General features: G+C 69.7%; 52 protein-coding genes and 1 pseudogene (2 of these 53 cut by a window edge). 15 read left to right on the forward strand and 38 right to left on the reverse strand.

From position 1 onward, the window contains the following. The 5 genes from ACFYWY_RS07955 to ACFYWY_RS07975 form a co-directional block, all read right to left on the reverse strand. Positions 1 to 590 carry the 5' portion of a glutaminase gene (locus tag ACFYWY_RS07955; RefSeq protein WP_389181359.1) on the reverse strand. Its footprint begins 322 nt before the window's first position, so the window shows 590 of its 912 coding nt (coding positions 1-590); it begins with the start codon at positions 588 to 590; its stop codon lies beyond the left edge, outside the window. A gap of 10 nt (positions 591 to 600) precedes the next feature. Continuing rightward, complete coding sequence (locus ACFYWY_RS07960) at positions 601 to 1296, reverse strand: demethylmenaquinone methyltransferase (protein ID WP_389181361.1); 696 nt, start codon at positions 1294 to 1296, stop codon at positions 601 to 603. Between the two features lie 393 nt (positions 1297 to 1689). Beyond that, positions 1690 to 2433, reverse strand: coding sequence for a hypothetical protein (locus ACFYWY_RS07965; RefSeq protein ID WP_389181364.1), 744 nt, complete (start codon positions 2431 to 2433; stop codon positions 1690 to 1692). A gap of 18 nt (positions 2434 to 2451) precedes the next feature. After that, positions 2452 to 3651, reverse strand: coding sequence for a cyclic dehypoxanthinyl futalosine synthase (gene mqnC, locus ACFYWY_RS07970; RefSeq protein ID WP_389181367.1), 1200 nt, complete (start codon positions 3649 to 3651; stop codon positions 2452 to 2454). A 256-nt stretch (positions 3652 to 3907) separates the two neighbouring features. Beyond that, positions 3908 to 5653: a protein kinase gene (locus ACFYWY_RS07975; RefSeq protein ID WP_389181370.1), complete on the reverse strand. Its 1746-nt coding sequence runs from the start codon at positions 5651 to 5653 to the stop codon at positions 3908 to 3910. 278 nt (positions 5654 to 5931) lie between these two features. Here ACFYWY_RS07975 and ACFYWY_RS07980 point away from each other — a divergent pair, with 278 nt between their 5' ends. After that, positions 5932 to 6984, forward strand: coding sequence for an alpha/beta hydrolase (locus ACFYWY_RS07980; protein ID WP_389181374.1), 1053 nt, complete (start codon positions 5932 to 5934; stop codon positions 6982 to 6984). Between the two features lie 16 nt (positions 6985 to 7000). Here ACFYWY_RS07980 and ACFYWY_RS07985 read toward each other — a convergent pair whose 3' ends face one another. Then, complete coding sequence (locus ACFYWY_RS07985; protein WP_389181377.1) at positions 7001 to 7879, reverse strand: menaquinone biosynthetic enzyme MqnA/MqnD family protein; 879 nt, start codon at positions 7877 to 7879, stop codon at positions 7001 to 7003. A 346-nt stretch (positions 7880 to 8225) separates the two neighbouring features. Here ACFYWY_RS07985 and ACFYWY_RS07990 point away from each other — a divergent pair, with 346 nt between their 5' ends. Both ACFYWY_RS07990 and ACFYWY_RS07995 read left to right on the forward strand, forming a co-directional pair. Continuing rightward, positions 8226 to 8429 carry a cold-shock protein gene (locus ACFYWY_RS07990; protein ID WP_003967102.1) on the forward strand — a complete coding sequence of 68 codons (204 nt, stop codon included), beginning with the start codon at positions 8226 to 8228 and terminating at the stop codon, positions 8427 to 8429. Between the two features lie 564 nt (positions 8430 to 8993). Then, positions 8994 to 9398, forward strand: coding sequence for a DUF1992 domain-containing protein (locus ACFYWY_RS07995; RefSeq protein WP_389181380.1), 405 nt, complete (start codon positions 8994 to 8996; stop codon positions 9396 to 9398). 64 nt (positions 9399 to 9462) lie between these two features. Here ACFYWY_RS07995 and ACFYWY_RS08000 read toward each other — a convergent pair whose 3' ends face one another. From ACFYWY_RS08000 to ACFYWY_RS08020, 5 genes are all read right to left on the reverse strand, one after another. Then, a complete protein-coding gene (locus ACFYWY_RS08000) occupies positions 9463 to 10860 on the reverse strand; it encodes a DUF222 domain-containing protein (protein WP_389181383.1) in 1398 nt (465 codons plus the stop codon). Positions 10861 to 11457: 597 nt separating this feature from the next. Further along, on the reverse strand, positions 11458 to 12765 hold the full coding sequence (locus ACFYWY_RS08005) for a M1 family metallopeptidase (RefSeq protein WP_389181386.1): 1308 nt from the start codon (positions 12763 to 12765) through the stop codon (positions 11458 to 11460). Between the two features lie 169 nt (positions 12766 to 12934). Beyond that, entirely contained in the window at positions 12935 to 16933 is a 3999-nt protein-coding gene (locus ACFYWY_RS08010) for a Pls/PosA family non-ribosomal peptide synthetase (protein WP_389181388.1), read from the reverse strand. Between the two features lie 607 nt (positions 16934 to 17540). Further along, positions 17541 to 18155 (reverse strand): TetR/AcrR family transcriptional regulator, encoded by a 615-nt coding sequence (locus ACFYWY_RS08015; RefSeq protein ID WP_389181543.1) that lies wholly within the window; start codon positions 18153 to 18155, stop codon positions 17541 to 17543. A gap of 214 nt (positions 18156 to 18369) precedes the next feature. Then, positions 18370 to 19032: a hypothetical protein gene (locus ACFYWY_RS08020; protein ID WP_389181391.1), complete on the reverse strand. Its 663-nt coding sequence runs from the start codon at positions 19030 to 19032 to the stop codon at positions 18370 to 18372. A gap of 404 nt (positions 19033 to 19436) precedes the next feature. On the opposite strand from ACFYWY_RS08020, the gene ACFYWY_RS08025 reads away from it, so the two are divergent. Beyond that, positions 19437 to 20585 carry a glycosyltransferase gene (locus ACFYWY_RS08025; protein WP_389181394.1) on the forward strand — a complete coding sequence of 383 codons (1149 nt, stop codon included), beginning with the start codon at positions 19437 to 19439 and terminating at the stop codon, positions 20583 to 20585. 128 nt (positions 20586 to 20713) lie between these two features. On the opposite strand, the gene ACFYWY_RS08030 is transcribed toward ACFYWY_RS08025, so the two are convergent. The 4 genes from ACFYWY_RS08030 to ACFYWY_RS08045 all read right to left on the reverse strand — a co-directional run bounded on the left by ACFYWY_RS08030 (position 20714) and on the right by ACFYWY_RS08045 (position 23326). Further along, positions 20714 to 21010, reverse strand: a complete 297-nt coding sequence (locus tag ACFYWY_RS08030) for a DUF4229 domain-containing protein (protein ID WP_389181397.1) — start codon at positions 21008 to 21010, stop codon at positions 20714 to 20716. A 56-nt stretch (positions 21011 to 21066) separates the two neighbouring features. Next, entirely contained in the window at positions 21067 to 21606 is a 540-nt protein-coding gene (locus ACFYWY_RS08035; RefSeq protein ID WP_389181400.1) for a GNAT family N-acetyltransferase, read from the reverse strand. Positions 21607 to 21614: 8 nt separating this feature from the next. Further along, a complete protein-coding gene (gene mqnE, locus ACFYWY_RS08040) occupies positions 21615 to 22778 on the reverse strand; it encodes an aminofutalosine synthase MqnE (RefSeq protein WP_215096958.1) in 1164 nt (387 codons plus the stop codon). Between the two features lie 92 nt (positions 22779 to 22870). Further along, on the reverse strand, positions 22871 to 23326 hold the full coding sequence (locus tag ACFYWY_RS08045) for an Lrp/AsnC family transcriptional regulator (protein WP_389181404.1): 456 nt from the start codon (positions 23324 to 23326) through the stop codon (positions 22871 to 22873). Between the two features lie 113 nt (positions 23327 to 23439). On the opposite strand from ACFYWY_RS08045, the gene ACFYWY_RS08050 reads away from it, so the two are divergent. Then, positions 23440 to 23586 carry a hypothetical protein gene (locus tag ACFYWY_RS08050; protein ID WP_389181407.1) on the forward strand — a complete coding sequence of 49 codons (147 nt, stop codon included), beginning with the start codon at positions 23440 to 23442 and terminating at the stop codon, positions 23584 to 23586. Positions 23587 to 23591: 5 nt separating this feature from the next. Here the strand turns inward: ACFYWY_RS08050 and ACFYWY_RS08055 are convergent, their stop codons facing one another. From ACFYWY_RS08055 to ACFYWY_RS08065, 3 genes are all read right to left on the reverse strand, one after another. Next, positions 23592 to 24251, reverse strand: coding sequence for a UbiX family flavin prenyltransferase (locus ACFYWY_RS08055; protein WP_389181546.1), 660 nt, complete (start codon positions 24249 to 24251; stop codon positions 23592 to 23594). Positions 24252 to 24345: 94 nt separating this feature from the next. Further along, complete coding sequence (gene mqnP / locus ACFYWY_RS08060) at positions 24346 to 25248, reverse strand: menaquinone biosynthesis prenyltransferase MqnP (RefSeq protein ID WP_389181410.1); 903 nt, start codon at positions 25246 to 25248, stop codon at positions 24346 to 24348. A 247-nt stretch (positions 25249 to 25495) separates the two neighbouring features. Further along, positions 25496 to 26947 carry a menaquinone biosynthesis decarboxylase gene (locus tag ACFYWY_RS08065; RefSeq protein WP_389181413.1) on the reverse strand — a complete coding sequence of 484 codons (1452 nt, stop codon included), beginning with the start codon at positions 26945 to 26947 and terminating at the stop codon, positions 25496 to 25498. Between the two features lie 89 nt (positions 26948 to 27036). On the opposite strand from ACFYWY_RS08065, the gene ACFYWY_RS08070 reads away from it, so the two are divergent. After that, positions 27037 to 27390 (forward strand): PLD nuclease N-terminal domain-containing protein, encoded by a 354-nt coding sequence (locus ACFYWY_RS08070; RefSeq protein WP_389181415.1) that lies wholly within the window; start codon positions 27037 to 27039, stop codon positions 27388 to 27390. Continuing rightward, the gene (locus ACFYWY_RS08075) at positions 27390 to 28319 is read left to right on the forward strand and encodes a LysR family transcriptional regulator (protein WP_389181418.1); all 930 of its coding nucleotides are present in this window, start codon (positions 27390 to 27392) and stop codon (positions 28317 to 28319) included. The genes ACFYWY_RS08070 and ACFYWY_RS08075 overlap by 1 nt, the downstream gene beginning before the upstream one ends. Here the strand turns inward: ACFYWY_RS08075 and ACFYWY_RS08080 are convergent. Beyond that, the gene (locus ACFYWY_RS08080; protein ID WP_389181421.1) at positions 28240 to 29163 is read right to left on the reverse strand and encodes a DMT family transporter; all 924 of its coding nucleotides are present in this window, start codon (positions 29161 to 29163) and stop codon (positions 28240 to 28242) included. The two genes, ACFYWY_RS08075 and ACFYWY_RS08080, sit on opposite strands and share 80 nt — an antisense overlap. Positions 29164 to 29243: 80 nt before the next feature. Here ACFYWY_RS08080 and ACFYWY_RS08085 point away from each other — a divergent pair, with 80 nt between their 5' ends. Together ACFYWY_RS08085 and ACFYWY_RS08090 are read left to right on the forward strand one after the other, a co-directional pair. Further along, on the forward strand, positions 29244 to 29711 hold the full coding sequence (locus tag ACFYWY_RS08085; RefSeq protein ID WP_389181424.1) for a nucleoside deaminase: 468 nt from the start codon (positions 29244 to 29246) through the stop codon (positions 29709 to 29711). Further along, entirely contained in the window at positions 29659 to 30645 is a 987-nt protein-coding gene (locus tag ACFYWY_RS08090) for an isopenicillin N synthase family dioxygenase (RefSeq protein WP_389181427.1), read from the forward strand. The genes ACFYWY_RS08085 and ACFYWY_RS08090 overlap by 53 nt, the downstream gene beginning before the upstream one ends. Here ACFYWY_RS08090 and ACFYWY_RS08095 read toward each other — a convergent pair. From ACFYWY_RS08095 to hemL, 8 genes are all read right to left on the reverse strand, one after another. Then, entirely contained in the window at positions 30632 to 31168 is a 537-nt protein-coding gene (locus ACFYWY_RS08095) for an SRPBCC domain-containing protein (protein ID WP_389181429.1), read from the reverse strand. The two genes, ACFYWY_RS08090 and ACFYWY_RS08095, sit on opposite strands and share 14 nt — an antisense overlap. Positions 31169 to 31205: 37 nt before the next feature. Further along, positions 31206 to 32294, reverse strand: a complete 1089-nt coding sequence (gene ccsB, locus ACFYWY_RS08100; protein ID WP_389181432.1) for a c-type cytochrome biogenesis protein CcsB — start codon at positions 32292 to 32294, stop codon at positions 31206 to 31208. Beyond that, a complete protein-coding gene (locus ACFYWY_RS08105) occupies positions 32291 to 34006 on the reverse strand; it encodes a cytochrome c biogenesis protein ResB (RefSeq protein ID WP_389181435.1) in 1716 nt (571 codons plus the stop codon). The genes ccsB and ACFYWY_RS08105 overlap by 4 nt, the downstream gene beginning before the upstream one ends. Before the next feature lie 5 nt (positions 34007 to 34011). After that, positions 34012 to 34749: a cytochrome c biogenesis CcdA family protein gene (locus ACFYWY_RS08110; RefSeq protein ID WP_389181550.1), complete on the reverse strand. Its 738-nt coding sequence runs from the start codon at positions 34747 to 34749 to the stop codon at positions 34012 to 34014. A 31-nt stretch (positions 34750 to 34780) separates the two neighbouring features. Next, entirely contained in the window at positions 34781 to 35386 is a 606-nt protein-coding gene (locus tag ACFYWY_RS08115) for a TlpA family protein disulfide reductase (protein ID WP_389181438.1), read from the reverse strand. 68 nt (positions 35387 to 35454) lie between these two features. After that, positions 35455 to 36702: a hypothetical protein gene (locus tag ACFYWY_RS08120; RefSeq protein ID WP_389181441.1), complete on the reverse strand. Its 1248-nt coding sequence runs from the start codon at positions 36700 to 36702 to the stop codon at positions 35455 to 35457. 134 nt (positions 36703 to 36836) lie between these two features. Next, positions 36837 to 37592, reverse strand: coding sequence for a histidine phosphatase family protein (locus ACFYWY_RS08125; RefSeq protein WP_389181444.1), 756 nt, complete (start codon positions 37590 to 37592; stop codon positions 36837 to 36839). Beyond that, complete coding sequence (hemL, locus tag ACFYWY_RS08130) at positions 37589 to 38905, reverse strand: glutamate-1-semialdehyde 2,1-aminomutase (RefSeq protein WP_389181447.1); 1317 nt, start codon at positions 38903 to 38905, stop codon at positions 37589 to 37591. The genes ACFYWY_RS08125 and hemL overlap by 4 nt, the downstream gene beginning before the upstream one ends. Before the next feature lie 273 nt (positions 38906 to 39178). Here hemL and ACFYWY_RS08135 point away from each other — a divergent pair, with 273 nt between their 5' ends. Then, entirely contained in the window at positions 39179 to 39739 is a 561-nt protein-coding gene (locus ACFYWY_RS08135) for a hypothetical protein (RefSeq protein ID WP_389181554.1), read from the forward strand. 139 nt (positions 39740 to 39878) lie between these two features. On the opposite strand, the gene ACFYWY_RS08140 is transcribed toward ACFYWY_RS08135, so the two are convergent. Further along, entirely contained in the window at positions 39879 to 40466 is a 588-nt protein-coding gene (locus tag ACFYWY_RS08140) for a TIGR03086 family metal-binding protein (RefSeq protein WP_389181451.1), read from the reverse strand. 63 nt (positions 40467 to 40529) lie between these two features. Here ACFYWY_RS08140 and ACFYWY_RS08145 point away from each other — a divergent pair, with 63 nt between their 5' ends. After that, entirely contained in the window at positions 40530 to 41360 is an 831-nt protein-coding gene (locus tag ACFYWY_RS08145) for a DUF6597 domain-containing transcriptional factor (RefSeq protein ID WP_389181454.1), read from the forward strand. Between the two features lie 57 nt (positions 41361 to 41417). Here the strand turns inward: ACFYWY_RS08145 and ACFYWY_RS08150 are convergent, their stop codons facing one another. Further along, entirely contained in the window at positions 41418 to 42095 is a 678-nt protein-coding gene (locus ACFYWY_RS08150; protein WP_389181457.1) for a hypothetical protein, read from the reverse strand. A gap of 45 nt (positions 42096 to 42140) precedes the next feature. On the opposite strand from ACFYWY_RS08150, the gene ACFYWY_RS08155 reads away from it, so the two are divergent. Continuing rightward, positions 42141 to 42671 (forward strand): GNAT family N-acetyltransferase, encoded by a 531-nt coding sequence (locus tag ACFYWY_RS08155; RefSeq protein ID WP_389181460.1) that lies wholly within the window; start codon positions 42141 to 42143, stop codon positions 42669 to 42671. A gap of 120 nt (positions 42672 to 42791) precedes the next feature. Beyond that, complete coding sequence (locus tag ACFYWY_RS08160) at positions 42792 to 43526, forward strand: Mut7-C RNAse domain-containing protein (RefSeq protein WP_389181463.1); 735 nt, start codon at positions 42792 to 42794, stop codon at positions 43524 to 43526. Positions 43527 to 43532: 6 nt separating this feature from the next. Here the strand turns inward: ACFYWY_RS08160 and ACFYWY_RS08165 are convergent, their stop codons facing one another. Next, a complete protein-coding gene (locus tag ACFYWY_RS08165; protein ID WP_389181466.1) occupies positions 43533 to 44015 on the reverse strand; it encodes a hypothetical protein in 483 nt (160 codons plus the stop codon). Positions 44016 to 44103: 88 nt separating this feature from the next. Between ACFYWY_RS08165 and ACFYWY_RS08170 the strand changes: the two genes are divergently transcribed. Together ACFYWY_RS08170 and ACFYWY_RS08175 are read left to right on the forward strand one after the other, a co-directional pair. Beyond that, positions 44104 to 44439 (forward strand): YnfA family protein, encoded by a 336-nt coding sequence (locus ACFYWY_RS08170; protein WP_389181469.1) that lies wholly within the window; start codon positions 44104 to 44106, stop codon positions 44437 to 44439. Between the two features lie 71 nt (positions 44440 to 44510). Continuing rightward, positions 44511 to 45272, forward strand: a complete 762-nt coding sequence (locus tag ACFYWY_RS08175) for an SDR family NAD(P)-dependent oxidoreductase (protein WP_389181472.1) — start codon at positions 44511 to 44513, stop codon at positions 45270 to 45272. 74 nt (positions 45273 to 45346) lie between these two features. Here the strand turns inward: ACFYWY_RS08175 and ACFYWY_RS08180 are convergent, their stop codons facing one another. The 8 genes and pseudogenes from ACFYWY_RS08180 to ACFYWY_RS08215 all read right to left on the reverse strand — a co-directional run. Then, a complete protein-coding gene (locus ACFYWY_RS08180) occupies positions 45347 to 45934 on the reverse strand; it encodes a DUF421 domain-containing protein (protein WP_389181475.1) in 588 nt (195 codons plus the stop codon). A 212-nt stretch (positions 45935 to 46146) separates the two neighbouring features. Beyond that, a complete protein-coding gene (locus ACFYWY_RS08185) occupies positions 46147 to 48180 on the reverse strand; it encodes a SpoIIE family protein phosphatase (RefSeq protein WP_389181478.1) in 2034 nt (677 codons plus the stop codon). Positions 48181 to 48814: 634 nt separating this feature from the next. After that, positions 48815 to 50923: a hypothetical protein gene (locus ACFYWY_RS08190; RefSeq protein WP_389181480.1), complete on the reverse strand. Its 2109-nt coding sequence runs from the start codon at positions 50921 to 50923 to the stop codon at positions 48815 to 48817. A gap of 430 nt (positions 50924 to 51353) precedes the next feature. Then, positions 51354 to 51707: pseudogene (locus tag ACFYWY_RS08195) on the reverse strand (RtcB family protein); the annotation flags it as partial. A gap of 108 nt (positions 51708 to 51815) precedes the next feature. Next, the gene (locus tag ACFYWY_RS08200; RefSeq protein ID WP_389181482.1) at positions 51816 to 53030 is read right to left on the reverse strand and encodes an MFS transporter; all 1215 of its coding nucleotides are present in this window, start codon (positions 53028 to 53030) and stop codon (positions 51816 to 51818) included. Positions 53031 to 53037: 7 nt separating this feature from the next. Then, the gene (locus ACFYWY_RS08205; RefSeq protein ID WP_389181486.1) at positions 53038 to 53496 is read right to left on the reverse strand and encodes an ArsI/CadI family heavy metal resistance metalloenzyme; all 459 of its coding nucleotides are present in this window, start codon (positions 53494 to 53496) and stop codon (positions 53038 to 53040) included. Positions 53497 to 53526: 30 nt separating this feature from the next. Continuing rightward, entirely contained in the window at positions 53527 to 54891 is a 1365-nt protein-coding gene (locus ACFYWY_RS08210) for an NAD(P)-binding domain-containing protein (RefSeq protein WP_389181489.1), read from the reverse strand. Between the two features lie 290 nt (positions 54892 to 55181). Next, positions 55182 to 55691: the final stretch of an ArsO family NAD(P)H-dependent flavin-containing monooxygenase gene (locus tag ACFYWY_RS08215; protein WP_389181492.1), read on the reverse strand. Its footprint extends 555 nt past the window's final position; only the last 510 of its 1065 coding nucleotides appear in the window; the start codon falls outside the window, past its right edge; it ends in the stop codon at positions 55182 to 55184.

Below are 55691 nucleotides of genomic sequence, written 5' to 3' on the forward strand. Positions count from 1 at the left end.
CTCATCTCGATCGAGCACTGCCAGAAGTAGTGGTCGAGGAGGGTCGGGACGGGGTTGACGATATTGCCGTACGAGGCCATGAAGTGGGCCAGGGCGGCATTGCGGTCGCCGTACGCGGACTCCGACTCGGCGACGTCCGGGTCGAAGGCCAGGTCCGGGTTGCCGCTCTCCTGCCGCAGGAAGTCCAGCAGTTCGCTGCTCGCGTCGCCGGTCAGGGTCTGCAGGATGTCGGTGACGACGAGTGCGCCCGCGTTGATGAAGGGATTGCGCGGAATCCCGTTCTCGTACTCCAACTGCACCAGCGAGTTGAAGGGGTTGCCGGACGGCTCACGGCCGACGCGCTCCCAGAGGCTGTCGTCGCCGTGGGCCATGGCCAGCGCGAGGGCGAAGAGCTTGGTGATCGACTGGGTGGAGAAGGGGTGCTGCCAGTCCCCCACTCCGTACACCTGGCCGTCCACGTCGGCGATGGCCATGCCGAAGCGGCGCGGGTCGACGGCGGCGAGTGCCGGGATGTACTCGGCGGGGCTGCCGCTGCCGATCTGCGGTGCGACGTCCTCCGCGATCCGTTCCAGGACCGCCTGGTAGTCCATGGCGGCGCGGTTACCGCGGCTTGGTGCCGCGGTGCAGCGCCACGATCCCGCCGGTCAGATTCCGCCACGCGACCTTGGACCAGCCGGCCTGCTGGAGCCGCTGCGCCAGCCCCGCCTGGCCGGGCCATGCGCGGATCGACTCGGCGAGATAGACGTACGCGTCCGGGTTCGACGAGACCGCCCGCGCCACCGGCGGCAGCGCCCGCATCAGATACTCCGTGTAGACCGTACGGAACGGCGCCCAGGTCGGCTGCGAGAACTCGCAGATCACGACCCGCCCGCCCGGCTTCGTGACCCGGTACAGCTCGCGCAGCGCCGCGTCCGTGTCGTGCACATTGCGCAGCCCGAACGAGATCGTCACGGCGTCGAAGACACCGTCACGGAACGGCAGCTTCGTCGCGTCGCCCGCGGTGAGCGGCAGCCACGGGTTGCGCTTCTTGCCCTCGCGCAGCATGCCGAGGGAGAAGTCGCAGGGGACGACGTACGCGCCGGTGGCGGTGAACGGCAGCGAGGACGTGCCCGTGCCCGCGGCCAGGTCCAGGATCTTCTGCGCCGGGCGGGCGTCCACCGCCTTGGCGACCTCCTTGCGCCACCGCCGGTCCTGGCCGAGCGAGAGCACGTCGTTGGTGAGGTCGTAGTTCGCCGCCACGTCGTCGAACATCGAGGCGACTTCGTGCGGCTGCTTGTCCAGGGTTGCTCGGGTCACGCACCCCATTCAAGCAGCACGTTCAAGCGGCACCGCGCCCGGCAGGGCTCACGGCGGCAGGGGTCGGCCCCCGCCACCTCCCCGCGGCATCCTGACGGCGTACGCGAAGGGCCCGAGGCCGGCCACGATGATCACGCCGAACACGCTGAACACGCCGAGCGGATCACGCTGCCGCTGCCGCTGCCGACGTCGCTGCCGCAGCTGCTGCCTTGTCCGACGTGCCCGCCGACGTCGCCGCCGCGGCTGCCGCCTTGTCCGACGTCCCCGTCGGCGTGGCTACCGTGGCCGCCGCGTGGCCCGCTCGACCCGCTGCCGGCACCAGGGCGGCAGCTGCAGACGCCGCCGCACCGCGCAACCCACAGGCTCCTCCCGCCACTTCGGCGGGCGGCACCCCTACGCGCGCCGGTACACCAGGCGTCCACCGAGCACGGTGGCGACGCAGGTCCCCGCGCCGTGCAGCCGCAGCATCCGCGCCAGAACGTCGTCGACCGGGGCGTCTTCGACCCGGGCATCTTCGACCGGTACGTCGTCGACCGGGGCATCCTCGACCGGTCCGTCATCGACCGACACGTCAAAGACCGGCACGTCGAAGACCGCGAAGTCCGCGGGCCCGCCGACCGTGAGGCTCCGGTCGAGCAGGGCGTTCAGCGGGTAGGCCTTGAACGGGTCGAGCGTGAGCGCCTCGCGCTCGGCACCACCCCCCGGTTCGCGTACATCGCGTACATGCAGCCCCGACCGTGCCACCGCTGTCCGCACCGCGGGCCGAGTGAACGGGCCGCAGACCGCGGTCACCCCATGCCGCAGCAACCGCTGCAACCCGCGCCGCGCGCTCGCGCCCCAGCGAGCCTCGTCCATCTCCAGCGCCGCCAGCGCCTCGCCGGTCAGCGGCTCGGTGCCGAGCTGATCAGCCTCGCGCGGGTCGGGGTGGTAGGCCGCCTCAAGCAGCGCGGCGGCCTGCGGGTGCCGCAGGCCCGGAGTCAGCAGTCCGGGCCAGCGCCGCACCCGCGCCTGCGGGCGGGTGGCAGCCATCTCCTCGTACGTGCCCATCGCGATGATCAGTCCGGCGTCCACGGCAACCGCGTGGACCCCCCGGCGGCCGCCCGCAAAGACGCCGTCCGCCACATGGATGGTCTGCAACTGGGCCTCGTGCCGCTCTTAGTTGGAGGTGAGCAGCTTCAGCTCGGGGTGGGCCGTACCGCCCTTGATCGCCGTGGAAGAGAAGTGCGAGACGACGCGCTCGTCGACCGGGTCGTCCGCAGGGTCGTCGTGCACGACGATGTGCTCGTACGTCGTCGTCCGCTGCGCCGGAACCCGGCCCGACTTACGGATCAGGTCGATGATCTCCAGCCGGTTCGACCGGTGCTTCGCGCCCGCCGAGGAGACGACGTTCTCCTCCAGCATGATCGAACCCAGGTCGTCCGCGCCGTAGTGCAGCGACAACTGGCCGACCTCCTTGCCCGTGGTCAGCCACGAGCCCTGGATGTGGGCGACGTTGTCGAGGAAGAGGCGCGCGATGGCGATCATGCGCAGGTACTCGAAGAGCGTCGCCTGCGTGCGCCCCTTGAGGTGGTTGTTCTCGGGCTGGTACGTGTACGGGATGAAGGCCCGGAAGCCGCCCGTCCGGTCCTGCACGTCGCGGATCATCCGCAGGTGCTCGATCCGCTCGGCATTGGTCTCGCCGGTGCCCATCAGCATGGTCGACGTCGACTCGACGCCCAGCCGATGCGCGGCCTCCATGATCTCCAGCCACCGCTCGCCGGACTCCTTGAGCGGCGCGATCGCCTTGCGCGGCCGCTCGGGCAGCAGCTCGGCGCCGGCGCCCGCGAACGAGTCGAGTCCGGCGCCGTGGATCCGGGAGATCGCCTCCTCGACCGACACCTTGGAGATACGGGCCATGTGCTCGACCTCAGAGGCGCCGAGGGAGTGGATCACCAGCTCCGGGTAGGCCGTCTTGATCGCCGAGAAGTGCTCCTCGTAGTACTCGACGCCGTAGTCCGGGTGGTGTCCGCCCTGGAACATGATCTGGGTGCCACCCAGCTCGACCGTCTCGGCGCAGCGCCGCAGGATGTCGTCGAGGTCGCGCGTCCAGCCCTTGGCGGTGTCCTTGGGCGGGGCGTAGAAGGCGCAGAACTTGCAGGCGGTGACGCACACGTTGGTGTAGTTGATGTTGCGCTCGATGATGTACGTCGCGATGTGCTCCGTACCCGCGTAACGCCGCTTGCGTACGGCGTCCGCCGCCACGCCGAGGGCGTGCAGCGGTGCGAAGCGGTAGAGGTCGAGCGCCTCTTCGGGCGTGATCCGCCCACCCTCGGCAGCACGGTCCAGCGCGGACTGAAGGTCGGCCTTCTCGGTCACCGGGTGTCACCTTTCGGCGGTGGTTCAGAGCATCAGCGGGCCGATCCAGCCTACGCCAGGGGTTGTGGCGACCTGCGGGCACGGTCGGCATGGCGTCGGCTCAGTGTCAGTGTCAGCACAGCGTCAGCACGGGTTCAGTGTCAGTGTCGGCATGGTGTCAGTGTCAGCACAGCGTCGCCATGGATTCTTCGCGGGCTTCTGGGCCATGGGCGCTGGGCCACGTACTGGCCCGTCCGTGCCGCGCCACGGCGGCGATTCACCTCGACTTCTCCAGCAGGGCACGCGGGTTGCCCGCCCGTGGGTCCTCGGAGGTGTACTCCAGGCGGGCCCCGGTGAGCCGCAGCTTCACCGTGTGCGTGCCCGCCGTGCAGGCGCTGCCTTCCTTGCCGCTGGACTTGCCCTCGGCAACCAGTTCCGTACTGGTCGCGCTACGCAGTACGAGGTTGTCCTCGCAGGCGAAGCCCCCCAGGGCGTCGAACTGGTTGACCGTGCCGACCTTCGCGCCCGCCTTCCCGGAGCCGATGACGATCGTGAAGGTCCCGGCGTTGATCTTGCTGCCCGCGAATTCGACCTGGAAGGGGCCCTTCCAGGTGCCGATGAAGCTTTTCCGGACCGCGTTCGCCTCCCCCGCGGGTTCACTCGAAGCGCCGCCCGACATCGACGGGCTGTCCGACACCGACGGGCTCTTGGTCTTCGGCGGTCCGGCCGCCGTGCTGTCGCCCTTGTCGTTTCCGCGCGGGAACAAGTCGAACAGCGCTGCCCCGCCCACCGTCACCGCCGCCAGCGCACCGGCCACCGCCAGGGCCACCGTGCAGCTCACCTTCCGGCCCCGGCGCTCGCCGGGCGCCCCGGTCCCGGTCGGTATGGAGTCGGCCGTCATCGAGACGGAGAGCCGCCCGTTGGGCCTGTGTTGGCCCGGCAGCGAGGCATCCCGGGGCGGCTCCACCGGCGGCCCGAACGCCCCGACCGCGGCGCTGCTGAACGCCACGGGCCCCGACGCAACCGGGTCCGACGCAACCGGCCCTGACGCAACGGGCCCCGACGCCACCGGCCCTGACGCCACCGGTTCCGAGGCCACCGGCCCCGACGCCACCGGGTCCGCCTGCGACGGCTCCAGATCCAGCAGGCTGACCGCCGACCGGCTGACCTGCTCGACCAGCGGGCCCGGCAGCCAACCCGCCCCCACCAGCGCGGCCGCCCCACCAGGGGCCAGCCTGTTCGCGATGTCGGCGGGCGCGGGCCGCGCGGCCGGGTCCTTGGCGAGGCAGTCCTCGACCAGCTCGCGCAAGTCGCCCTCCAGGGAACCCAGTTCGGGCTCCCCATGCACCACCTTGTAGAGCAGCGCGGCCGAGGAGTCGCCTGGGAAGGGCGCCGCCCCCATCGCCGCGTACGCCAGCACCGCGCCCAGCGAGAAGACATCGGCGGCGCCCGTGACGCCCTTGCCGAGGATCTGCTCCGGCGACATATAGCCCGGCGAGCCGACCGAGACCCCGGTGGAGGTGAGGGAGGCGGTGCCGTCTGTTGCCCGGGCGATCCCGAAGTCGATCAGCCGCGGCCCGTCCAGGGTCAGCAGCACATTGGACGGCTTCACATCCCGGTGCACCAGCTCGAGACCGTGCACGGCCGCCAGCGCCTCCGCGAGGCCGGCGCCGAGCACCCGTACCGAATACGTGGGCAGGAGACCGTGGTCGGCGACCGCCTTGGACAGTGCGGGACCGGCCACATACCCGGTGGCCACCCAGGGCACCGGCGCCTCCGGGTCGGCGTCCAGCACCGGCGCCGTCCACTTCCCGCCGACCCGCCGCGCCGCCTCCACCTCACGCCGGAACCGCGCCCGGAACTCCTCGTCGAGCGCGAAATGCGGATGGACCACCTTCACCGCGACCGTGCGACCGCCGGCGCTGCGCCCGAGATAGACGCGGCCCATCCCGCCCGCCCCGAGCCTGCCGAGCAGCCGGTACGACCCGATGCTCTGCGGCTCGCCCGGATCCAGCGGCTGCATCTGCACTCCCCCGATTGCCTGTTGCCCTGCGTTGCGTCGCGGTGCCTCGCGTCGCGGGGCGTCGCACCTGCTGCGCTTCAGCCTAGGGCCCGGCGTGTTCGGCATCACGAGGATTCCCGCCGCCCCGGAGCGAACCTAACCGGGCGTTCCGCCATCTCCCTGGACGTAAATCACACGGCTTGTCCGAAAACCGCCTGTGCCGCAATGCCTGCGCCGCACCACGTGTGCGGCCATGCCTGCGCAGCGGCACCTGGGCCAGAACCCCTCGGAGTCCCTGCATGCAACGCCTGCCCAAGGCCCTCATAGCCGCCGTCGCCCTCGGCTCTGTCGCGCTCGTCGCCGGCTGCTCGGACGAGGGCGACCCGGTCTCCTTCGACGGGCCCACCGCAAACGCCCCCGCCGCCGAGCAGTCGGGCGGCGGCTCGGGCGGCGGCACGACCGACAAGGCGGCCGCGGAAGCCGCGGCGAAGACACTGATGCCGACCGGCCCGAAGGCCGCGTTCACCACCCAGAACACTCTCGGCGACGGCACCAAGATCGGCGTCACCACGCTGGACGGCAAGAAGTCCGGCTTCCAGGGCAAGGTGTGGGTCTGGGCTCCGGAGGAGTACTTCGACCCCAAGTACGCGAACAGCGGGTTCCCCGTGCTGATCGCCCTCCCCGGCGGCAACGGCTACCCCAAGAACTACTGGATGGGCACCGACCTCAAGCTGCAGAGCAGCATCAGCAAGTGGTCGAAGGAGGGCAAGAGCCTGCCGTTCATTGTGGTCATGCCGGTGCTGAACCCGGACGCCAAGTACTACTACGACGGCAGCGACATACCGGGCCGGCCGAAGATGGGCACCTGGATGACCGAGGACGTCCCCGACTTCGTGAAGGCCAACTTCCGTACGTTCAAGTCCCGTGACGGCTGGGCCTTCATGGGCTCCTCCTCGGGTGCCTTCGTCGGTCTGAAGTCCGTGCTGAAGCACCCCGACAAGTTCAAGGCCGTGATCGCCTCGGGCCCGGACACCGTGCCGGACTCGCCGCTCTGGTCGGGCCACGAGGCGCAGCGGCAGGCCAATAATCCGGAGAAACTCGCCAAGGCCCTGTCCGCCAAGCCCGACACCAAGGACAACGACGTCTATCTGGCCTTCCAGATCGGCACCAAGGAGTCCGGGATGAAGAGCCTCAAGGATTTCATCCGTGACTACGGCAAGGGCCCCGTCAAGACCCGCCTCCAGGTCATTCAGGACGGCGAACACAACGCCAAGACCTATGTGAAGGGCATGGGGGATGGAACCATCCAGTGGATCAGCGAGCACATGCAGGCGCCCATTCCCGCGTCCTGACCCCGCCTCGTCACGACTACCGGCCGCCGAGCAGCTCCACCGTCACATCAGCCGGGAACCCGGTCGTCGGACCCGTCCGACGCGCGAATTCCCGTACGCCCGCGAGCTGCTCGGCCCCGAAACGGAAGTCCAGCGTCGTGAAGTAGCGCTCAAGGAGTTCCGCGTCGAAGGTCTCCCAGCGCGCCGCCTGCTCGGCCACTTTGGCGACCTCCTCCAGGGAGACGTCCCTGGATGCGAGGAAGGCCTCGTGCACCTTCTGTACGACGAGGGGCTCGCGCGCCAGATAGTCCTTGCGCGCAGCCCACACCGCGAAGACGAACGGCAGCCCGGTCCACTCCTTCCACATCAGCCCCAGATCGTGGACGTGGAGGCCGAGCTTCGGCGCGTCGTGCAGCGAGGCCCGCAGCGCGGCGTCGCCGATCAGCACGGCCGCGTCCGCCTCCTGCATCATCAGGCCGAGGTCGGGCGGGCACGTGTAGTAGTCGGGCGTCACCTTGTACTGCTCGGCCAGCAGCAGCTGAGCCAGGCGTACCGACGTACGCGACGTGGAGCCGAGCGCCACCCGCGCCCCGTCGAGCCGCTCCAGCGGCACCTGGGACACGATCACGCAGGACATGACGGGCCCGTCGCAGCCGACCGCGAGGTCGGGGAAGGCGACGAGTTGGTCGGCGTTGCGCAGGAATTCGACGAGGGTGATCGGCGCGATGTCGAGGGCGCCGCGAACCAGCTGCTCGCTGAGCTTCTCCGGGGTGTCCTTTGTCAGCTCAAGATCGAGGAGAGTTCCGGTACGCGCCAGCCCCCAGTACAAGGGGAGACAGTTCAGGAACTGGATGTGGCCGACGCGAGGTCGGCTGCGACGGTGGCCGGTTGCTGTGCTTTCACCAAGACTGTCCACATCGCGAGGCTAGACCTGTGGCGTACGGCCGGGGGCGCCGGGGGCGGCCGTACACACGCCCGCACCCACGCCCGTACCCACGCCCCGTCCCGAGCTGCGATTCGTCCACGATTCGTCCGCGATTCGCCGGCCAATCGTCAGCGGATCAAGGCCCCATCAAACGTCCGGGTGAAGTGATCTTTCCCTCTACCGCTGCGCACACGCTGCGTGCTAGGCTCAACGCAAGTTGCAGTTTGGTTTCCCTTGCAGTACAGAGCCTGCGGAGCATGTAACCCGCAGGCTTTTGTAGTTTTCAGACTTCTTGCAGGTTCTGGAGCAGGGCAACCCTTTGGCCCAAGGAGGGCTTATGGCTACCGGAACCGTCAAGTGGTTCAACGCTGAAAAGGGCTTCGGCTTCATCGCCCAGGACGGCGGCGGCCCGGATGTCTTCGTCCACTACTCCGCGATCAACGCGTCTGGTTTCCGCTCTCTCGAGGAGAACCAGGTCGTGAACTTCGACGTCACCCAGGGCCCGAAGGGCCCGCAGGCGGAGAACGTCACCCCGGCCTAGTCAGCCACGGGTCGGCGATCGCGAACGACTTAGCAGTACCAAGGAGCCCCGTTCTGTTTGGATCGGGGCTCCTGCCTTTCTGGCTTTCTGGCTCTCCGGACTTTTCTCTCTCCCCCAGCCATCAGGCCATCACCGCGTGCGACACATGCCGCGACCGTCCGATGGCGAGCGTGATGATCAAGCCCTCAGGCGGCCGTGACGCTGAGATGTCCGTCCGTGTCCAGGGGACCCAACACCGCGCCCTGTGGTTGAGCGATATCAACCCGCCCGGCACTTCTCGCCCGCGGTTGCGCCCGCGCTTCTAGCCCGCGGTTACGTACGCCGGCTCCAGTTCGGGCGGCAGCATGCGGTACACCGCCAGGAGCGCGATCCGTACCGCCCCCTCGGAAACGCTCGTGCCCGGCCCTCCGGCGACTCGGCGGCGAGCGCCGCCGCGCCACCGCCCGACTGGACCTGTGTCGAACGGACGGGAGACGGCGGGGCTGGGGCTGGCGCCCGGACCCGCCCGCAGCGACGATTGGGGACAGAGGTGTGGAAGCAGCAGGAGGGGCGGGAGGACCAGTCGTGACGGAACGCAAGCCGCCGGGCGTCAGCTTCGAGTCTTGGGTCGACAAGCAGATCCGCGAGGCGTCGGAGCGTGGGGACTTCAAGGACCTTCCGGGCTTCGGAAAGCCACTGCCCGACCTTGATCGAACGTACGACGACCTGTGGTGGGTCAAGCAGAAGATGCACCGCGAGCACCTCTCCTACCTGCCGCCCACGCTTGCCCTCCGCAAGGAGGCCGAGGACGCCCTGGAGGCCGCCCGGCGGGCGCCGTCCGCTGCCGAAGTGCGGCGGATCCTGGCGGAGGTCAACGAGAAGATCGCCGCGGCGATCCGCCGCCCTCCGCCGGGTCCCCCGCTGGGGCTCCAGCCCTTCGACGTCGACGCTGTCGTACGCGACTGGCGCTCCGGCCAGCCCGCAGGCTGAGACTCCCACCCCCTGGGGAGGCGGCGGAAGACACTCCGGGGATACGGCGGGGTCAACGGCCGGGCTATACCGCGTACTCGTGGGGTGGGTTCTCATATGCGTGTCCCGTGGGGCTGGTCCATGTGATCACCCCGGTGTCCGGGTCCCTTTCGATCCCCCAGTCCGGGCAGATGGTCTTCATCCGGTGATGGCGCCGGCACAGCGGATGCAGGTTCTCCGGTACGGTCTGGCCGCCCGCCTCCGGATCGTCGTGGTTGAACGGCTCCCGGTGGTCGAGGTCGCAGCGGTGGGCGGGCATGCGGCAGGAGGGAAAGGTGCAGTAGCCATCGCGGGCGATCACATGGCGCTCGGTCTCGGCGGTGGGTTTGTACGTGGCGGGGTCGGTCTTGATCAGCAGCCCCGTCTTCGGCGCGACGATCAGCCGCCGCCAGATCGTGCCCTCGGCGAAAGCGATCTTCCTTGCCTGGGAGGCGGTGATCGGGCCGTAGCCCTTGAGGTCCGCCGGGCCCTCTTCGTTACCGATGAGGACATCGAGCGGAACGGTCACCTGCACCACGGCCGCCTGTCGGCCTTGGCCGCCCTCTGCCTGTCCCTGGCCCCGACTCTGGCCCTGCCCCCGGCTCTGGCCCTCACCTCGGCCGCTCTGACCCTGCGATGAACCGGCCTCCGCCACTCGGCCGTTGACCACCAGATCGAAGAGGGCGTCCACCCGCTTCTGCTCCAGGGTGCGGGCCATGTCGGTGTACGTCGCGGCATGCGCGTCCACAGCCTGGGTCATCCTGGCCGCCTGCTCGGCAGGAAGGATCGCGCCGAACAGCGCCATGCCGTCGTCCTGCGGGCTGTGCACCATCTCCCGCTGCCGCTTGCGTACTTCGTGCCGGCGCTCCGCGCCCTCCGGGTCCGCCTTCACAATCTGGCGGCCGACTGCCCTTCGGGTCTGCCCGGCCGCCAGCGACGGGAGCTTGGGCAGCATCGTCGCCTCCACTTCCGCGGCCACCTCGGCAGGCAGCACGAGGCAGGTCTCCGCCATGATCCTCGCCTGCTGATACGAGATGTCCCCACGCTCCAGCAGGCCCAGCGTGGCGGGATAGCGGTTGCCCAGATCCGTGGCGATCACGAGCCGGTCCTGTGCGGTGGAGTTGGCCAGTTTCAGGGCGCAGGCCACTTCCTCCGCGGTGAAGTCCCGCCCTTCGTCCCGACCGGTACCGGCACCCAACCCCGCCATGATGTGGATCTGTTGGGCCTGGATCCACGAGGCGTGCCGCTCCAGGGCACGCAGCGCGTCGATCTTTCCCGTGCGGGACAGCTTCGCCGGATCGAGGACGTCGAGCAGGCCGGCGGTCTGCGCGCTGGGCGCGGTCTGGGCGAGTAACGCTGCCCATTCGTCGGGCGTACCGGGCGGCTCTGACCCGCCGCCGAGCATCTCCTCCCGCAGCCCGGGCGGGCGCTGCGATGCGGGCATGCCCGGCGGTTCCGGCCCACGCTTCGATTGATGCGGATCCTGGGGCTCAGGCGGGTCCCGCGGCTCAGGCGGATCCTGCGGCTCAGGCGAGCCCTGCGGCTCAGGCGGGTCCCGCGGCTCAGGCGAGCCCTGCGGCTCAGGCGGATCCTGCGGCTCAGGCGAGCCCTGCGGCTCAGGCGGATCCTGCGGGTCAGGCACCCCTGGCACGCCCGGCGCTTCCGGCAGTCCCCGCCATTCCGGCAGGTCCTCCAGCGCCAACGGCCCCTCCGGTCGCGGTGGTTCCAGCACAAGCGACGCCTGCCCTACATGCGGCCCCCGCGGCGACCGCGCCACGCCGTCCCGCACATCCCGCACGTCCTGCACATCCCGCACGTCCCGCACCTGCGATACCTGGGTCTCCATCCACTCTCACCCCCGTGAAGGAAACTCAACATCCGCCTCCCCACAGCGGGTTGATACCCCATTCTTCCTCACCCTCCGTAATCCCAGCAGGCCCAGAGCCCAACACCATCACTTCGAGTGAATGTTCGACTCGCCAGGAACTCCGCACCCACCCCGCCTCACCTCCACCCCACCGGGGCAGCGCCCTCCCCGACGTCAGTGGCGCGGTTGCGGCAGAGCCGGCAGCTTCGCGTCGTACAACCACATCGTGAACAGCCCGTCGAGCGGATGCGTGGAGTGCCGCTGCGCGAGCGCGATGAACTCCTCGGTGGTCACCACCCCGTGCCGGTGGCTCGCGGTCCACTCCCGCAGCAGCCTCACGAACGCCGCGTGCCCGATCACCGTACGCAGCGCGTGCAGCGTGAGCCCGCCCCGCTCGTAGAGCCGGTCGTCGAACAGCCGCCGCATGCCCGGGTCGCCGATCCGGATGTCCTGGCGCAACAGGGCCAGTTTGGCCCTGGACTTGGCGGCCAGCGCGGCCGCCGAAGGGCCGCCCGACACCTCGGACCAGAGCCACTCGGCGTACTTCGCGAAGCCCTCGTTGAGCCATATGTGCCGCCAGTCGGCGACGGTCAGGCTGTTGCCGAACCACTGGTGGGCCAGCTCGTGCGCGACCAGGCGTTCGCTGCCGCGCCGCCCGTCCACATGATTGGCCCCGAAGATCGAAAGGCCCTGCGCCTCGACAGGCACGTCCAGTTCCTCGTCCACCACCACGACCGCGTAGTCGTCGAAGGGGTAGGGGCCGAAGAGGTCCGTGAAGGCGGTCATCATCTGCGGCTGCCGGGCGAAGTCGTGCTCGAAACGGCTGAGCAGCCGCCGGGGTACGGCGGCCGGCTGCGGCACCTTCCCGGCCTGCTGCACCTCGACGAGCTCGTACGGGCCGATCTGGACGGTCGCGAGATAACTGGCCATGGGCGCCGAGTGCTCGTACACCCACGTCGTGGTGGAGGCGCTGATCGTACGAGAGGTGAGGGTGCCGTTGGCGACCACCGTGTACGGGGACGGCGTGGTCACCGCGATCCGGTATGCGGCCTTGTCGCTGGGGCGGTCGTTGCACGGGAACCAGGAGCGGGCGCCGCTCGGCTGGGAGGCCACCAGCGCGCCCTCCTCCAGCTGTTCCCAGCCGAGGTCGCCCCAGTCACGGGTGCGGACGGGCTGCGGGACGCCGGTGTAACGCACCTCGACGGTGAAGGCCGCCCCGGCGCGCAACGGCCGGGCGGGCCGTACCCGAAGCTTGTCGGCGCGGTGCGTGTACCGGGCCGGGCGGGCGCCGTCCACGAGTACGCGGTTGATACGGAACGGGCCGAGGTCCAGAACGACCTCGGCCAGCTCGCGTTCGGCGACGGCGCTGATCCTGGCCCGGCCGGAGAGCCGGCCGGCGTACGGACGGTAGTCCAGCTCCAGGTCGTACTCCGTCGTCCGGTAGCCGCTGTCACCGTGCTGCGGCAGGTACGAATCCGTCACCCTTGTGCGCCCTCTGTGTCTTTCTCGTCGTGCGACTTCCGTGCCGCGTTCTCACTCGTCGTGCAGCTTCCGTGCCGTGCTCATCGTGCGACTTCCGTGGCGCGGCCTCACTCGTCGTGCAGCTTCCGTGCCGTGCCCATCGTGCGGCGTCACGCCATGCCGCGCCCCTTCACCCCGCGTCCGTGCCCCGCTCGTCGCGTTGCCAGGCCGCGATCGGGTTCCCCAGCCAGCGGGTCCCCGCCGGCACCTTCTCCCCTCGCATCACCAGCGACGCCGGTCCGACCGCCGCCCGCTCGCCGATGACCGCGCCGGGCAGCGCGATGCCGTGCGGGCCCAGCGTCGCGCCCGCTTCGAGGACGACATTGTCCATACGCATGATCCGGTCATGGAAGAGGTGCGTCTGCACTACACACCCGCGATTCACGCTCGCCCCGCCGCCGACCGTCACAAGGTCGGCCTCCGGCAGCCAGTACGTCTCGCACCACGCCCCGCGGCCGATGCGGGCGCCGAGCCCCCGCAGCCACAGGTTCATCAGCGGTGTCCCGCTGATGGCGCCGACCAGCCAGGGCACGGCGAGCACCTCGACAAAGGTGTCGGCGAGCTCGTTGCGCCAGACGAAGGACGACCACAGCGGGTGCTCAACGGCCCGGAAACGGCCGACCAGCAGCCACTTCGCCGCGATCGCGACGACGCAGGCCACCAATCCGGCGGCGAGCAGCACCCCACCGCCGCACAGCACCGCGAGGCCGACGCCAATGCGGGAGGCAAGCAGCTCGAAAGCCGCGAGGGCCAGTACGGCGAGTGCCGCGCCGCACATCACCGGAACGATCCGGCAGACCTCGACGGCCGCGCGGGCCCACATCAGCCGTTTCGGCGGGTCGAAGGTACGGCTCTGGTCGCCCTCTTCGGCCGACCGGGGCAGCTTCATCGGGGGCATCCCGAGCCAGGAACTGCCCGCCTTGGCCCGCTTCGGGGTGGCGGACAGTACGCCGACCAGGCCGCGTTTGGGTACGGAACGGCCCGCGGCCGTCATCCCGGAATTACCGAGGAAGGCCCGCTTGCCGATCCGTGCCTCGGCGATCCGCAGCCAGCCGCCGCCGAGTTCGTACGAGGCGACCATCGTGTCGTCGGCGAGGAACGCCCCCTCGCCGACCGTCGTCATCGCGGGCAGCGCCAGCACGGTCGACGCCTCGACCCGGCGCCCCACCTTCATGCCCAGGGCCCGCAGCCACACGGGCGTGAACAGACTCGCGTACAGCGGGAAGAGGTGCACCCGCGCCATGTCCATCAGCCGCTCGGTCGCCCACGCCTGCCAGGCGACCCTGCCGTGAACGGGGTAGTAGCCCTCTCGCAGGCCGATACTGAGCAGCCGTACGCCGACCAGGACGATCAGCGCGTACGTGACCACTGCGACGACCGTCGCGAGCGGCACGGCGGTCAGGGCGACCGTCAGCGCTTCGCCGATGCCGTTGCGGCCGCGCAGGAACAGGCCGATCACCAGCAGGCCCGGCAGCGAGGCGAGCGCGGGCAGCAGGCCGAGCGCCAGCGAAGTGAGCGAGTAAACCGTCGTCCAACGCCGTCTGCGCGGCGGGCGGCCGTCGGGGAGGTGGCGGTTGGCCTTCCCCTTGCGGGAGGCGGGCACGCCCGACCAGCGCTCGCCGGCCGGAACCGCTCGGGTCACACCGGAACCGGGCGCGATCTGGGCGCGCTTGCCGATACGGGCGCCGGGGAAGAGCGTGCTGCGAGCGCCGACGGTGGCTCCGGCGCCGATCCGTACGGTGCCTATGTGCAGCCGGTCGCCGTCGAGCCAGTGCCCGGACAGGTCCACCTCGGGCTCGACCGCGCAGCCCTTGCCGAGGCGCAGCATCCCGGTCACCGGCGGCAGCGCGTGCAGATCGACGTCGTCGCCGATACGAACGCCGAGCGCCCGTGCGTAGTACGTGAGCCATGCGCCGGCGAGGCTGGTGGCGCCGCTGAGTTCGGCGAGGCGTTCGGCCGTCCACAGCCGCAGATGGACGCCGCCGCCGCGTGGATACGTACCGGGGCGCAGGCCGCGCAGCAGCAGCCGCGCACCGCCCGCCGCGATCACGATCCGCCCGGGCGGGCTGATGATGAGCAGCCAGCCGAGCGCCACCCACCACCACGAGACGGTGGGTGCCCACGCCAGGCCGAGCACGTTCCCCAGGAGATTGCTGACCGCGGCCGCCACCACGCCCCAGCGCAGGCCGGCGACGCCGAGCAGCGGCAGCATGAGCAGCGTCTGCGCGAATCCGGTACGGCGCGGCACCGGCCGCACCTCCCCGGCCTCGGGTCCGCCGCTGGAGGACGCTTCCAGCGTCCGGGCGAGCGCGCCGAGTGTCGGGTTCTGGTAGATGTCGCCGACCGACCCGGCCGCGAACCGCTCCCGGATGCGTGACACGAGCTGAGCGGCGGCCAGGCTGCCGCCGCCGTTCACGAAGAAGTCCGCGTCGGGGCCGGTGACCGGGGTGCCGAGGAGGTCGGCCCACTGCTCGGCCAGCCAGGTTTCTGTGGCGGTGAGTTCGGCGTCCTCGACCGGGGTGTCCATGTTCGGCAGGGGCCAGGGCAGCGCGTCCCGGTCAACCTTGCCGGAAGTACGGGTAGGGAGGGTGTCGACGACTGCGAGCAGCGGCACAAGGGCTGCGGGAAGCTCCTTGCGCAGGCGTTTCAGGCTGTCGGCCTGGTCGAAGCGGTCGCTCTCGACGACATAGCCGACCAGCAGATCGTGTCCGCCCGCCGTGGTGCGAACCGCCGCCGCCGCTCCCGCCACGCCCGGCAATGCCTGCAGCGCAGCGTCGATCTCGCCGAGTTCGATACGACGGCCACCGAGCTTGATCTGCTCGTCCGCGCGGCCGACGAAGAGCAGGCCGTCCGCCTCCGCCTTCACCAGGTCGCCGCTGCGGTAGGCGCGGTCCCAGCCGAGGGCGGGCAGGGGCGCGTACTTCTCGGCGTCCTTCGCCGCGTCCAGATAACGGGCGAGGCCGACGCCGCCGATGACGAGCTCACCGGTCTCGCCCATGGACACGAGGTCGCCCCGGGCGTCCACGACCGCGAGCTCCCAGCCGTCGAGCGGCAGCCCGATCCGTACCGGCCCATCGCCGGTCAGGAGCGCGCCGCAGGCGACGACGGTGGCCTCGGTCGGGCCGTAGGTGTTCCAGACCTCACGCCCCGTGACGGCCATCCGCTCGGCCAGCTCGGGCGGGCAGGCCTCGCCCCCGAAGATCAGCAGCCGTACGTCGTCGAGTGCCTCGGCGGGCCACAGCGCGGCGAGAGTGGGGACCGTCGAGACGACGGTGATGCGCTGCTCGACCAGCCAGGGGCCGAGGTCGAGGCCCGTACGTACGAGGGAGCGGGGCGCGGGCACCAGGCAGGCGCCGTGCCGCCAGGCGAGCCACATCTCCTCGCAGGAGGCGTCGAAGGCGACGGACAGCCCGGCGAGAACGCGGTCGCCGGGGGCGAGGGGCTTCTTCGCCAGGAAAAGGCGGGCCTCGGCGTCTACGAAGGCGGCGGCGCTACGGTGAGTGACGGCGACGCCCTTGGGCTTGCCGGTGGAACCGGAGGTGAAGATGATCCACGCGTCGTCGTCCGGCCCGGGGCGCTTGCCCGCGTCACCCACGCCACCCGCGTCACTCCCGTCACCCGCGCCACCCGTGCCACCCGTGCCACCCGCGCCACCCGCAGGGGCGAAGCACGGCACGTCACCCGCACGGGCACCGCACGGCTCGATCGTCCGCCCGGCGCCTATGACGGCGCTCACCGCGGCCTCGGTGAAGACCAGCTCGGCGCGCTCGTCCGGGTCTTCGGCGTCGACCGGGACGTAGGCGGCGCCCGCCGCGAGTACGGCGAGAATCGACACGTACAGGTCGGCGGTCCCGGACGGTACCCGTACGCCGACGCGATCGCCGACACCGATCCCGGCGGCTGCCAGACGCAGCCGCATCGTCTCGACCTCGGCGAGCAGCTCGCGGTACGTGAGGGGCGCGGCGCCGTCGTCGACGGCTGGCGCGTCCGGGTGACGGCGGGCGGTCTCCTCAAGGATGTCGAGGAGGGTGCGCTCGGGGGCTGCGGCTCCCGCGGTGAAGAGTGCGGGCTCGGGCGCCTCGTCGAGCAGCGGGTCGAGCAGCGTCAGGGTCTCGGCGGCCACGGTCATGCAGCGTCCCGCCGGTCGCCCGATACGGGTTGGATCCGGTGGATGACGGCCCGGTTCGTACGCATCTCTCACTCTCCGTAGGTCGTGTCGAGTGCGCTGCGAATCCCCATTCCGCGCACGGCAAACGGCGAGTTTATCCACCGTTAACCCGACTCGCCTGTTGTGCGCGGCACTGCCCATTCGTTCCCGTCGGCCCGCCCGGACCATGATCGAACGGCATCGCCCCTGATCGGACGGGTGAATGGCGCCACGCTCCGTACGGCGACCCGACCCGGCGCCAACGGCCCGAGTGTGGCGAATGGCACTCGCCGGTCACCCTGTGTTCATGCGGGCGGCCGTACGTTGCGCGCTCTTTGACCGCCGCCCGCAGCAGCTTTGACCGGCGACCCGAAACGGCGTACTCAGGCGGCGCGTTCAGACGCACTCACACCCCGGTGTGCCCGGATCGAGCCCCGGCGGCGAACTCTCCTCCCGTGCCCGGACCTTGGAGTAATTGGAGTACACAGCGCAAACGGCTGCCGCCGACCGCCGCGCCCCAGCGACGTACGCCCGTGAGGCCCCGCCCTCCAACTCCGCAGCGGGGACCGCGACCGAGACCGCGTCCACCTCACCGGGGAGACCAGCGCTCACCCTTCATCAAGTCACCCAGCCCCATCCAGGCGAAGTTCATGAGCGTCCCCGCCGCTTCCTTCGCCGAGACGCCCCCGGTCTCGTTCGCCCACCCCGCCAGCGACTCCGCCGCACCCACCAACGCCTGTGCCAGCCCCGCCACATCCCGGTCGGCGAGCTCGGGGTCCCGGTGCGTCTCGCGTGCCGCAGCCCCGATCAGACCGGTCACGTACGCAACGATCTCGTCCCTCATCGCCGATACCTCCGCGGCGAACGGCTCCCCGTGCGTCCTTGCCTGCCGGTGCAGTACCGCCCAGCCATCCGGATTCTCGGCGGTGTGCGTGAAGAACGCACCCAGCCCCGCCCACAGTTGCCGGTCCGCCGGCAGCCCCGGCTCAGCTCCCGCCTGCACGGCGGCGATCAACGCCTCCGATTCGCGCCGGATGCACGCCGTGAAGAGCTCTTCCTTGGAGCTCAGATACAGATAGACCAACGGCTTGGAGACCCCGGCCAATTCTGCGATCTCGTCCATCGAGGCCGCCCGGTAGCCGCGTTGCCCGAAGGTCTGCACGGCGGCGTCCAACATCTGCCGCTCGCGCACCGCGCGCGGCATGCGTTTGCTCTTGACGCCCTTCACAGCACCCATGTCAGACATCCTCCCGCCCCACACATCCTGACCTCGCGGTAAGCCTACGACCCCCAACAGGAGCCCAAAAACGCGGAACGGCCCCCCTTCCAGCATGAAAGGGGGGCCACGCCACGATCCAGACCAGGTCAGGACTGCAACCTGACCAGAACCACTGGCCGAGTCGAGCGCCTGGAGCAGGCTACGGCGCCGTCGGCTGGTCCGTTACCTCTTCCCAGTTGTCGTCGCACGTAAGGGTCGGGTCCACCGACGGAGGGCCAACGACGAAGGGGACCAGGGTGCACTGGGTCTCCCACACGACCCCGGCCGTGGTCACCACCTGGAACGAGACGCTATCCGGCGCGGTAACGGCCAGCCCGTTACTGGACGCCGAGATGGAACAGGCGTCCAGCGGGAAGGTGTCGTCGTCGCTGATTTCCGTCCAGGTGTAGGTGCCGCCGGGGACCGTCCGGACGCCCGCGTGCGCCTCGACAGTGCCCGTGCCCGGGCCGTCCGGATCGAAGAGCGCGCCGCTGATCTGGTGGAGGGGCTCGATCGCGAGGGGGTTGTAGGTGTCGATGTCGTTGCACGACCCAGGGCCGGTGGCACCCGTAGCACCCGTAGCACCCGTAGCACCCGTAGCACCGGTGGCACCCGTAGCACCGGTGGCACCCGTAGCACCGGTGGCACCCGTAGCACCGGTGGCACCGGTAGCACCCGTCGAGCCCGTGGCGCCCGTCTTCCCCTTGTCCCCGCAGTCGTCGCCGCCGGCGGACAGTACAGCCTTCCCGTCCTCCACCGTGATCTCGCAGTAGTCGTCGTCCCCACCCGACGGGCCTGCCACACTCACGGTGCCAGGCGCCATGGGACTCTGCGATACGGCAGCCGCGGGGCTCGCGAACCCCGCAAGCATGAGGACCATCGACGCGACGGTGCCGCCGGTCAGCCAGGCACTGCGTCTGGGAAGCGGACCAAGGGAGGACCTGCTCCTGTTCTCAGGATTCATTCACTGCTCCTTTTGGAACCGGATCTTGGAACCGGATCGGATGATGCGCCGGAAGCGAGTTCGAGCTTCCCTGGGAATCATCGGTTCACAGACGCAATGCCTTAAGAGCATCGCAGTGCTATCAACAGGATGGCGTATCAGGGGAACTCGAATGGGCGCATGCGCAACAGCGAACCCTGCACCGAGGTCGGCGTGCCGTCACCAGGGCGTGCATGCCCAGTGCATAAGGTCGCCCGGTCCGACCCGCCGGGAATGGTGATGCCATGAAGCCGTCCATCTGCCTCTGCATGATCGTCAAAAACGAATCAAAGGTCATCGAGCGATGCCTCGCCTCCGTCCGTGACCTGGTGAGCACCTGGGTGATCTCGGACACCGGCTCGACCGACGGAACCCAGGAGCTGATCCGTACGGCGCTGCAAGGCATCCCGGGCGAGCTTCACGAGGAGCCGTGGGTCAACTTCGGCCACAACCGGACCCTGAACATCCAGCACGCCCGCGGCAAAGCCGACTTTCTGCTGCTCCTCGACGCCGACCTCGTGATCCGGCGGGACGGACCCCTGCCCCGTCTGACCGCCGATTCCTACATGCTCCGGCACGAGGGCGCGACCGAGTACCGCATCAAGCGCCTGGTCCGCGGCGACATCCCCTGGCGTTACGAGGGCGTCACCCACGAGTACCTCACCTCCGAGCAGCGGCACAGCCAGGAGAATCTCGACGCGCTCGTCATCGAGGACTTCGCGGACGGGGGCTCTAAGCACGACAAGTTCGAGCGTGACGCGCGCCTGCTGGGCGCCGAGCTCGAGCGCGACCCCGCCAATGCCCGCACGGTGTTCTATCTCGCGCAGACCATGCGCGACATGGGCAACGACGACGAGGCGATCACTCTGTACGAGCGCCGCGCGGAAATGGGGGGCTGGCCCGAAGAGGTGTACTACGCGTTGTTGCAGGTCGGCATCCTCAGGGCCAAAACCGACGACTGGCCGGGAGCCATGGACGCCTTCTCCCGCGCCTGGGAGTCGCGTCCGCAGCGGCTCGAAGCGTGTTACGAACTGTGCGCGCGGCTGCGCAAGCTGGGCCGCTACCGTCTGGCGCACTCGATCGTCCGCGCCGGGCTCGGCCAGAGGAAGCCGGATGACCTGCTGTTCGTCCAGCCATGGGTGTATCGCTGGGGTCTGCTGTTCGAGTTCTCGATCACTGCCTACTGGGTGGGCGACTTCGCCGGCTCGCTCCAGGCGTGCGACCGCCTTCTGGCGATGCCCGACGTGCCCGACGCCTATCGCAAGCAGACGCGCGCCAACCGCACATTCGCGGCACAGCGGCTTGCGTCGATTCCCGAGCCGGCCAACCGGTCCAGGGCGGTCAGGAGGAGCAAGGGGGCCAAGGCACAGCGGACGGGCTCCAAGAAACGCTGACAGCGCGACGTAGCGTCTACTGGACGGCCTCTGCTGGACGGCGTCTACTGGACGACCTCTGCTGGACGACCCCTACTCGACAGCCGCTACTCGACGGCCCCTACTCGACGGCCGCTACTCGAGAGCCCCTACTGGACGGCGCCGTCCTCCTGCGTACGGTTCGCGTCGAGGCGGGCCTTGGCCTTGTCGACCTTGGTGACGATCTGCTCGGACATCGCGTCGCGCTGCTTGCGCAGCAGCACAAAGCTGAGCGGCGCGGACAGGACGAGTGCGAGCAGAACCACCCAGACGAAGTTCGAGTCGCCAAGGCCCTTGGGCAGTACGCCGAACTGGACCAGGGCGGCCACGGCGACGAGGCAGCCGATGAAGATGGCGAGGCGCAGGGTGGTGTACCGGATCGCGGCGCTCGTCCTTGCAGCGGACACGGCGGGCCTTCTCTCTTCGTACGTCAGGTCGTGCCCACCCAGTGAAGCACGCCCCACTATGGAGCTGTTCGGGGGGAGAGGGGCAGCAGCATGATCACGTCGTCACGGTCGTCGCCGCCGGCGACCCGGATCGCGCCGGGCACGCGCCCGACCTCTTTGTAGCCGCAGGCGGCGTAGAACCGGTCGGCGCCGGTGCCGCCGCGGCACGTGAGCCGTATCGCCTCTATGCCCTCGAAAGCGCGGGCGGCGTCGGCGGCCGCGGCCATGAGGTCGCGGCCGTACCCCTTGCCCTGGTGCTTGGGGTGGACCATCACCGTGTAGAGCCAGACCCAGTGGGTCATCAGCCGGTGCGTGTTGTACGCGAGGAAGGCGGTGGCCGCGACCGCGCCCTCCTCGTCGTACCCCACCAGCAAACGCATACGGCCTTCGGCCATGGCCGTCAGGTGCCCCCGCCACTCGGGCCGGATGTCCTCGGCCGTCACGGGCGCCACGAATCCGACGGCGCCGCCCGCGTTGGTCACATCGGCCCAGAGAGCCAGGACGCCGTCACGCAGGGCGGGACCGCCGGGCGGGTCCAGTCGGAACGTAAGACTCACCGGCTGCCTCAGACGCGCATGGGCTGCGGCGACTCGCGGCGGTCGGCGTCCGGGCCCGGGTACTCGCGGATGATCTCGTAGCGGGTGTTCCGCTCGACCGGGCGGAAGCCCGCGTCGCGGATCAGGTCGAGGAGATCGTCGCGGGTCAGCTTGTTCGGCGTGCCGTAGTTGTCCGCGTCGTGCGTGATCTTGTACTCGACGACCGAGCCGTCCATGTCGTCCGCGCCGTGCTGCAGGGCCAGTTGGGCGGTCTGCACACCGTGCATCACCCAGAAGACCTTGACGTGCTGGACGTTGTCGAAGAGGAGACGCGAGACCGCGAAGGTCTTCAGCGCTTCCGCGCCGGTCGCCATGGTCGTACGGGCCTGCAGGCGGTTGCGGACCTTGCCGTCCTGCATGTCCACGAAGTCGTGCTGGTAGCGCAGCGGGATGAAGACCTGGAAGCCGCCGGTCTCGTCCTGCAGCTCACGCAGCCGCAGCACATGGTCGACGCGGTGACGGGGCTCCTCGATGTGCCCGTACAGCATCGTGCACGGGGTCTTGAGACCCTTCTCGTGCGCGAGCCGGTGGATGCGCGACCAGTCCTCCCAGTGGGTGCGGTGGTCGACGATGTGCTGCCGGACCTCCCAGTCGAAGATCTCGGCGCCGCCGCCGGTCAGCGACTCCAGACCGGCCTCGATCAGCTCGTCGAGGATCTCGGACGCGGACAGGCCGGAGATGGTCTCGAAGTGGTGGATCTCGGTGGCGGTGAAGGCCTTCAGCGAGACGTTCGGCAGGGCCTTCTTGAGCTCGCTGAGGGAGCGCGGGTAGTAGCGCCACGGCAGGTTGGGGTGGAGCCCGTTGACGATGTGCAGCTCGGTGAGGTTCTCGCCCTCCATCGTTTTGGCGAGGCGGACGGCCTCCTCGATGCGCATGGTGTACGCGTCCTTCTCGCCCGGCTTGCGCTGGAACGAGCAGTACGCGCACGACGCGGTGCACACGTTCGTCATGTTGAGGTGGCGGTTGACGTTGAAGTGGACGACGTCACCGTTCTTACGCGTACGCACCTCGTGCGCGAGGCCGCCGAGCCACGCGAGGTCGTCAGACTCGTAGAGGGCGATCCCGTCCTCACGGGTCAGCCGCTCCCCGGCCCGGACCTTCTCCTCCAGCTCGCGCTTGAGCCCTGCGTCCATGAACGGCCGCCTCCCATTACCTCTGTTAATCAAGCCCCACACACCGTACTCCCCCGCCCTTCTGGCGGCGGGACCCCCATCGCCCCTCCGCGTCAGCCTTCTTCGGGCAGATCCCCGACCCGGTTCTCCCACTTGGTGGAGAGCACGATGGTGGTACGCGTACGGGACACCCCCCTGGTCCCGGACAGCCGACGGATCGTCTTCTCCAGGCCGTCCACGTCGCTCGCCCGCACCTTGAGCATGTACGAGTCGTCGCCCGCGATGAACCAGCAGTCCTCGATCTCGGCGAGGTCCTTCAGCCGGTGCGCCACGTCCTCGTGGTCGGCGGCGTCGGAGAGCGAGATGCCGATCAGAGCGGTGACCCCGAGGCCGAGCGAGGCGGCGTCGACGGTGGCGCGGTAGCCGGTGATGACGCCTGCCGCCTCGAGGCGGTTGATGCGGTCGGTGACGGAGGGCCCGGAGAGCCCGACGAGCCGGCCGAGCTCGGCGTACGAGGCCCTGCCGTTCTCTCTGAGGGCCTGGATGAGCTGCCTGTCCACCGTGTCCATATGCCTGGACCCTTCTATTATTCAGCAATCCCGCAAGTTTACGTATAGAATCTAAGGCATGCAGGGTAAACGCCCTGCGAATCTTTCAAACGATCAAAACGATCTTTCAGGAGATGACACTCACCGTGTACACGATCGAGATGGCCTACGCCCACATGCGAGAGCTGCAGGAGCTGGCCAACCGCTCGCGTGCCCACCACCCGGCTGCCGCGCACCGCGTCGACAAGACCCGTACCGCACGCCGCGCCAAGAAGCGCTGACCCGGCTAATCCGTACGAGAGCCACCGAGCTCTCCCTCCCAACGGCGGTACAGCTGATGCGGCACGCCTGCCGCATCCAGCACCCGCCCCGCGACGAAGTCCACCAGATCCTGGATGTGCGTCGCCCCCGCATAGAACGCCGGAGAGGCGGGCAGCACCACGGCGCCCGCCTCGTCCAGCGTCACCAGATGCCTGAGGGTCTGCCCGTTCAAGGGCGTCTCCCGGATCGCGACCACAAGCTTCCGCCGTTCCTTGAGCGTGACGCTCGCGGCGCGCTGCAGCAGATCCTTCGAGAGTCCGAGCGCGACGCCGGCCACACAGGCCGTGGACGCCGGGACGATCAGCATCCCCTTGACCGGATACGAACCCGACGAAGGCCCGGCGCCCAGGTCCCCGGCGGCCCAGTGCCGTACATCGTCGACGTCCACCCGGAAGGTACCGGGCTTTCCGTCGGCCCCTTGCGCCAGCCACTCCCGCAGACCCTCGCGCCAGTGCGCGTCGCGGAAGGCGATCCCCGTCTCGTCGAGCAGCGTCAGCCGCGAGGCCCGGCTGACCACCAGGTCCACGCTCTCACCCGCGGCGAGCAGCCCACGCAGCACGGCGGCGGCGTACGGCGTCCCGGACGCGCCGGAGACCCCGACGATCCAGGGGCGGCGGCTCTTCACTTCTCCTGGCTCCACACCGCTGAGCCTATCCGGCGGTCTGTGAAGCGATACGTCAGGCGTTCGGGTCGGCCTGCGACGGTGTGCCGCACCGTGGCTACACGGTCAGGCCACGCACCAGCAGATCCAGCAGCGCACACCCGAACAGGGCAATCCCGATGAACCCGTTGACGGTGAAGAACGCGCGGTTGAGGCGGGACAGGTCGTTGGGCTTCACGATCGCGTGCTCGTAGAGGAACGCCGCCACGACGATCACCAGGCCAGTCCAGAAGAACCCGCCCGCGTCCGTCGCCAGCGCGTACCAGGCCAGCAGGACCGCCGTCACGAGATGCGCGGCCCGCGCGCCGTACAGCGCGGCCGGGACGCCGAAGCGGGCAGGCACCGAAAGCACCCCGTGAGCGCGGTCGGCGTCGACGTCCTGGCAGGCGAAGATCAGGTCGAAGCCGCCGATCCAGATGCCGACCGCGAGACCGAGGATCACCGCGTCCCAGGACCACTGCCCGGTGATCGCGATCCACGCGCCGACCGGGCCCATGGCCTGGGCGAGGCCGAGGATGGCGTGCGGGAAGTTCGTGAACCGCTTGCCGTACGGATAGACCACCATCGGGATCACCGCGATGGGGGCGAGCGCGAGACACAGGGGGTTCAGCGCGGCCGCGGCGCCCAGGAAGACGACGACCGCGATCAGCGCGCCGGTCCAGGCGGACTTCACGGAGACCGCGCCGGTGACGAGTTCACGCCCGGCGGTACGGGGATTACGGGCGTCGATCTCGCGGTCGATGATCCGGTTGCAGGCCATCGCGAACGTACGCAGCCCGACCATGGCGATCGTCACCAGGAGCAGCCGCCCCCAGTGGATGTTCCGGTCGAGCTGGAACATCGCGGTGAGGGAGGCGATGTACGCGAAGGGCAGCGCGAAGACCGAGTGCTCGATCATCACCAGCTTGAGGAAGGACTTGGTCCTGCCCGGACCCGGTACGGCTGCGGCGGACGCGCTCACAGGCCGCACTCCGGTTCGTCCCCGCGAAGGCCGGGCAACCCCGGCTCACCGCTGCCGCTGTCCACGGTCGGCCTTCGCCTCACAGCCCGTACTCCGGCCTCATCCCCGCGAAGGCGGGCAAACCCCGGCTCCGCGCTGCCGCCGTCCGCGGTCGGCCTTCGGCTCACAGCCCGCACTCCGGCCTCATCCCCGCGAAGGCCGGGCAACCCCGGCTCCCCGCTGCCGCCGTCCACGGTCGGCCTTCGCCTCACAGCCCGTACTCCTTCCAGCGGCGGTCGACCTTCGCCGCCGTCTGTGGGTCCGACTCGACCATGTTCGGCCAGCCGCCGTCCCGGACGTACCCCTCCTCGGGGAGCTTCTTCGTCGCGTCGATGCCCGCCTTGCCGCCCCAGAACTGCTGGTACGAGGCGTGGTCGAGGTGGTCGACCGGGCCCTCCACCACCGTGAGGTCGCGGGCGTAGTCCGTGTTGCCGAGCGCGCGCCAGGAGACCTCGTGCAGATCGTGGACGTCGCAGTCCGCGTCCACCACCACGATCAGTTTCGTCAGCGACATCATGTGCGCGCCCCAGATCGCGTGCATGACCTTCTGCGCGTGCTTCGGATACTTCTTGTCGATCGAGACGATCGCGCAGTTGTGGAAACCGCCGGACTCGGGCAGGTGGTAGTCCACGATGTCCGGCACGATGATCTTGAGCAGGGGCAGGAAGAAACGCTCCGTCGCCCGGCCCAGCGGCCCGTCCTCCGTCGGCGGGCGGCCCACCACGATCGACTGGAGCAGCGGGCGCTTGCGCATCGTCACACAGTCGATGGTCAGCGCCGGGAAGGGCTCCTGCGGGGTGTAGAAGCCGGTGTGGTCGCCGAACGGGCCCTCCGGAAGCATCGTCCCCGGCTCCAGCCAGCCCTCGATCACGACCTCGGCCTGCGCGGGCACCTGCAGCGGCACCGTCTTGCAGTCGACCATCTCGATCCGCTTGCCCTGTACGAAGCCCGCGAAGAGGTACTCGTCGATGTCGCCGGGCAGCGGTGCGGTCGACGCGTACGTCACGGCGGGCGGGCAGCCGAAGGCGATTGCGACCGGCAGCCGCTCGCCGCGCTTGGCGGCCACCTGGTAGTGGTTGCGGCTGTCCTTGTGGATCTGCCAGTGCATGCCGATGGTGCGCCGGTCGTGGCGCTGGAGGCGGTACAGACCGAGGTTGCGCACCCCCGTCTCCGGGTGCTTGGTGTGGGTCAGGCCCAAGTTGAAGAAGGACCCGCCGTCTTCGGGCCACGTGAACAGCGCCGGCAGCTGGTCCAGGTCGACGTCGTCGCCGCGCAGGACCACCTCCTGCACCGGCGCGTCCTTCACCTTCTTCGGCGGTACGTGGACCATCGTGCCGAGCTTCCCGAACGCCTCGCGCACGCCGACGAAGCCGTGCGGCAGCTCAGGCTTGAGCAGCCCGCCGATCTTGTCGCTGATCTCGGAGTAGGACTTGAGGCCGAGCGCCTTGAGGAGCCGGCGGTCCGTGCCGAAGACGTTCATCGCGAGCGGCATCGCCGACCCGCGTACGTTCTCGAACAGCAGGGCCGGGCCGCCCGCCTTGTTCACGCGGTCGACGATCTCCCCGACCTCCAGATACGGGTCGACCTCGGCCTTGATGCGCTTGAGGTCTCCCTCGCGCTCCAGCGCCCGGAGCAGGGAGCGAAGATCGTCATAAGCCATGCCCCCCAGTATCGGCCACCGACTACCCTGGACCTGTCACCGGGGCCGCATCCAGCCCTGCCGCCGTACTTGGGGGGACCCGCTCCACGATGCTCAGGTACCTGCCGTTCATTCTGATCCTGGCGCTGACGATCTACGCCTTCATCGACTGCCTCAACACGCCCGAGGAAGAGGTCAAGCACCTGCCCAAGGTGGTCTGGGTGCTGATCATCCTCCTCTTCACGATCGTCGGACCCGTGGTCTGGCTGGTCGCGGGCAAGCAGCGCCATGCGGTGCCGGGCTCACGAGGTTCGTCCGGCCCGCGCGGCTGGGTCGCGCCCGACGACAATCCCGACTTCCTGCGGTCCCTCAAGGACGAGAAGCCGAACGAGAAGTACGACGAGCGCAACGAACACAAAGAAAACAACGACAAGAAGAAGCAGGACGGGGACGACCAGCTCTGATGGAGCTCCGCCTGGTGGTCACCTTCGAGAAGGTCGCCACTGTCCTCAGTTTCACGCAGGCGGCGGCCGAGCTGAAGTACGCCCAGTCCAGCGTCACAAGCCAGATCCGCTCCCTGGAGACCTCGCTCGGCACGGAGCTCTTCGACCGGCTCGGCAGCCGGATCCGGCTCACGGAGGCGGGCGAGCGGCTGCTGCCGTACGCACGCCGGATCATCGAGCTGTCCGACGAGGCCCGGGCCGCCGTCGCCGGCGCCGAGGAGCCCGCCGGGACGATCAACATCGGCACCATGGAATCGCTCACCTCCTACCGGCTGCCCGCGCTGCTGGAGCTGTTCCACCATCGCTATCCGCAGGTGAAGCTGTCGCTGCGCCCCACTCTCGGCGACGAGACCCGCCAAGCGCTGCGCCAGGGCGTGTACGACATCGGCTTCCTGATGGAGCGCGAGACCGTGCACGCGGGCCTGCAGACCGAGGTGCTCACCGCCGAGCCGCTGGTGCTGGTCTGTGGACCCACGCACGCGCTCGCCGGGGCGGCGAAGCTCGCGACCGTCGATCTGGCACAGGTGCAGCTGGTGGGTACGGAGCCGGGCTGCCCGTACCGCGATCTGTTCGAGGACGAACTGCGCGAGCGCAATGGCGTGCCCCCGCCCTTCACGGAGTTCGGCACCATCGAGGCGACCAAGCGGGGCGTGGCCGGCGGGCTCGGCGTGGCGCTGCTGCCGCGTATGGCGGTACGTCAGGAGCTGGCGGCGGGGACGCTCGTCGCGCTGCCCTGGGAGCCGCCGTTCCAGCTGCACACACAGGTGGCGTGGCGGGAGGGCAAGCGGCTGCCGCGCCATGTGCGGCTGTTCATCGACGAGACGAGGCGGCTGGTCCGGGAGCAGGAGTCGGCGAAGCAGCCACCGTCCGGGGCGCCTTGGCGAGGCTGACCTTGAGGCTCGCGAGCACGATCAGCGGGACGCCGAGCGCCTGGACGAGGCCGATGTGGTGCCCGTACACCGCCCAGTCGGCGACCATCGCGACGGCCGGGTAGGTGAAGGCGAGCACGGCGATCTTCGCGGTGGGCAGCTTCTGGTACGCGGCGTACATCAGGACGTACATCAGGCCGGTGTGGATCAGGCCGAGCCCCACCAGCCACGCCCAGCCGCTCCCCAGTCCGCTCGCGGCGGCGAAGTCGGCGAAGGGCAGCAGCAGCGGGATGCCGACCAGGACCTGGACCAGCGCGACGAGGTGGGGCCGTACGCCGGTCACCCGCTTGGTGATCACGGTCGAGATCGCGTAGAAGAGCGCGGCGAGGAGGGCGAGGCCGAGGCCGGAGAGGGAGCCGGGATCGGCGGGGCTCACCCCGGAGACGAGGAGAAGACCGGCGAAGGCCACCACGAGCCAGCCGAGCTTGGCGGCGGTCAGCCGCTCGCGGAAGAGGAGCGCGCCGAGCAGCACCACGTAGAACGGCTGGGTGTGGTAGACGACGGTCGCCAGCGAGATCGAGGTGGCCTCGTACGCCTCGAAGAGGAACACCCAGTTGAAGACGATGAACACACCGCCGAGCGCGGCGAGGGCGAGCTTCTTCGGGGTGAAGCCGTGGTTGGTGAAGTAGCCGCGGGCCAGGGTGTAGGCGCCCAGCGCCAGCGCGCCGAAGAGGCAGCGGAAGAACACGACGTTGAAGGCCGACGCGCCGGACTCGACGACGAAGACGCCGAGGGTGCCGGAGAGCACCATGGCCGCGGTCAGCTCGAGGGCGCCCTTGTTCTCCAGTGACTTGTCGCTTGTCATGGCAGTGACGCTACGAGCGGGGCGGCGGCCGGTCCACGAGCCAGTGGGGCGTCCTGCCGATGGGCCGATCGGCCCGGCCGATGACGTACGTTCGGATGGTGAGCGCCGTGGAGTACGCGAAGTGGCTGACGACAGCCGTCGAGGAGGCCCGGGCCGGGCTGGCCGAAGGCGGGATTCCGATCGGGGCCGCGCTGTACGGGGCGGACGGGGCCCTGCTGGGGCGCGGGCGCAATCGGCGGGTGCAGGACGGCGATCCGTCGATGCATGCGGAGACCGCGGCCTTCCGCGCCGCCGGGAGACAGCGCTCGTACCGGGGCACGACAATGGTGACGACCCTCTCGCCGTGCTGGTACTGCAGTGGTCTGGTCCGGCAGTTCGGGATCTCCCGGGTGGTGGTCGGCGAGGCGGAGACCTTCCATGGAGGGCACGACTGGCTGGCCGAACACGGCGTGGAGATCGTGCTGTTGGACGACGCCGAGTGCAAGAGCCTGATGCATGACTTCATCCGGGCCAACCCCGAACTGTGGAGTGAGGACATCGGTGACTGAACCAAGGATTCCCACCATCGACCTGCGCCTCTGGCTCTCCGGGGACCGCGCCGCCCGCAGCCGGATCGCTCGGACCGTCGACCGGGCCCTGCGGACCGCCGGGTTCCTGCTGGTCACCGGGCACGGAGTCGATCCGGGGCTGCGCGCGGAGATCCGGGACGCGGCACGGGACTTCTTCCGGCTTCCGGACCGGGAGAAGGAGCCGTATGCCGTGAAGGTCGGCGGGCGCGGCTGGCTGGGGCCCGGCGCGGAGGCCAATGCGTACGCGGAAGGAACAGAGACTCCCCCGGACCTGAAGGAGTCGCTGTCCTTCGCCGCACAGGACCCGACCGGCGACCCGGCGGTCGACGCCGAGTGGTTCCTGCCCAACACCTGGCCCGCCGAGGTGCCGCGCCTCAAAGACCTGGTGGAGACCTACCTCGCCGGCATGCGCACCCTCTCCGACCAGCTGCTCGAGCTTCTCGGCGTGGCGCTGGGCGAGCCCGAGGACTTCTTCACCCGGCACACCACGCACCCGACCTGGGGCTTCAACGTCAACTGGTATCCGGGCCGGGACCGGGTGGGCGAACCGCAGCCTGGCCAGTTCCGCATCGGCCCGCACACCGACTTCGGCACCGTCACCGTCCTCGACCGCCAGGAGGGCAAGGGCGGGCTCCAGGTCTTCACGGACCCCGAGGACGGAGGCGCCGGCTGGGAGGACGCGCCGTACGACCCGGAGGCCTTCACCATCAACATCGGCGATCTGATGGCCCGCTGGACGGGCGACCGCTGGCGCTCGGGCCGGCACCGGGTGCTGCCGCCGCCGTCGGACGTACCGGCCGAGGAGCTGATCTCGCTGGTGTACTTCTACGAGTGCGATCCGGGCACGGCGGTCCGGGGCATCGATTCGCACACGTATCTGCGCGCCCAGCTCGACGCGATCACGGCCGGCTGACGTACTGGTCCCGCAGCTCCTGCCAGCGCCCCGGCGTCCACTGCGCCCAGTCCTCGGCCGTCATCGGGTGCCCGTCCAGCGCGTCCGCCAGCAGCTCGAAGTGGTGGTGCCAGCCCGCCAGGTAGTCGAGACGCAGCTCGTCCGTACCGCGGAACTCATTGGTGAAGCGGACCACCGTGCCGTTGGCGCTCCCGCGTGAGCCGAACGGCTCCAGGTGGAAGCGGATCCGGCCGTGGACGCTGACCGTGTACTCGGCGACCCGCTCCATGTCCCAGGCGGTGACCGTGCCCTGGGCGATGGTGTGGCGGCCCTGCGGATCGGTGTTGAGCCAGCGCAGGGTGACCGCCCCGCCGATGCGGGGTTCGAGGACGTCGGCGGCGGCGAGCCAGGTCGGCAGGCCCTCGGGCGTGGCGACGGCGGCCCATACCCGGATCACCGGGTGCGGCAGCCGCAGCTCGAAGTGCAGCAGGTGAATGCCGCCGTCCCGGGTCTCGCTGGTGCCATGTCGGATGACTACGGTCATGGCACCAGCGTCGCTCCGGGGCGGCCCGCGCGCTAGCTCAGACGCCCGCGTAGGAGTGCAGGCTGTTCACAAAGATGTTCACGCCGTAGTAGTTGAAGAGGAAGCAGGCGAAGGCGGCAAGTCCGATGTACGCGGCCTTGCGGCCCTTCCAGCCGGCCGTCGCGCGGGCGTGCAGATACGCGGCGTAGGCGACCCAGGTGATGAAGGACCAGACCTCCTTGGCGTCCCAGCCCCAGTAGCGGCCCCAGGCGTCACCGGCCCAGATCGCGCCGGCGATGATCGTGAAGGTCCACAGCGGGAAGACCGCGGCGTTGATGCGGTACGAGAACTTGTCCAGGCTCGCGGCGGCGGGCAGCCGCTCCAGCACGGAGCGGGCGAAGGCACTCGGGTTGCCGCCGCGGGCGAGCTTGTTCTCGTACGAGTCACGGAACAGGTAGAGCAGCGTGCCGACCGCGCCGAGGTAGAAGACCGCGCCGCAGAAGATCGCGGTGGAGACATGGATCCACAGCCAGTACGACTGCAGGGCCGGAACCAGCTGGTCGCTCTTCGTGTACAGCCAGGTGACGGCGACGCCCAGGTCGAGCAGGACCGTGGTGACCAGCGGCAGACCGATCCAGCGGACGTTCTTCTTCGCGAGCAGGAAGCCGATGTACGCGCCGACCGCCACCGTGGAGAAGGTGGTGGAGAACTCGTACATGTTGCCCCAGGGGGCGCGCTGCACCGCCACCGCGCGGGTGACGACCCCGGTCGCCTCGATGAGGAAGGCCAGCACGGTCAGCGAGACGGCGATCCGCCCGTACAGATCGCCCTTCACAGTGCCGCCCGCCGCGCCGGGCCCGTCCGGGACGTCCCGGCTGCCGACCGCGGAGCGGGTGACGACCTTCGGCCTGTCCAGTACGGCGGTGCCCCCGCCCTGCTGCTTCACCTGGACCTTTGCCGCGGGAGCTGCGGCGGCCGTCCCGGAGCCGGTCAGCGCGGCGGCCGTGCGGCCGACCTTGCTGCGGCTGCCGAAGGCCCATTCCGCGATGTGCGCGAAGAACGCCAGCGTGTAGACGGCCATCGAGGCATAGATCAGCGAATTGCTGAACTGAGCCAGATTTTCGTTGGTTGCGGCGGCGAGAGTCACTTCTCAGCCCCTTCGGCAGGTACGTCTGAGGGATCGGGCGCCGTCGGCGCCTCGGAGTTGAGGGTTACGGCCAGCTCGGCCAGCTCTTCGGGCAGCTTCGCGGACTCGCTGCGGCCGAGCCCCGCCATTTCGACGACGGTGACGCCGTCCGCGCCGGCCACGGCGCGGACCCAGACCCGGCGGCGCTGGATGAACAGCGAGCCGACGAGGCCCGCGATGGCGGCGATCGCACCGGTCAGAGCCCAGCCCGTGGCGGGCTGCCGCGAGATCTTGAAGGTCGCCCACTCCTTCACTTCCTTCTCGAAGGTGATGGAGCCCGCGCCATCGGGGAGCGTCAGCTTCTCGCCGGGCAGCAGCCGTGCCTTGAGGATCTGCCCCTTGGCGTCCTTGAACTGGGTCAGCTTGGTGGTGTCGAGCTGGTACACGTTCTGCGGCAGACCCGCGTCGACGCCCAGGCTGCCGTGGTAGCCGGTGAGCGCGAGCACCGGGAACTCCAGACCTGGGAACTGCGAGAACATGTCGCCCTGGCCCGCCCCGCCGAACGTCGGCACGAAGAAGGCCTGGAAGCCCAGCTGCTCCTTCTTGCCGCTCTTGTCGCGGTAGCCGTCCATGACCTTGATCGCGCCGGTCGATGTGACGTTGTTGTCGATCGGCAGCAGCGGGGTTGCGCCGTTGAAGACGACCTTGCCCTTGCCGTCCCGGACGGTCACGACGGGGGCGTAGCCGTGCCCGTTGAGATAGACCTTGGTGCCGTCGATCTCCAGGGGCTTGTTGACCTCGATCACGGACTTCTTGTCCGGGCCGCCGCCCTCGGAGTACGTGACGGCGGCCTCGTAGGTGCGCGCGGTGCCCCGCTCCGGGCCGCTCTTCGCGTACGTACCCGTGAAGCTGTTCAGTTTGAAGGTGAACGGCGTGAGCTCGTCCGTGCCGAACAGCGAGCCGGACTTGAAGTCGTCGTACTGCGTGAGCGTGTTGGAGAAGCCGTCGCCCTCGACGATCAGCTTGCCGCCCTCGGACTTGAAGAGCTGCCCGGCGGCGAAGGCCACCAGCATCACGATCAGCGCGACATGGAAGAGGAGGTTGCCGGTCTCGCGCAGATAGCCCTTCTCTGCGGCGACCGCGTCGCCGACGGTGTGCGCGCGGAAGCGGCGCTTCTCCAGCATGGCGAGCGCTGCCTCGCGCACCTGCTCAGGACCGGTGTCGGTGCGCCAGGTGGTGTACGCGGGCAGCCGGGTCAGGCGGCCGGGGGCGCCCGGCGGGCGGCCGCGCAGCTGGCCGACGAACTGCCAGGTGCGCGGCACGATGCAGCCGATGAGCGAGACGAACAGCAGGATGTAGATCGCCGAGAACCAGACCGAGCTGTAGACGTCGAAGAGTTGCAGCTTCTCCAGGACCGGCGTCCAGGTCTCGTGGCTGTCCTTGTACGCCTGCACCTTGAGCTCGTCCACGCTGTTCTGCGGGATGAGCGAGCCCGGGATCGAGCCGAGCGAGAGCAGGAACAGCAGGATCAGCGCGACCCGCATGGAGGTCAGCTGCCGCCAGAACCAGCGGGCCCAGCCGATCACCGAGAGGGAGGGCCCTGCGATGAGCTCCTCGCGGGGGGCGGTGGACAGCTGGGCGCCGGCAGCGCCGAGCTCCTTGCTGTCCGGGGCGTCCCCGGCGTCCCGCTGCTCTTCGGTCTCCGTCTTGTCTTCGGTCTCCGTCTTGCTCATGGAACTCAGACCCCCACCGTGAAACTGTCGGTCCAGCCCTGCATGCCCTGCACCAGGCTGTCCCAGACGCCGGTCAGCAGCAGCAGACCGGTCGCGATCATCATGATGCCGCCGATCCGCATCACCCAGGCGTAGTGGCGCTTGACCCAGCCGAACGCGCCGAGCGCCTTGCGGAACGCCACCGCCGCGAGGACGAAGGGCAGTCCGAGGCCGATGCAGTACGCGACGGTCAGTATGGCCCCCCTGCCCGCGCTCGCCTGCTCGGCGGCGAGAACCTGGACGGCCGAGAGCGTCGGGCCGATGCACGGCGTCCAGCCGACGCCGAACAGCGCCCCCAGCAGTGGCGCGCCGGCCAGCCCGGTCACCGGCCGCTTGTGGAAGCGGAATTCACGCTGGGTGAGCCAGGGCATCAGCCCCATGAAGAACACGCCCAGCAGGATCATCAGCACGCCGAGGATCTTGGAGAGGGTGTCCTTCTCGCCCTGGAGGGTCGCGCCGAAGTAGCCGAAGAGCGCACCGCCGGAGACGAAGACGACGGTGAAGCCGAGGACGAAGAGGGAGGCTCCGGCGACCATCCGGCCGCGCCTGGCCTCGGCCAGGTCGGTGCCGCTGACCCCGGTGACGTACGACAGGTAGCCGGGTACGAGAGGCAGCACGCAGGGCGAGAAGAAGGAAACCAGGCCGCCCAGTACGGCGATGGGCAGTGCGAGGATCAGCGCACCGCTGAAGACCGTCTCGTTCATGCCCGTCGAGGCGGCAAGGACGTCCACGGGATCACTTCTCCGCGATCAGCGGATCGATGATCTTGTGAAGTTCGTCGGCGTCGAGCGCCTTCAGCGAACGCGCCGCGATCTTCCCCTCACGGTCGAGCACGATCGTGGAGGGAATTGACTGCGGATTGAGGCTGCCCTTGGGGAAGCCATTGACGATCAGCTTGCCCATCGGGTCGTACAGGCTCGGGTACTCGACCCCGTAATTCTCCTCGAAGGCGATCGCCGGGCCCTTGTCGGCATTGCGGGTATTGATCCCGACGAACTCCACGCCCTTCGCCTTGGTCTCCTTGGAGACCTTGGCGAAATGCGGTGCCTCGGCGCGGCAGGGAGAGCACCAGGAGCCCCAGACGTTCATCACCACGACCTTGCCCTTGAGGTCGGCGACGTCCAGCTGCTTGCCCTCGAGCGTCTCGCCGGAGAGCTTGTTGGGGGCGATGCGCTTGCCCTTCGCGGCAGTGGAGATGCCGCCGGTGTCGGTGACGAAGTTGGTGTCGCCGCCACCGCCGGACTTGCCGTTGGAGTCACCGCTGCAGGCCGACAGGGTGAGCGCGCCCGCGGCGACCAGGCCGGTCAGCAGGGCGGCGCGGGGGGCACGGCTAAGGCTCATGTGAAAAGTTTCGCATGGGCGATACGGGGATCTTTCCGCGCCCCCCTGGCTGCCCGTAAAGCCCGATGTCAGGCCGCCTTAAGGAAACTGCTCCAGCCGCCGGCGGGGGGCTGGCCGACCTCGAGCGTGCGGAGCTTGGCGAGCACCTGCGGGTCCTGGACGTCGAGCCAGTCGCAGAACTGCCGGAAGGAGACGAGCCGTACGTCCTTCTTGCCGGCCATGCCCTTGAGGGCCTCCTCGACGGCGTCCATGTAAATGCCGCCGTTCCACCGCTCGAAGTGGTTGCCGATGTAGAGGGGCGCGCGATTGGACTCGTAGGTGCGATTGAATCCGGCGAGGTACGCCTCGGTGGCCTGCTTCTTCCAGCCGGGATAACGCGCGGGCACGCCCTGTGTCGAATTGTGCGACTGATTGGCGAGCATGTTGTAGTCCATCGAGAGGACTTCGAAGGAACGCCCGGGGAACGGCACCTGCTGGAGCGGCAGATCCCACAGGCCCTGGCGCTTCTGTGGCCACACCTGACGGCCGCCGGGCGAGCTCGCGTCGTAGCGCCAGCCGAGCTTCTTCGCGGTGGGCAGCAGGTTGTCCTGGCCGAGGAGGCAGGGGGCGCGGCCGCCGACGAGTTCCTTGCGGTAGTCGAAGGGCAGCGGATCGCTGTCCTGCCACCCGCTGTTCGTACGCCACTGCGTGACGAACGACACAGCCTGGTCTATCTCGCTGCGCCAGTCCGCCGGCGTCCAGTTGCCGACCGATCCCGAGCCGGCGCAGAAATGCCCGTTGAAGTGCGTGCCTATCTCATGGCCTTCGAGCCATGCCTGGCGTACGTACTTCAGCGTCTCCTTGATGTGACCGTCCGTGAGATAACCGATGTCGGACGCGCCGATGGCATTGTTCGGCGGGCGGTAGAGCGCCTTCTTGGACTCGGGGAGCAGATAGATCCCGGAGAGGAAGAAGGTCATCGCCGCGTCGTGGTTCTTGGCGAGTTCGAGGAAGCGCGGGAAGAGGCCGTTGCCGACCTCGCCCGCGCCGTCCCAGGAAAAGATCACGAATTGCGGCGGCGTCTGACCCGGCTCGAGCGGAACGGGCCTGTCCGGCCGGCCCGGCTGCTTTCCGGTGTCGGACGTGGAGCCGTCGCCTATCAGTCGGCCCTCGCTCCTGGAGGGGGAGGGACTGCCCTCGCTACCCTCGCCGGCACCCCCGCCATGTCCGGTCTGTCCAGCTCTGTCCTGGTCGGCCAGGCCGCAGCCCGCGATTCCGATCGCGGCTGCGGCCCCAAGTCCCGCCCCGAGCAGGTCCCTTCGGCTGATGTCGCGCATATCGCCCCCATCCGCGCTCTCCGGGTCGGGAGAGCCCATCCGAACCGCCACCGGTTTAGATGCCGTGCGGAAGACGGGGGTTCCGGGGACTCGCTCCTATTTCCGAGAGGATTCAGGAGGAACTGCCCGGCCAACTACGCACCGAATGCTTTGGCCTTGCCCTTCACTGGTTTTGCGCCCGCGAGAAGATGCGCCGGAACAAGATCTCGCGCGGGCTCGGAGTAACCGACGGAGACAATCCGGTCGCCCTGATACGTGAACGTGGTCAGCGACGCGAGCGTGCACTGCCGGCGGCGCGGGTCGTGCCACAGCCGGCGCCGCTCGACGAAACTCCGCACGATCCAGATCGGCAGCTGGTGGCTGACGCAGACGGCCTCGTGCCCGCGGGCGGCGTCCCGCGCGGCGCCCAGCGCGCCCATCATCCGTACGACCTGATCGACGTACGGCTCCCCCCAGGACGGGCGGAACGGGTTGGTCAGATGCTTCCAGTTGGCCGGCTTGCGCAGCGCGCCGTCACCCACCCCGAAGGTCTTGCCCTCGAAGACGTTGGCCGCCTCGATCAGCCTCTCGTCGGTGTCGAGGGTGAGGCTGTGGCTCTTGGCGACGGGGGCCGCGGTCTCCTGGGCGCGCTCGAGCGGGGAGGCGACGACATGGGTGATGTCGCGGTCCGCGAGGTGCTCGGCGACCCGGTCGGCCATCTGGCGGCCGAGTTCGGAGAGGTGGTAGCCGGCCCGGCGGCCGTAGAGGACGCCGTCGGGGTTCTCGACCTCGCCGTGCCGCACCAGATGGACGACGGTGATCTCGCTGTCCGGGCCGCCCTCGCCGTTCGCGCCGCTTGCAGTGTTCTGGGTGTGCTGGGTGTTCTGAGTGTGCTGGGTGTTCTTGCTCATGCCGATGCCTCCGTCGCCTCGGCGGCGGCCCGGGCGGCGGCCGGCAGCGCGGCGGCGATCCGCTCGATCGCCCGCTCGTCGTGGGCCGTGGAGACGAACCACGACTCGAAGGCGGACGGCGGGAGATAGACGCCCTGGGAGAGCATCGCATGGAAGAAGGCGGTGAAGCGGAAGGACTGCTGCCGCTTCGCGTCCTCGTAGTTCCTGACGTCGGCGCCGGTGAAGAAGACCGAGAACATGTTGCTCGCCGTCTGCAGCCGGTGGGCCACGCCCTCCTTGCCGAGTGCGTCCGTCACCAGAGCCTGGATCTCGGCCGAGACCGCGTTGACCTTCTCGTACGCGGCGTCGTCGAGCAGCCGCAGCTGCGCGAGCCCGGCGGCGGTGGCGACCGGGTTACCGGAGAGGGTGCCCGCCTGGTAGACGGGCCCGCTGGGTGCGAGGTGCGCCATGACGTCCTCGCGGCCGCCGAAGGCCGCGGCGGGGAAGCCGCCGCCCATCACCTTGCCGAAGGTCATCAGGTCGGGCGCGACGCCGTCGACGCCGTACCAGCCGGCCTTCGACGTACGGAAGCCGGTCATGACCTCGTCGGAGATGTACAGCGCGCCGTTCTTCTCGCAGGCCGACTTGAGCCCCTCGTTGAAGCCGGGCCGCGGCGGCACGACGCCCATGTTGCCCGGCGACGCCTCCGTGATCACACAGGCGATCTCGCCCGGGTGCGCGCGGAAGGCCTCGTGCACCGATTCCAGGTCGTTGTACGGCAGGACGATCGTGTCCCCGGCCTGCGCGCCCGTGACCCCCGGCGTGTCCGGCAGCCCGAAAGTCGCCACTCCCGAGCCGGCCGCGGCGAGCAGCGCGTCGACATGGCCGTGGTAGCAGCCGGCGAACTTCACGACCTTGGCCCGGCCGGTGAAACCGCGGGCGAGCCGGATCGCGGACATCGTCGCTTCCGTGCCGCTGGAAACCAGCCGTACCTGCTCGACGGGCTCGATCCGGGCCACGATTTCCTCGGCGAGTGCGACCTCGCCCTCGCCGGGCGTGCCGAAGGAGGTGCCGCGGGCGACCGCCGCCTGCACCGCCTCGATGACGGCCGGGTGGGAGTGGCCGAGGATCATCGGCCCCCACGAGCAGACGAGGTCGACATATTCGCGGCCGTCCGCGTCGGTGAGGTACGGGCCGGTACCGGACACCATGAACCGGGGCGTGCCGCCCACGGCTCGGAAGGCGCGGACGGGAGAGTTCACGCCGCCGGGCGTCACAAGGGACGCGCGGTCGAACAGCGTCTGCGAAACTGGGGCTTCGTATGGATACGCCACTTTGGTCCTGATCTGCGATTCGGATGTGCGGGGGGCCGGGAGGGAGGATCTCGGCCACCGGTGAGCAGGAAGCGCGGTCTCCTCGTATTACGAAAGGGCGTCACCCCTCTCGCGTCTGCGAAACTGGGGCGACATAGGGGAAGCTCACGGAATCCATGGTGTCAGAGCCCCTGACGTTCTAGCCGAGTGGTGTTTCACAGCACGTTCGTGGGGGAGGTCACTGTCACGATGATCGGGTTGCGCGGCGGGGGCTGCGAGTGGTCGGGTGGAGATATGCATCGCGGTGGCGGACTGGGCGAGGGGACCGACGACCTGGGTCCTGAGCCTGCCCGGCGGGGAAAGCACCGGCGAGGCGACGCGGGCGCGCACGAGCCCTTGGGAAGCAGGAGCGGCCGAGTGGGGGTGACCTACAAGTACTTCGGCGCACCTGACGGGGCCACTGCCGCGCGTGTGCCGATCTCGATGCGCCCGGAGGAGCTGGGCGGCGACGAGCTCGGCATGGGCGGGCTGTTCGCCAAGATCAAGCCGGAGACCATAGCCGCAATGGTGCTGACGGGCATCCAGGGCATGCCGCTGAACAAGGTGCCGCCGTTGGAGCTGGTGGTGCTGCACCCCGACTATGCGGTGGTCAAGCTTCCGATGACGGTCGTCGACCCGTTGCGCGGAATTGGCGAGGAATCGGTGGGCGCGGCGGCGTTCATCTGGTCGACGGTCCCGGACCGGGGCGGGCCGCGGGACGCGTTCAACGTGTACCAGCTGCTGCACGAGTGGCAGGACTTCTCGGTCCGGCTGCACGAGGCGGGGCACCAGCCGTACTGCCTGGTCTGGCCCTGAGCCTCGGCGGCGGGCTGCCTGGTCGGTCTTTCGCCTGAGGGGGGCGGGCGGCGGGCGGCGTCCACGCGGTCGCCGCCCCTCTCGCTGTGGGCCCGCTTGGGGTCTGCTACGGGCCTGCTACTGGCCTACTACTGGCCTGCTACGCGGGCGGCTGCCAATGCGGGTCCCGGCCGGTCAGAGCCAGCACCCGGTCGAAGTCCGAGACCCCCTCCTCGTCGGGCAGCGGGAACGGCTCGCCGAACACGCCCCCCTTGCGGGCCATCGGCGCCATCTCCGCGAGCGCGGGCCCGATTTCACCGACCACGGCCGGGTCCGGCGTGAACTCCTGCCCGGTTGCGCGGGCCAGGTCCCAGGCGTGCACGGTCAGATCGCCCAGCACCATATGGCCGACGGTCCTGGCCGGAAGACCCATGGTCCCCGTGGTGCCCTCCTCCGCGCCGGGGGCCGCCCACGCCGCGACGAGCGCGGCGGTCTCGTCGGCGAACCTGGTCCGCCAGTCGCCGGAATGGTCGTCGGTGTAGTGCGGTACGGCGGCGAAGTCGGCATTCTTCTTCGCCGCCAGCGCCTGGAAGTTGATCACCACCTGGATGAGGTGGTCGGCCAGGGCGCGTACGTCGTACTCGCTGCACGGCGTAGGGGCGGCCAGCCGCTCGTCGGTGATGCCACGCACCACCGGAACGGCCCGCTGCGCCGCCGATTCGAGCAGGTCACTGATGGTCTTCGTCATGGCCCGACGGTAGGGGCGGTCACCCCCCTGCGTATTGAACAAACGCGACATAGGATCCCCCGCATGGCAGGTCCGCGACGCGACACCAGGGGCATCGTCGAAGCCCGCGAACTCTTCGCGCGGGTGCGTTTCCGCCGCCGCGAGCCGGCCCAGGCGCTGCGTCCGTTTCTCGAGCACTACTGGCTCATCGACTGGGACCTTTCGGAGCCCTACGCCTCCCATGTGGTGCCGCATCCGTCCGTGAACGTGGTCTTCCAGCGCTACGGCGACGAGGCCCCTTGGGGCGAGGTGGCGGGCATCGGCCTGGGGCTGTTCACGCAGAAGCTGGAGGGGCGGGGGCGGGTGTGCGGGGTGCAGTTCCGGCCCGGCGGCTTCCGGCCGTTCGCGCCGGAGCGGCCGGTGTCCGACTGGACGGGGCGCCGGGTGCCGGTCGAGGGGGTCCTGGCGGGCGCGGGTCCGGAGACTGTGCGCTCAATCCTGGGACCGGAGGGGGAGGACGCGCGGGTCGCCGCGCTGGACACCTTTCTGCTGGGGCTCGAACCGGCGGCGGATCCGCAGGCGGTGCGGGCGATGGAGCTGGTCGACCGGGTGCGTACGGACCGTACGATCCGGCGGGTCGCCGAGCTGGCGGCGGTGGAAGGGGTCTCGGCGCGTTCGCTGCAGCGGCTCTTCGCGGCGTACGTCGGGGTCGGTCCGAAGTGGGTCATCCTGCGCTACCGCATCCATGAGGCGCTGGAGCGCGCCGAGCGGGGTGAGGGGGCGGGCGAGGACGCGCTGGACTGGGCGGCGCTGGCCGCCGAGCTCGGGTACAGCGATCAGGCCCATCTCGTACGGGACTTCACGGCGACGGTGGGCGTGCCGCCGACGGCATACGCCCGCCCGGCTTCCACGTAGCGGCTGCCATCGGCGATCAGTGGGCCTTCAGTGGCCATCAGTGGCTGTCGGTGGCTGTCAGTAGCAGTCCGCGACGCCGACCGCGCCGGTGCCGTTGGCGGCCGCGTACCGCAGCACCCGCAGCGGCCCGTCGAGCAGCGTCCCCGCGTCGAAGCCGGGGTCGTCGCTCATGGCCGACATCCAGGCGTCGATCCGGGCCAGGATCTCGGTGCGGCGGGGCCCTGCCACGGCGAGCACCGACTCGGCGTGCGGGAGGACGGCCCGCACCTCGGCGGCGGTCAGCAGGAAGTCGCCGAACCAGCCGGGGAGCCGGGCCGCGGCTTCCGCCCCGAGGCCATAACAGAGGGCGACGGCCGGATCGCCCTTGCGCGCGGCGGCGACAAAGGTGGCGCTGCCGTCCGTACCCTCCTCATCACCCCCCTCATCCCCCTTCGCATGTCCCTCCGCATGATCCTTCGCGCCGCGGAGCAGATCCATGGCGGCCTCCTTCATGGCGGCGACGGCCGGCGCGCTCGGGCCGCCGCTGCGCGCGAAGGCGGCGAAACGGCGTGCAGCGGGGGTGGGTTCGGGCGTGAAGTACGGCTCGCGGTCGCCACCGCTGAGCCACCATGTCAGGTCCTCGGCGTAGTTCGGCGGTGTGGTCCACTCGCCTTCCAGGTGCGCGAACCGCCCGGGCAGAGCCGCGACTTCGGCGTCGGGGACGGCGCCGATCGCCCATACACCGGTGAAGCTCATCGTCCGGACCCCCGGTTGTCAGACCTTCGTCCTACAGTGCGTGACATGGAGATCAAAGCACCGGTGGTACGGATCGAGCCATGGTCCGAGGACGACTTCGACCTTCTCCGCGCTGCGAATGCGCCGGAGCTGATGGATCACCTGGGTGGCCCGGAGACGGAAGAACAGCTGATCAAGCGGCACCAGCGGTATGTCGATCTCAGCGCGGACCAGACTTGGAAGGGCCGGATGTACCGCATCGTCCTGTCGGCAAGCGGGGAGGCGGCGGGCTCGGTCGGCTTCTGGGAGCAGACCTGGGACGGGCTGGAGGTGTACGAGACGGGCTGGAGCGTGCTGCCGGCCTTCCAGGGGCGGGGCATAGCCACGGCGGGCACGGTGGCGGTGGTCGAGGAGGCGAGGGCGAAGCAGAAGCACCGCTATCTGCACGCGTTCCCGTCCGTCGCCAACGGGCCGTCGAACGCGGTGTGCAGGAAGGCGGGCTTCTCGCTGGTGGGCGAGTGCGACGTCGAGTACCCGCCGGGGAACGTGCTGCGGTCGAACGACTGGCGGCTGGACCTGCAGGAGCCGGCGCCGTAGCCCCCCGGCACGCCGCGACCTGGCCAACCGCGCCAGGATGGAGAACGCGGACGCCTTCGGTGCCTGAGCCCTCCCGAAACGACCTGGCTGGCACACGCCGCCCGATGACATGCTGGCAGCGTGAACGGACCGGAAATCCACCTCAGCGTCGCTCCTGAGCTGCGCCTCTTCGTCCCTCCGGAGCGCCGCCAGGGGCGTACGACCCTGGTCACCGACGGATCGTCGACGCTCGGCCATGTCGTCGAGTCGGTCGGCGTCCCGCTCACCGAGGCGGGCCGGCTGCTGGTCGACGGCCGCCAGGTGCCCGCCTCGCACATCCCCCACGCGGGCGAACACGTCGAGGTGTACGGCGTCGAGCGGCCGCAGCAGGTCCCCGGCGCCCCCCTGCGGTTCCTGCTCGACGTGCACCTCGGCACGCTGGCGCGGCGGCTGCGGCTCCTCGGCGTCGATGCGGCGTACGAGAACGAGGACATCGGCGACCCGGCGCTGGCCACCCTCTCGGCGCGGGAGCGCCGGGTACTGCTCTCCCGGGACCGCGGGCTGCTGCGGCGCCGGGAGATCTGGGCGGGGGCGTACGTCTACAGCGACCGGCCCGAGGACCAACTGCGTGACGTACTGGAGCGGTTCACGCCCGCGCTGGCGCCCTGGACCCGCTGCACGGCCTGCAACGGCCCGCTCACGGACGCCGACAAGGACTCGGTCCAGGACCAGCTGGAGCAGGGCACGCAGCGCACGTACGACGTGTTCGCGCGGTGCACGGCGTGCGAGCGCGTGTACTGGCGGGGCGCGCACCATGCCCGGCTGGAGGCGATCGTCGCGAAGGCCCTGCGGGAATTCGGCGGCGCGGCGGCGTAGTTCGCGTCAGTACACGTACCGGTCGCCGGTGGCCGGCGCCAGCACCTCGTGCTCGTTGTTGTCCGGGTTCCGGTCGGTCGCGCCGCCGTTCCACTGCGTGCCGATCCACACGATCACCTCGTCCGGCTTGCCCACCGTCCGCAGTTCGAGCGTGATCCGGCGTTCGCTGCCCGCGGCCCGCAGCGGGCCCGTCGCACACAGCACCAGCTCGTCGCCGCCCCACAGACACCCGGCCGGCAGCGCCTGAGCGGCGGCCAGCGGCACCGAGAAGGACAGCCGCACGGTCGCGTTCGTGAGGCTCGACGGACCATGATTCTCGGTGACCAGCGAGACCCCGAGCCGCCCGCTCGCCAACGAGACATGGCCGTGGTGCGCCACGTCCGCTTCCGGCGCGACTGTCCGGTCACCGGCGACCGCGCTCGTACCCAGACCAACCACCATCACCGCTGCGGCGGATACCGCCGGCAGCACCTTGCGCATCAGGCACATAACCAGAAGATACCTGTTGGAGGCTTATGTCCCTGATCATCCATCAGCTCCGGCGAGTCTTGGGCTCGTTGCGTGGCACGCTGGCGACATGCTCGTCGCCCGTTCCGCCGCTCTCTTCCTCCTCGCCGGTCTCTTCGAGATCGGCGGTGCCTGGCTCGTCTGGCAGGGGCTCAGGGAACACCGGGGCTGGATCTGGATCGGCGCGGGCGTCATCGCCCTCGGCGCGTACGGCTTTGTGGCCACGCTCCAGCCGGAGGGCGAGTTCGGCCGCATCCTCGCCGCGTACGGCGGAGTCTTCGTCGCGGGATCCATCGCCTGGGGCATGGTCGCGGACGGCTACCGCCCCGACCGGTGGGACGTGATCGGCGCGCTGGTCTGTCTCGCGGGCATGGTGTTGATCATGTACGCCCCGCGTGGCCGCTGACGCCGGGCGGGGCGGGCGGGGCGGCCGCCTATCCTGGGGCGCGTAACGATCACACGCGCGAGGAGTAGGACATGACCGCCGCTGGGACCGCCGTCGCCGTCATCACCGGAGCCAGCAGCGGCATCGGCGCCGCCACCGCACGCCAACTCGCCGCCGCCGGATACCACGTCGTCCTCACCGCCCGCCGCAGGGACCGCATCGAAGCGCTCGCCGCCGAGCTCACCGGCGCGGGCCACCGGGCCACCGCGTACGCCCTCGACGTCACCGACCGCCCGGCCGTCGACGACTTCGCCGCGTCCCTCGGCCGCTGCGACGTCCTCGTCAACAACGCGGGCGGCGCACTCGGCGCGGACCCCGTCGCCACCGGCGACCCCGCCGACTGGCGCCAGATGTTCGAGGTCAACGTCATCGGCACCCTCAACACCACGCAGGCCCTGCTCCCGGCACTCACCGCGGGCGGCGACGGCACCGTCGTGATCCTCTCCTCCACCGCGGGCCACGCCACCTACGAGGGCGGCGGAGGCTACGTCGCGGCCAAGCACGGCGCCCACGTCCTCGCCGAGACCCTCCGCCTGGAGATCGTCGGCACCCCGGTACGAGTGATCGAGATCGCCCCCGGCATGGTCAAGACCGAGGAGTTCGCGACGACCCGCTTCCGCGGTGACGAGGAGAGGGCCGCGAATGTCTACGCGGGCGTGGCCGAGCCCCTCACCGCCGACGACGTCGCCGACACCATCACCTGGGCGGTCACCCGCCCCTCCCACGTGAACATCGACCTGCTGGTGGTCCGCCCCCGCGCCCAGGCCTCCAACACCAAGATCCGGGAGCCGTGACGCATGTCCGCGTCCGGGCCGCTGATCCCACCGGACCCGTTCCCCTCGCAGACGAACAGTGACCTCGTCGACCGCTACCTGGTGGCGCCGGAACCGGGCCCGGGCCCGGGGTGTGCGAGCTGCTGCCGCAGGGCGGCGATCTCGGCTCGTAGCGCGGCGACGTCGTTCTTGTCGGCGGCCTGGTCGCCCTCGCGCAGGCTGACCAGCAGCGAACCGCCCGGCTCCAGGCTGACCGTGGTGGCCTCTGAGACATCGTCGCCGCCCTGCCGCTTCACCGCGACATCCAGGTCCGCGCGGCTCAGTCCGCTGCGCCTGACCGCGGAGGGCAGCCAGTGCCCGTCGCGCGCGAGAACGACGGGCGATCCCTCGAGCAGGCGGCCGAGCCGGCTGGACAGCGAGGCTGCCCGGACCACGAGTGCGTTCACCACGAGCAGTACGGCAGCGGCGAAGGCGACTCCGGCCACGGAATTGTCGGGTCCGATGATGGCGTTCTGCACCACGTTGGCCAGCAGCAGCATGACCACCAGGTCAAAGGTGTTGAGCTGAGCGAGCTCCCGCTTCCCGCCCCACCGGAGCAGCACCAGGATCACCAGATAGACCAGCACGGTGCGCACCGCCTTCTCGCCGTACGAGATGCCCACACTCATCAGGTCGTGCCACATCGCGCCTCCCGCGCCTCTTCAGTCCGCCGACTTGGTCATCGGCGGCTTGCGCCAACCCTCTTGACCGGCCATCAGACGGACGGCTCGACCGTCACCCGCGGCTCGATGAGGCAGACCGCCCCGGCGTTGCGGAGCGTGTACGGCAGGACGCGGTGGGCGGCAGCCGAGCATCGCGACTCCCGCGGACCGGAGGGCGGCTGTGTGCGCTTGCGTCAGTGGAGCGGCTGCTCCGTCCAGATGGTCTTGCCTCTCCCGGTGCGCCGGGTGCCCCAGTCCTGGGTGAACTCGGCGACCAGGTACAGGCCGCGGCCGCCTTCGTCGTCGTCCTCGGCGTGTCGCAGATGTGGAGAGGCGTTGCTGGAGTCCGCGACCTCACAGGTCAGAACAGCGTCGCGGATCAGGCGGAGCCCGATCGGCCCTTCGGAGTAGCGGACCGCATTGGTCACCAGTTCGCTGGCGATGAGCCCGGTGGTGAAATCGAGGTCGGTGAGGTCCCATTCCGCGAGCCGTCCGCTGACCAGACGGCGGGCCTCGGCGGCGCTCTCCGGGGCGTTGCGCAGCGTCCAGGAGGCCAGCTTGTCCGGGCCGAGTGCGCGCGTACGTGCGAGGAGCAGCAGGGCGTCGTCGTCAGGGGGCTCGGGGAGCAGTGAGGCGGCCAGAGCGTCGCATGTGTCCTGCAGGGTTCCCGTCGGTCTGCCGAGGACTACCCGGTAGAGGGGGAGCCGGCTTTCCGTGGTGCCCTGGAGGATCCCGGCGTTGTGGAGGGCGAGGATGCTGCCCTCTGGCACGTCCACGCGCGTGGTCGTGTACGAGGAGGCTCCTCGTCCCAGGACGGGTCCGGTCGGGCTTTCGATGATCCGCACCGTGCCATCGGGTACGCCCAGGACGGGCGGGGGGTGGCCGGCGCGGGAGAGGACACAGCTGCCGTCGGACGGGTCGTAGACGGTGTAGAGGCAGGTCGCCGTCAGCGCCTGCCTGTGGTCGTCCTGCGCAGGCGGGTAGCCGTGCGAGAGTTCCCCGGTCAGGCTGTGCAGGCGTTCGAGAAGCTCGTCGGGCGGCAGGTCCATGGCGGCGAAGGCCGTGACTGCCGTACGCAGTCGTCCCATGGTGGTCACGGTCCCCATGCCCCGCCCGGACACATCGCCGGCCACGAGCGCGACCCGCGCGCCGGACAGCGGGATGACGTCGTACCAGGCGCCGCTGGAGGCCACCGGCAAATAGGTGTACGCGGTCTCCACGGCCGCGTGCGTGGGCAGGCGGGTGGGCACCAATGACCGTTGAGTGAGTCGGGCGAGGGTGTGCTCGCGCTCGTAGCGGCGGGCGTTGTCGATGCATACCGCGGCACGGGCCACCAGGTCGGCGGCGACGCTCAGGTCGGCTTCCTCGAAGGGCGGTGAACCCTTCGTGCGGAAGAAGGCCGCCATACCGAGGACCACTCCGCGCGCCGCCAGCGGCACGGCCATGAGCGAGTGCGCACCGGCCTCCCGCAGCATCTGGGCGGCAACCGGATCCCTGGTCGGCCACCTTTCGTCCGCTCCGAGTCTGCGAATGAGACGGGGTTGCAGGTCTGTCAGGGACTGGGCGTACGGGCTGCCGTACCGCAACACCCTGACATCCCCAACCTCGTACGAGCTCCGCGCTGCCTCCGGGGCGGCCGCCTGGAAGCCCGCCCGTCGCAGAGTGACCGGGTTGAGCAAGGGCCCCGGGGCGGGGGCTTCGCCGTGCAGCACGGTATCGAGAACGTCGACCGCCACCACGTCGGCCAGGCCCGGCGCGGCGATATCCGCGAGCTCCTGCGCCGTACGGAACACATCCAGGGTGGTCCCGATCTGTTCACCGGCGCGGTACAGCAGTTCCAGCCGTCGCTGGGCGCGATGCTGCTCGGTGATGTCGACCACCGTGGCGGCGACCCCCAGGATGCGGCCGTCGGCGCTCTGGAGGCGGAATGCCGAGACAGTCAGTACCCGCACTCCGTCGGGACCGCGGGGCAGACGGCCTTCGTGCCGGAAGTCGCTGACCGGCTCCCCGGTGGCCAGCACCCCGCGGAGCATGCGCTCGACGTCGTCCGCGGCGAATCCGAGATCCCGCCAGGTGCGGCCCACAGCCTCACTCGCGCTGAAGCCCTGCGCGCCCGGCGCGGCGGCGTTGAACCGCACGATCCGTAGATCAGGATCCAGTACGTGCAGGCCGATCGGGGGCTGGGTGAACAGCGCGTGGAGCAGTGCCGCGGCGTAATCGGGGTGCATGCCGTAAGGGCCTCCTTCGCCGCCGATCGTCGGTCGTCCACCGCATGAGCGGCACGGTCTACCGATCCCATTAGGTGAGCCGTCGGCACTTCGCACCTCCCCTGAGTGCCGTTTGAGTGAGAGGCAAAGAGATCCGTGGATACGCCCTACGGCGCGAGGATCTGTGACTGTCCCGGACACCGGGACCTGGTCGACACCCGACACGGCCTGCAGCGCGATCAGCATCTAGTTTTCGCAGCGGCGGCCGGGCTGCGAGGGCCGCACAGCCTCCACGGCTCCACGGCTCCACGGCTCCACGGCCGGCCGGGCAGGCGAGCTGTGACACCAGGCTCCGACAGTCACGATCACAGCGCAAGGCCCCGGACGATCACTGATCCGGGGTTCCACACCCCGCGTCAGCTCTTCCAGGTCCATCCCCCCGTACCGCTCCTCCGCCACGTAGTTGTGATGCCTACAACTGACCTGCCGATCCAGGCGAGTTCGCGGCTGCATACTCGGCTGCCACGTTGAAGACACTGGTCAGACCACCTTCGTCTGCGGAGGTCGGCACTAGGACACCGTGTACTGCTCCGGGCGCTGCCGATCAAGGGACCGGCGCGCCGCGGCCGTCGTCGTCCGGCCCGGAGGACGGCCGCTAACCGTCGGCTCCGGGCCCGTTGCGGGTCGTGAACGCCTCTTCCAGACGATCCTGGAGCCGGGCGTGGCGGAACTGGAATACGGGCCCCACGGTCCGCAGGACGTGACGCTCGCGAGCATCGGAGAGAAACCTGACCAGGCGGATTGGAGCCTCGTTCCTCATGCGCAGCTGGAGGCTCGCGAGGAATGTGCGCCAAGTCGCCGATCCCACCAGGCTCAGCGCCAAACTGAGCAGGAGGCCACCGACCGTCACCAGCGCGATCCCGGACAGGAATCCGTCGATGACCCCGAAAATGCGCTCATTTGCCAATTCGGCGAGCAGTCCCAGGCATGATCCTCCAATGAGACTGCCAGCGAGGCCGCCAGCGATTCCGGCGGTGAGGGTGTACTGGCGGTCCTGTCTCCAGCAGGAGACGGGACCGATGGGAGTCCGGCTGTCGGCGCTGCGATTGCTGAGACCCGTGACGAATCCTCCCACCACACCGGCGAGGAGGCCGATCACCAGTCCTCCGAAAAGCATGACGACGCGGTCATGGGTGAGGAGGAGGGCGACGCCTAGGCCCACTCCGGCCGCTCCACCGCCTGCGATCCCGAACAGGAAGTTCTCGCGGACGACGAAGTCCCTCCACTGCAGACGGCCCAACAGCTGGGGCGAGTCCCCGGCACGCCCGTACGTGAGTGACATCGTCACGGAGAGACCCACCACCCCGCCGGCTCCGAGGCCAGCGGCCGGCCCCGCCCAGAAGAGGCCCGCCGCCCCGGCGAGGAATCCCACGAGGAGGCAACTGGCTGCCGTTCTCGGCCAGGCGGGCCGCCACCGGGGGACCTGCCACCAAGCCAGGTCGCGGCTTCTCTCGCTGTTCATCTGGTGCGCGATGACACCGAGCCAGCGCTCGGCCTGGCCGAGGCTGTAGCGACTGCGCGGCTGTCCGGGCCGGTCGTCGTCATAGGCGGCGGGCAGGACTCGGTCAAGGAGGTGGTCCTCTACTGCGGCCCGGTCCGCAAAGCGCTCGAGATCGAAGCGCTGATCCGCGCGATAGGTGTCACGCATCAGCGTGAGCATCAACGGCGTGTCCAGTGCCTGAGCCACTGCGCCTGAAGGGTTCATACGGATGTGCCGCACCAGACTGCGCCAGGCCTCCGGGGGCGGCTGCGCCTGGCAACGCGTCAGGTACTCCGCCGCGTCCTGGGCGCTGACCGGAAGCAGTTCGAGCCCGGCGGAGCCTGAAAGCGGTCCCTCCGCGGCGACGGCCGTAACAAGCTCCCCAACGCGGCTCAACAGGACCAGGCGGAAGCTCGCCTGCTCGTTCAGCGCCCGCAGAGCGGCGGGGCGTACGGCTTCGGGTATCTCGTCCAGCCCGTCCAGAAAGGCGGCGACCCGACCAGTGCCGATGAGCCTGGAGACTACACCGCCCGCGTGTTCTTCGGACTTCCTGAACATGTAGTCCGTGGCCAGTCGAGTGGCGAGCCAATCATGAAGCCGCTGGTTCAGCGGGTCCCATCCGCTCAGCGTCAGCAGCACTGGTACGGGAACTCTCGCGCGCGCGTCAGGTTCGAGCGCCTCGCGATGGCTGAGGGCGTCGAGCAGCAACCGAATGGCGGCGCCGCTCTTTCCCGCACCGCCTGCTCCGACGATCACCATCCGCCCGGAGTCCAGCGCACCATAGAGGCGGAACAGGTCCCGAACGGCGCCCGACTCCAAATCCGCCGCGGTGATCGGGGCCAGCCCAGGCAGGGGCCGAAACCGCGATGAGCCGGTCCCGATGCCCACTGCGTCGGTCGCCGGACCCGACACGGGAAGATTCGACCGCCTCCAGCGCACCGGCACGGGGCTCGGATGTATCAGCCGTCGTTCGCTCGCCGCGGCACTCCACTGCGCCTTTACCCGCTCAGCCAGCTCGTCCGCGAAGTCACGCAGTGCCGGTTCGGTGAGTTCCGTCCGCGGCCTTCGGTTCGTCAGCCATAACGCCGCGCTGGCGGCGGGAATCACGATCGCGCCGATCCCCTGGACGAGCGTCGCCGCGGAGTCCCGGTCGGGAGACCGGAAGACGAACCCCAGGACGACGAAGACGACGACTGCGATGATTATCAGGCCCACGATGACCATGCATGTCCCCCTCCTGCCACCGCACTTGGAGTGTGTCAGACGGTTACGGGCCATGTCCTTCCATCAGACGTGCAGCACGTCGCGCGAGGCAGTCCGCGAGACGTCTGGCCGTCACGAATCCCGTGCTACCCGCAGGTATGACGCCTCCAGGACACGCTCGTTGTCCCTCTGGCTGTCTGTCCGCGGTCGCGGCGAGCAGCCAGTCGATGCGCTGCCACTCAGCGGGCTCCGCTTCACCGCGCCCGCCGTCGTTGGCGGACTCTTCGGTGCCGGTGGTCGGAGGCGGCGGTCGAACTCTGCTTTCCGCGAGCGCGCCCACAGCCTGGCGTGCGTCTCGCCCGGTCGCGCCGGCGAACCTACGGCCGACCTTCGCTCTGCAGCCACTCGCGGGGGGCGATGGTGTCCGGCTTCAGCCCTTGACGCAGATGACCTACTTGAGCTCGGCAACGACCTGCACCAGGTCCTTCTGCTGGTAGATCACCTGGCTGATGCGCTTGGTCGCGGCCGGGATCTCATCCACGACGGCACTCGACGCCCGCGTCTGGTCCTCCAGGTCCTTCGTGGAGAACTTCCGCTTCGCAGCGTTCCGGCTCATCTTCCGACCCGCCCCGCGCGAGGCCGAGTTGAAGGACTTGGCGTTGCCCAGCCCCTTCACGATGTACGAGCCGGTGCCCATCGAGCCCGGGATAATTCCGAATCCCCCGCTGCCCGCCCGCATCGCGCCCTTACGGGTCACCAGCAGGTCCATCCCCCCGTACCGCTCCTCCGCCACGTAGCTGTGATGCCAACAATGGGCCCCCACGGCGAAGTGCGGGAGCCCAATTGGCCTGCCGAAATGCTTGAGGACTACTGGGCAAGGACCGTCTTCTGACGGATGCGGCGCTGGACCATCTCAGCGCTGTCGCATGAGGCTTCCTGACGCTAGGACCAGGGCAGCCGCCGCGGCGGAACCGACGGCGAGCACCGCGAAGAGCCGCGGGTAGCCCCCCAACGACTCCGCCAAGGCAACGCCAGCCCATGGAGCCAGGGCAGCGGCGATGGTGGCGGGAGCGCTGAGAAGCGCCGACAAGCGGCCGTACTGGGCTGTGCCCCATCGATCGGTGACCGCGGTGGCGTGCAGCAGGGTGAGGTTGCCCCGCACGACTCCGGCGAGGACCGCGAGCAGGATCAGCAAAGGGACGGGGCCAGGCACGAGGGCGAGGGCAGCCGTAGTGGCTCCGCCTGCCGCGATCAGGACGGCGGTGCGGGTGGTGACGCCCGTTCGGCGAGCCAAGGTGGCGTAGAACGTACGGCCCAAAGTCTGGCCGACTCCGCCAAGCCCCAAGGCCCATGCCGCGGTTGTCGGATCGGAGCCCCGTTCGGTGAGCAGGGGAACCAAGCCGAAGACGACCGCGTACATGGCGAAGCCGGACAGGGTGAAGGCCAGCGTGAGCAGAAGGAAGGGACGGCTGCGAGCGATCGGCGTGCGGCTGGTCGTGGACGTGGCCGGTGGCGCTGGGGGCCAGGGGGCACGCAGGGCCAGGGCGTGGGCCGGGATGGTGACGGCAGCGAGGATGACGGCGAGCACAGCGTAGGTGGTGCGCCAGCTGAGGTGGTCCGCGAGCAGGGCGGTGAGGGGCGCGAAGACGGTGCTGGCGAGACCACCGGCGAGGGTGACGACGGTCAGGGCGCGGATGCGGTCGGGGCCCCACCAGCGGGTGAGTGCGGCGAAGGCGGGCTGGTAGAAGGTGGCGGCCATGGCGACACCGGCCATGAGCCAAGCGGCAGCGAACGAGTAGAGGTTCGGCGCTGCGGCGATGGCCAGGATGGAGGCGACCGCGAGCACAGAGCCTGCCGTCATCACGGCTCGCGGGCCTCGGCGGTCGAGGATGCGGCCGACGGGTATCCCGGCGACGGCCGAGACAAGCAAGGCGGCGGAGAAAGCCGCGGTCACGGCGTTGGTGGACCAGCCTGTGTCTGTGGTCAGGTGCGGCAGCAGGACGGGGAATGCGTAGTAGACGATGCCCCAGCTGATGATCTGGGTGGCGCACAGGGCGGGTAGGGCGGCGCGAGGCCGCGACCGGTCCCCTGTTCCGGTCGCGGCCTCGTTGGCGTCAAGTTGGGTCATCGTCGGATCAGCAGCAGCTGGCGGCGACAGGTTCACCCGACTCGGTATCGGCGGCGGCAGTGGCGCAGCAGGTGCTGCCCTGTTGCTTGGTCAGGGTGTTGGCGTCGGCCTTGACGACGTACACCTCCCAGGGTTCCTGGCCCGGGCCGTGGACCCAGACCTTGTCCTGGAGGGCGTAGCAGCAGGTGGTGTCGTTCTCCTCTGCCGTGGCCAGGCCCGCGTCGCTGAGGCGGGTGGCGGCGGCGTGGACAGCGTCGGTGGTTTCGACCTCGACGCCGAGGTGGTCCATGCGGGTGTCCTCTCCCGCGTCCCCTTCGATGAGGACGAGCTTGAGCGGGGGCTCGACGATGGCGAAGTTGGCGTAGCCGTCGCGGAGTTTGGCGGGCTCGGTGCCGAAGAGCTTGGTGTAGAAGGCGATGGATGCCGCGAGGTCGGGGACACGGAGGGCGAGTTGTACGCGGGACATGACGAACCTCCTGAGTATGGGGTTGAGGCTTCAGCAGCCGCTGGAGGCGGCCGGGGCGCCGATGCCGATCTGGAGGGTGGTGGGGGTCGCGCAGCAGCCGCCACCGTTGCTTTCCGCCTTGGTGGCGTCGGGCTCGTCGAACAAGCCCGCCCCGCCGCATACACCGGTCTCCGGGAGGGTCAACTCCACGCGTTCGGCGGCCTCCTGGTCTCCGGCGAGGGCGGCTGCGATGGAGCGGACCTGCTCGTAGCCGGTCATGGCGAGGAACGTCGGGGCGCGGCCGTAGCTCTTCATGCCGACGAGGTAGACGCCCTGCTCCGGGTGTGAGAGCTCGTTGACGCCGTGCGGGTAGACGGTGCCGCAAGAGTGGACGTTCGGGTCGATCAGCGGGGCCAGTCCGACGGGGGCTTGGAGGCGCTCGTCCAGGCCGAGGCGCAGTTCGTCGAGGAAGGAGAGGTCGGGGCGCAGGCCCGTCAGCACGATGATTTCGTCGACCGGGTGGAGGCGACGGCCGTCCTCGGATGCGAGCACGAGTTGCTCGCCGCTCTTCTCGACAGCGGTCGTACGGAAGCCGGTGACGGCGGAGGCGTATCCGTTGTCAACGGCGGCCTTGGCCGCGAGGCCGAGTGCACCGCGGGCGGGGAGCTGGTCGGATTCCCCGCCGCCGAAGGTGGAGCCGCTGATGCCGCGTCGCAGGACCCACACCGCGTGCGTGTTCGGCGCGTCCTTGCCGAGGTCTGCAAGGTAGGCGAGGGCGGTGAAGGCGGAGGCTCCGGAGCCGATGACGGCGGTGCGCTTCCCCGCGTAACGGGCGCGTACGACCGGGTCCTTGATGTCGGGGACGCGGTAGGAGATGCGGTCGGAGGCGGTGCGCTCACCGAGGGCAGGGAGGCCGTCGCCGCCGATCGGGCTGGGGGTGGACCAGGTGCCCGAGGCGTCGATGACGGCGCGGGCGGTGAGCCGCTCCTCGGTCCCGTCAGTGTTGAGGACATGGACGGTGTAGGGCTGCTGTTCGCGGTCGGCATCCACGACTCTGTCGCGGCCGAGTCGGGAGACGCCGGTGACGCGGGCGCCGAAGCGCACCGTGTCGCCTAGCACGTCGGCGAGTGGCTGAAGGTACTGCTCGGCCCAGTCACCCCCGGTGGGGTAGGTGGCGCCGTCCGGCTTGACCCAGCCGGTGGGGGCCAGCAGCTTCTCGGCGGCCGGGTCGACGAGCTCGCCCCAGGTGGAGAAGAGGCGTACGTGGCTCCACTCGCGCACGGCGCTGCCCGCACCATCTCCGGCCTCCAGAACCAGCGGGTCAAGGCCGCGCTCGACGAGGTGGGCTGCGGCAGCCAGGCCGATCGGGCCGGCTCCGATCACCACGGTGGGCAGGGCGGCAGTGGGCGCGTTCACGATGACTCCCCATTCTGTTTCGACATCCGTCGATGGCTTGATGTTCAGCATGGCATCTGTTTCGATAAGCGTCAACATAGACATTAATCGAAGTAGCCTGAGTGAGTGATTGGGCCGCCGCCATGTTCATGGCCCTGGGCGGATCGGTGCGGCTACGGCCTGCTCGGCTCGGAACGGGCGGCACCAGGTCTACTACCGGGTCGAGCCGTCTGGGCTGGCCGCCATGGGCGCCATAAGCCACGCTGCGCCCGCCACCGCAGGGGTAGGCGCCCGTCCTTACAGAAGCCGAATCACTTTTCGGCGGCGAGCAGTTCGGCGATCTGCCGTGCCGCGCCCCGAGCGGGGCGGCCGACTCCAATGAGGGTGGCGGAGGCGGGGCCGGTCCAGTCGCCGTAGCCGAGCAGGTGCAGGCGCGGTTCATCCACGGCCTGTGTACCGATGGTGGGGATGTGGCCGCGCGCTCCCCGCAGTCCGAGCGGGGCAAGGTGGGAGAGCGCGGGACGGAAGCCAGTGCACCAGATGACCGCGTCCGCTTCGGCGCTCGTACCGTCGGCCCATTCCACGCCACCGGCCGTGAGCCGGGTGAACATCGGCTGGGCTTTGAGCAGTCCGGCATCCCGGGCTTCGCGCACCGGCGGTACCGCGACGATGTCGCCGAGGGAGGCCACGCCGCCGGTTTCGGCCGAGCCTTCGTCGAGGGCGCGGCGTCGTGCGGTGGCCACGTCGAAAAGCGCGCGGCCGTCGATGTCGTCGGCGAGGAAGCGCGGCGGGCGCTGGGTGACCCAGGTCAGCTCGGTGTC

The organism is Streptomyces sp. NPDC002870, from assembly GCF_042888505.1.
In the GTDB taxonomy this organism is placed as follows: Bacteria; Actinomycetota; Actinomycetes; order Streptomycetales; family Streptomycetaceae; genus Streptomyces.

Bases quoted from the DNA above. Each gene is read 5' to 3' on its own strand.
- ACFYWY_RS08010 (WP_389181388.1), bottom strand. From the start codon at position 16,933: ATGACCGTGGCCGCCGAGACCCTGACGCTGCTCGACCCGCTGCTCGAC.
- ACFYWY_RS08015 (WP_389181543.1), bottom strand. From the start codon at position 18,155: ATGCCGCGCGCGGTGCGCGAGCGGCAGATGTTGGACGCCGCCGTGCAG.
- ACFYWY_RS08095 (WP_389181429.1), bottom strand. From the start codon at position 31,168: ATGACCGTAGTCATCCGACATGGCACCAGCGAGACCCGGGACGGCGGC.
- ACFYWY_RS08115 (WP_389181438.1), bottom strand. From the start codon at position 35,386: ATGAGCCTTAGCCGTGCCCCCCGCGCCGCCCTGCTGACCGGCCTGGTC.
- ACFYWY_RS08045 (WP_389181404.1), bottom strand. From the start codon at position 23,326: ATGGACACGGTGGACAGGCAGCTCATCCAGGCCCTCAGAGAGAACGGC.
- ACFYWY_RS08080 (WP_389181421.1), bottom strand. From the start codon at position 29,163: ATGACAAGCGACAAGTCACTGGAGAACAAGGGCGCCCTCGAGCTGACC.
- ACFYWY_RS08050 (WP_389181407.1), top strand. From the start codon at position 23,440: ATGACACTCACCGTGTACACGATCGAGATGGCCTACGCCCACATGCGA.
- ACFYWY_RS08105 (WP_389181435.1), bottom strand. From the start codon at position 34,006: ATGAGCAAGACGGAGACCGAAGACAAGACGGAGACCGAAGAGCAGCGG.
- ACFYWY_RS08165 (WP_389181466.1), bottom strand. From the start codon at position 44,015: ATGTGCCTGATGCGCAAGGTGCTGCCGGCGGTATCCGCCGCAGCGGTG.
- ACFYWY_RS08065 (WP_389181413.1), bottom strand. From the start codon at position 26,947: ATGGCTTATGACGATCTTCGCTCCCTGCTCCGGGCGCTGGAGCGCGAG.
- ACFYWY_RS08205 (WP_389181486.1), bottom strand. From the start codon at position 53,496: ATGTCCCGCGTACAACTCGCCCTCCGTGTCCCCGACCTCGCGGCATCC.
- ACFYWY_RS08140 (WP_389181451.1), bottom strand. From the start codon at position 40,466: ATGACGAAGACCATCAGTGACCTGCTCGAATCGGCGGCGCAGCGGGCC.
- ACFYWY_RS08025 (WP_389181394.1), top strand. From the start codon at position 19,437: ATGAAGCCGTCCATCTGCCTCTGCATGATCGTCAAAAACGAATCAAAG.
- mqnE (WP_215096958.1), bottom strand. From the start codon at position 22,778: ATGGACGCAGGGCTCAAGCGCGAGCTGGAGGAGAAGGTCCGGGCCGGG.
- ACFYWY_RS07975 (WP_389181370.1), bottom strand. From the start codon at position 5,653: ATGCAGCCGCTGGATCCGGGCGAGCCGCAGAGCATCGGGTCGTACCGG.
- ACFYWY_RS07990 (WP_003967102.1), top strand. From the start codon at position 8,226: ATGGCTACCGGAACCGTCAAGTGGTTCAACGCTGAAAAGGGCTTCGGC.
- ACFYWY_RS08155 (WP_389181460.1), top strand. From the start codon at position 42,141: ATGGAGATCAAAGCACCGGTGGTACGGATCGAGCCATGGTCCGAGGAC.
- ACFYWY_RS08150 (WP_389181457.1), bottom strand. From the start codon at position 42,095: ATGAGCTTCACCGGTGTATGGGCGATCGGCGCCGTCCCCGACGCCGAA.
- ACFYWY_RS08000 (WP_389181383.1), bottom strand. From the start codon at position 10,860: ATGCCCGCATCGCAGCGCCCGCCCGGGCTGCGGGAGGAGATGCTCGGC.
- ACFYWY_RS08180 (WP_389181475.1), bottom strand. From the start codon at position 45,934: ATGTGGCACGACCTGATGAGTGTGGGCATCTCGTACGGCGAGAAGGCG.
- ACFYWY_RS08175 (WP_389181472.1), top strand. From the start codon at position 44,511: ATGACCGCCGCTGGGACCGCCGTCGCCGTCATCACCGGAGCCAGCAGC.
- ACFYWY_RS08200 (WP_389181482.1), bottom strand. From the start codon at position 53,030: ATGACCCAACTTGACGCCAACGAGGCCGCGACCGGAACAGGGGACCGG.
- ACFYWY_RS08075 (WP_389181418.1), top strand. From the start codon at position 27,390: ATGGAGCTCCGCCTGGTGGTCACCTTCGAGAAGGTCGCCACTGTCCTC.
- ACFYWY_RS08020 (WP_389181391.1), bottom strand. From the start codon at position 19,032: ATGGCGCCTGGCACCGTGAGTGTGGCAGGCCCGTCGGGTGGGGACGAC.
- ACFYWY_RS07980 (WP_389181374.1), top strand. From the start codon at position 5,932: ATGCAACGCCTGCCCAAGGCCCTCATAGCCGCCGTCGCCCTCGGCTCT.
- ACFYWY_RS08085 (WP_389181424.1), top strand. From the start codon at position 29,244: ATGACGTACGTTCGGATGGTGAGCGCCGTGGAGTACGCGAAGTGGCTG.
- ACFYWY_RS08070 (WP_389181415.1), top strand. From the start codon at position 27,037: ATGCTCAGGTACCTGCCGTTCATTCTGATCCTGGCGCTGACGATCTAC.
- ACFYWY_RS08135 (WP_389181554.1), top strand. From the start codon at position 39,179: ATGCATCGCGGTGGCGGACTGGGCGAGGGGACCGACGACCTGGGTCCT.
- ACFYWY_RS08185 (WP_389181478.1), bottom strand. From the start codon at position 48,180: ATGCACCCCGATTACGCCGCGGCACTGCTCCACGCGCTGTTCACCCAG.
- ACFYWY_RS08120 (WP_389181441.1), bottom strand. From the start codon at position 36,702: ATGCGCGACATCAGCCGAAGGGACCTGCTCGGGGCGGGACTTGGGGCC.
- ACFYWY_RS08125 (WP_389181444.1), bottom strand. From the start codon at position 37,592: ATGAGCAAGAACACCCAGCACACTCAGAACACCCAGCACACCCAGAAC.
- ACFYWY_RS08190 (WP_389181480.1), bottom strand. From the start codon at position 50,923: ATGGTCATCGTGGGCCTGATAATCATCGCAGTCGTCGTCTTCGTCGTC.
- ACFYWY_RS08090 (WP_389181427.1), top strand. From the start codon at position 29,659: ATGACTTCATCCGGGCCAACCCCGAACTGTGGAGTGAGGACATCGGTG.
- ACFYWY_RS08170 (WP_389181469.1), top strand. From the start codon at position 44,104: ATGCTCGTCGCCCGTTCCGCCGCTCTCTTCCTCCTCGCCGGTCTCTTC.
- ACFYWY_RS08145 (WP_389181454.1), top strand. From the start codon at position 40,530: ATGGCAGGTCCGCGACGCGACACCAGGGGCATCGTCGAAGCCCGCGAA.
- ACFYWY_RS08110 (WP_389181550.1), bottom strand. From the start codon at position 34,749: ATGAACGAGACGGTCTTCAGCGGTGCGCTGATCCTCGCACTGCCCATC.